Origin of the sequence: Antarctobacter aquimaris, from assembly GCF_900184945.1 — a bacterium.
GTDB lineage: Bacteria > Pseudomonadota > Alphaproteobacteria > Rhodobacterales > Rhodobacteraceae > Maliponia > Maliponia aquimaris.
Map to the genome: position 1 here is coordinate 223599 of NZ_FXYF01000001.1, position 54859 is coordinate 278457.

Consider the following 54859-nt stretch of genomic DNA (forward strand, 5'->3'; position numbering starts at 1 on the left):
TTAGGTTTTCGGCCGGCGGTGCATCGAGACACGCCTGAACACCGTGGCCCACATCAGCCGCTGGTCGGTGCAGGGGTTGCGCCGCCGGGCGTACAGGAGGTCCAGCCGCGCCTTGCGCGGAATGCAGCGGCGGCAATAGACCTCTTCGGTCTCTTCCGCCGATGACGTCTGCGCCAGCAGGCGTTCCTCGGTCTTGTGATAGGCCATCGACGCCAGGCCGGTGATGCCGGGACGTTCCTTCAGGACCTCGGCGTAGATTTCCGGATACTTCTCGACATAGCGGCGGAGCGGCGCGCGTGGCCCGACAAACCCCATGTCGCCGCGCAGGATGTTCCACAGCTGCGGCAGCTCGTCCAGCCGCTTGCGTCGCAGCCAGGCCCCGGTCGGCGTGATGCGCGCCGATTTCGCCGGCCCGGTCACGCCGGAGTCCGATGCCGCATTGGTCATGGTGCGGAACTTCCACAGCATGAAGGCGCGATCCGGGCTTTTCATGCGCTCCGAGCGGTAGATCACCGGCCACCCGTCGTTCCACCAGACAAGCACGGCAACGTAGACCAGCAGCGGTGACAGCAGGACGGTCATGCCCACCGCGTAGAGAAAATCGAGCAGATGCAGCAGGCGGCGTTGCAGGGTCATGCGAATGCGCCCGCTTCTGCTGCCGCCGCAACCAGCCAGTCGGCATCGGCGCTGCGCTCGGGCAGTCGGACATGGCGCGACAGCCGCGTGGTTTCCAGCCACATCATGGGAAAGGCTGTGTCAGGTGCGGGGCGCCAGCTGATCGTGGCGCCGCCCGCCCGGCCCAGGTCGGCCATCCGCGTCGGCCTTGGTGCCGCGACGTTGAAGATGCCCTGCGCACCAGGGTCACGGATCAACGCTTCGATCACCCGCGCCAGGTCCTGCGGCGCGATATAGCTGCGCGAGGGTCCGTCATGATGCCCGAAATCGTCCAGAACGACACGCCCGCCGCGGTGCAGATTCGCAAACAGGCTGTCGGCCCCGGCCACGTTGCCGATCCGCAGGACGATCTGGCGCGCGCCACCGGCCTCGCGTGTGGCCTCGATCACCTCTTCCATCTCACGTTTCGCAACGCCGTAGGCGCTTTGCGGATCCGCAGGCGTGGTTTCCGGCACCGGGCCCGCCGTGGGCCGATAGACCGCGCCGCTGGAACAATGCACGATCGTTTCGGCCTTCAGCGACGCGCCAAGGTCGACGGCCGCCTTGGCCAGCCGTGCGTTGTCGCTCAGGTTGCGGCCCGCGCCGGGGGTCACCCCCCAGAGCGCGACAATCGCCTTTACACCGTGCAAATCGGGTGGTGGAAAACCCGGCTCCCAGGTCAACGCGCCCGGCAGACCACGGTCGCGCCGCACGACCGGAACCAGTCGCCAACCCTCCGGCCGCCAGAGCCGGCACAGCATCCCGCCCAGCTTGCCACTTGCGCCCAGAACGAGAACCTCGCAAGATTGCAGTGTTCCTGCCACGGTCTGCCCCTCAAGTTTCTTTCCATTGGCCGCCAGACTGTCTATCAGCGGAAACAGGCGCTAGAAAGTTGGAAAGGCCGGTTGGGGGATCGGAGTGGCTATCAAACTGAGATTCATCACCCTGTTGGTTGCGGCGGCGCTTCTTGGCGCCTGCGCCCTGCCGCGTGGCGCGGCCTTGCAGTCCGAAGTCCTCAAGGAACAGGATGCCGCGAACCCGACCTTCCAGGTGGTTCAGGTCACCCGGTCGAACGTGCCCGGCATCGCATCCTGGACGCCGTCCGGTTGGCACGGCGACTATCGCTGGCCGGGAACGTCCAGCGGCGCCTCCTCGTCGATCATACGCACCGGCGACATCATCGACGTCACGATCTGGGACAGCCAGGACAATTCCCTGCTGACCAACCCGGGCCAGCGGTTCACCGAAATCAAGAGCGTCGAGGTGGATTCGCAGGGATCCGTCTTCCTGCCCTACGTCAACCAGGTCGGCATTCGCGGCCTGACGGCGACGGACGCACGCTCCAAGATTCAGCAGCGGCTGGAGCCGATCCTGCCCTCGGCGCAGGTTCAGCTGTCGCTGCGCCAGGGTCGCGACCATGCAATCGACGTGGTCGGCGGCGTGGGCAAGCCCGGTGCCTACCCGATGCCCTCGCGCAACTACAAGATCCTGAACGTGCTGGCCGATGCCGGCGGCATCATGCCCGAGCTGCGCAATCCGCGCGTACGCCTGCTGCGCGGCTCCAACACCTACGAGATCTCGGCCGACGCGCTGCTGTCGGACGGGTCGCGTAACGCGCTGCTGCAACCGCGCGATACCGTGGTGGTCGAGCAGGACGACCGCAGCTTTACCGCGCTGGGCGCGAGCGGCAAGGAAAGCCTGATCTATTTCCCCAAGGATTTCGTCACCGCGCTTGAGGCGATGTCGCTGATGGGCGGCCTGACCGACACCCGCGCCGATCCCAAGGGCGTGCTGGTGCTGCGCGAATACCCGGCCTCGGCAATGCGTGCCGATGGCTATGGGCCGAAGATGCGGCAGGTTGTCTTTACGCTGGACCTGACGTCGGCCGACGGCCTGTTCGCGGCCCGCAATTTCTACATCCAGCCCGGCGACACCGTGCTGGCCACCGAAAGCCCGGTGACGGCGGCGCAGACCATCTTTGGCCTTGTCGGCGCGGTGATCGGGGTGTCGGCACAGGCCAACGCGCTCTCAAACTGACGTGCTTGCCAGCGGCATGATGCCCCCGCGGCGGTGACACGAACCTTTTCAGGATCCGGACCGGCATGAGTCTCTTGCGCTTTCTGGCTGGAAACGCGCGCTGGCTGGCCGCCGGCGCGCTGCTGACGTTCCTGTCCAGTTTCGGACAGACCTTCTTCATCTCGATCTTCGCCGGAGAAATCCGCGAAGGCTTTGGCCTCAGCCATGGCCAATGGGGCGGCATCTACACGCTGGGCACAGCCGCGTCGGCGGTGGTGATGCTCTGGGCCGGCGGTCTGACGGATCGGTTCCGCTCGCGGGCAATCGGCGCGGCGGTGCTGGTCTTGCTGGCCGGGGCCTGCCTGTTCATGGCGTTGAACACATGGGCGGCGCTGCTGCCGCTGGTGATCTTTGCGCTGCGATTCTGCGGCCAGGGCATGGCCAGCCATGTCGCGCTGGTGTCGATGTCGCGCTGGTTCGTCGCGACGCGGGGCAAGGCGCTGACCGTCGCCGGCCTGGGATTTGCGTTGGGCGAAGCCGTGCTGCCGGTGAGTTTCGTGTCGCTGATGCTGGTGGTGGACTGGCGCTGGCTGTGGGTCGCGGCGGCCTGCGTCAGCCTGGCCGCCATTCCCGTCCTGCTGCTGTTGCTGTCACAGGAACGCACCCCGCAAAGCCACGCCGAGACCGATCATTCGGTCGGCATGGAACAGCGCCACTGGGCCCGGCGCGAGGTGCTGCGCCACTGGCTGTTCTGGTTCATGGTGCCCGCGCTGCTGGGGCCGTCGGCCTTCAACACGGCGTTCTTTTTCCAGCAGGTGCATTTCGCCGAGGTGAAGGGCTGGACCCACCTCGAGCTGGCCTCGCTGTTTCCGATCTACACGGCGACAGCGGTCGGCGCGATGGTGGTGTTCGGCGGGCTGCTGGACCGGCTGGGCACCGGGCGGCTGATCCCCTGGTCGCAACTGCCGATGGTGGCCGGGTTTCTCTGCTTTGCGCTGGCCGGAAACCTTGGGGTTGCCCTTCTGGGCCTGCTCTTCGTGGCGCTGACGACGGGGGCGCAGCAAACCTTGCCCAGCGCCTTCTGGGCAGAGTTCTATGGAACCCGCAGCCTGGGCGCGATCAAGGCGATGGCGGCCTCGGTCATGGTGCTGGGGTCGGCGCTGGGGCCGGGGATCACCGGCGTATTGATCGACCTGGAGATCGGGATCGAAACACAGTACATGGGGGTGGCGGTCTACTTCGTGTTCTCATCCACGATGATGTGGATCGGTGTCCGGCGCGCGCGACGGATATTCTGATCTTGGGCGCCGACCCCGTCATCGCCGACGGCGAAGATACACGTAGTAGGCCCCATCTCCGCCGTGCCTGCGATGCGCAGGCGAGATCTGCAACACCCCTTGCGCCAGCTGAGGCATCTGCAACCATTGGGGCACCTGCGATTTCAGCACGCCGCGGCGGCGGGGCATCGGGTCATAGGGGTCTTCGCGCAGGCCCTTGCCGGTGATCACCAAGACAAGACGCAGGCCAGAGGCCTGCGCGTTCAGGATGAAATGCGTCAGAGCGCCATGCGCACGGTCCATTGTCATGCCGTGCAGGTCGATGCGGCTCTCGGGGTCCAGCTTGCCGCGTTTCAGGCGGGTAAAGGCCTTGGCGTCCATGCGCAGCGGCGCGGCGTGCAGACGGTCCGAGGTCGTCCGGGGAAACACATGGGTTTCCGTCGCCGGCAAGGCCCGGTCCCCCACCGCGAAAGGCGAAATTGCCGCGCGGGGTACGGGCGTCGGATTTTCCTCGGCGGCAAGAGGCTGCGGCTTTGTCATCACCGCGTCGCCGCGCTTTGGCCGCGGATGCAAGGGGTCCGTGCTGCGGGCGACCTGTTGCCAGAGCTCGTGCTCTTCGGGGCGGAGCCTGCGCCGCCGGGTCATTGCAGATCTTCGGGGAGCAGTGCATAGGCGCGCTGGATCGGCATCAGGACAATCATGCGGCCGGTGTCCTTGGTCCGTCCGGCGACGCGCCCCGCCTCTTCGCCGGTGCCATAGAAGATGTCGGCGCGCTGGGCGCCCTTGATGGCCGAGCCGGTGTCCTGCGCGATCATCAGGCGGTTCATTGGCTCTGCGCCCTGTTTTTCGATCCAGACCGGCGCGCCCAGCGGCGTGTAGGCGGGATCGACGGCGATCGAGCGCAGGGTGGTGATCGAGCGGTTCATCGCGCCCAGCGGGCCCTTGTGCGATGGGACTTCGGTCACTTCACGGAAAAAGACGAAAGCAGCGTTGTGATACAGCAGGTCCTGTCCGGCGGTCGGGTTCCGCCGCACCCAGGACTGGATCACCTGCATCGACACCTGGTGCGCGGCGTAGATGCCGCGACGCACCAGTTCCTGGCCGATGGAACGGTACTCATGTCCATTCGCCCCGGCGTAGCCGACGCGGATCACCCGCCCGTCGGGAAAGCGGATGCGGCCAGAACCCTGGATCTGCAGGAAGAACAGCTCGACCGGGTCATCGACCCAGGCGATTTCCAGCCCCCTGCCCTGCATCACCCCCGAGGTCAGGATCTGCCGCCGGGTCAGCCAGGGCCGGTTCGCCCGCGCCTCGGGCGGCATGCTGTAGACCGGATAGCGGTAGGTCGATGTGGGATAGGGCGCGCCGTCCAGTTCCGGTTCGAAGTAGCCGGTGAACAGCATGTCCTTGCCGTCGCGGATCAGGACGGGCCGGAACAGAAGTTCAAAGAAACTGCGCGCGTCGTCGGTGTCGCGCGCCAGCCCGCACAGCGCGGCCCAGTCCGGATCGTCCTGCAAGGCACAGGTTTCACGGAACACGGCAAGCGCCTGGGCATGATCGTCGTCTGCCCATCCTTGCAGGTCATCAAAGCCGAGGATGTCATAAGTCGGCCCCGTCTCGGAGGAGGCGGGGCCGGTCATCGGGAATATGGCCATGAGGAATGCAAGGACCAGTCGTGTCATTCGTCCGTGGCGACAAGCTGCCAGTTGGGGTTGGAACTGCCCATGGTGCGGGCGTAGGTCCAGATGTCCTTTTGCCGCTTGACCGCGGTCGGAGAGCCTTCGATCACCTCGCCTGCGGCATTCTTGACCACCGAGGTCAGTTCCCCGACGTAGCGCACGGTGATCTCGGCCAGGCCGCTGTCCTCGTCATAGCGGGCATCGGCCAGGGTCAGTTCCCGCACGCCGACGAATTCCGCCTGGATGGTCAGGCCCTGCGCCTCGCGCTGGGCGACGACCTCGGCGAAGGTCTCGTAGACATCGTCTGCCAGGAACGGCTTCAGATCGGCGATGGCGCCGCGCTCGAAGCCCATCAGGATCATCTCGTAGGCGCCGCGAGCGCCGGAGAGGAATTCCGAGACAGAAAAGCTGGGTTCGATCCGTTTCATCGCGGCCAGCGCCTTGGCGGCCTCGCTGTCTTCCGCGACGTGATCGGTGATGTCGAGGTCAGGACCCCCTTCGATCACTTCGAAATCGCGCGCGGCGCGGCGGCGTTCCTCGGCCTGAGACGCCGGAATTGCAGGTTTTTCGAACCCGTCCCGAGTGCCAAGCACGCTCCGCAGGCGCAGAACGAGAAAGATGGCAATTCCGGCAAGGACCAGAAGTTGGAGGATGGGAGAGTTCATCGGCACCTCTTTGCGGCCAGCATTTAAAGATCACGGTCGCACCCTTATGTAGGTGAGGTGCGGGGGTTAGTCTACCTGCGCACAGGAGATGGAGGTGCTTTGCATGTGGGTGTTTCTTGCCTTTCTGGCGGTTCCCTTGATCGAGATCGCCCTGTTCATCCAGGTTGGCGGCCTGATCGGCCTGTGGCCGACACTGGGCGTGGTGGTCCTGACGGCCGTGATCGGCACCTGGCTGGTGCGCACACAGGGCCGGCTGGCCATGGAAAACCTGCGGCGCAGCTTTTCCGCGCTGAACGATCCCAGCGAACCCCTGGCGCATGGTGCGATGATCCTTGTCGCCGGGGTGCTGCTGCTGACACCGGGGTTTTTCACCGATGGGGTGGGCTTTGCGCTGCTGGCGCCGCCGGTGCGGTCGGCGGTATTTCACTGGGTGCGCAAGCGGATCAAGGTCGCCCGGTTCGAGATGGGACCGACCCCGAACCAGCCGTTTTCGCGTGATCCGCGCCCGACGGACGGCCCGGGCGATGTGATCGAGGGTGAATTCAACGAGATTCCCCAGGGCAAGGCGCCCAATCACCCCGGCTCGGGGTGGACGAGGCATTGAGCGCACGCTCTGGCGCTGGTATGCCTCCGGCGGAGATTTAATCGGGAGACCATTCCATGGCAGAGAACAACGGCGCAGGGCAAGCTCCCCAGCCGCCCAAGATGAGCATTCTGGCCCAGTTCGTCCGCGACCTTTCCTTCGAGAACATCCTGTCTCAGAAGGGCGTCAGCGGCGAGGTCCAGCCGGACGTGCAGGTCCAGGTGAACCTGGACGCCAAGAAGCGTTCGGCCGAGAACCAGTACGAAGTGGTGCTGAAGCTGAAGATCGAGTCCAAGGCCAAGGGATCGGGCGATGTGCTGTTCCTGATGGAGCTGGACTATGCCGGTGTGTTCACGATCGAGAACGTGCCCGAGGACCAGCTGCATCCCTTCCTGCTGATCGAATGCCCGCGCATGCTGTTCCCCTTCGTGCGCCGCATCGTGTCGGATGTGTCGCGCGACGGTGGCTTCCCGCCGCTTAACCTGGAAACCATCGACTTCCTGGCACTGTACCGCAACGAGATCGCGCGCCGTCAGGCCGCGCAGCAGGCCGCCCCGACGCAGGTGTCCTGAGCCGGTCGTTTCAGGGCTTGATCCAGAGGGCTTCGGCCCCGAGTTTCTCGACAAAGGCGGCGTGAGCCGCCTTTTCCTTTTCGCTCAGCCGGGATGGCAAGGGCGCCGGGCGCGGCCGTGGGCGCCACTCCGGATCTACGCTGGCTTGTCCCCCGGTGGTCGACGCCGTGCTGGTCAGGCCGAAATCGGGCTGTTTGCCGCCGATCAGTTCCAGATAGACTTCGGCCAGGATCTCGGAGTCGAGCAGCGCGCCGTGCAGCGTGCGGCTGGTATTGTCGATCGAAAAGCGCCGGCAGAGCGCGTCCAGCGAGGCGGGTGAGCCGGGATACTTGCGCCGGGCGATGTCCAGCGTGTCGATGGCACTCTTGGCGGCCAGTGGCGGGCGGCCGCACCAGCGCAGTTCGGCGTTCAGGAACTTCATGTCAAAGGCGGCGTTGTGGATCACCAGTTTCGCGTCCCCGATGAAGGCGCGGAAATCGTCCACGACCTTGGCGAAGACGGGCTTGTCCCGCAGGGTGACCTCGCCCTCCTTGGCCGGGCGCGGCGGGGTCAGAAGATCGGGGCCAATGCCATGCACACCAAAGGCATCATCCGGCATGTCGCGTTCCGGGTTGATGTACTGGTGGTAGTGCCGGCCGGTCGGCACGTGGTTGAACAGCTCGACCGCGCCAATCTCGACGATACGGTCGCCGCTTTCGGGGTCAAAGCCGGTGGTTTCGGTGTCGAGGACGATTTCACGCATGTTTCAGCCTCTGTTCGATGGCTTTCAGCACATCCTGCACCTGCGCGCGGGCATGCTCAAGGGTGTCGGTCTCGATGACCCAGGTCGCGCGGGCGCATTTCTCTTCGTTCGGCATCTGCCGGGCAAGGATCCGGTCGAGATCCCCGCCGCTCATGGTGCCCCGTGACAGGACCCGCGCGCGTTGCGTTTCACGTGAAGCCGAAACACAGGCGGTGGCGTCCATCGTCGCGTCCGCGCCGGTCTCGAACAGCAGCGGGATATCGAACACGCCGATGGCATTGGGGTGGGCGGCGATGAAATCGGCACGATCCTGGGAAACCAGCGGGTGCACGATGGATTCGATCCGGGCCAGCGCGGCGGGATCGCGGGCGATGATGTCGCGCAAGGCGCTGCGCGAGACTGCGCCGTCTTCGATCGCCGCCGGAAATGCAGCGGCAAGGGGTACCACGGCGGCACCCCCGCGGGCGTAGAGCCGGTGCACCGCCGCATCGGCATCCCAGACGGCGCATCCCGCGTCCGCGAACATCTGTGCCGTGGTCGACTTGCCCATGCCGATGGAGCCGGTCAGGCCCAGCCTGAACCTCATCCCAGGACGGCCTGCCGGGTCGCTTCGTCGACCTCGGGGCGGCGACCGAACCAGCGTTCGAACCCGGGAACCGCCTGGTGCAGCAACATGCCCAAACCGTCGACCACCTGGCAGCCCGCCGCGCGTGCCTCGTGCAGCAGGCGGGTTTCCAGCGGGGCATAGACCAGATCGGTGACCAGCATCCCGGGCGCCAGCGCATCGAGCGGCACGCGCAAGGGTGGTTTGCCGGTCATGCCCAGCGAGGTGGTGTTCACAACCGTGGCGCACCCTTCGATGATATTGCCGGCCTGCACCCAGTCGTAGACCTGCACCCTGTTGCCGAAATCGGCGCGCAGTTTATCGGCGCGCAGACGGGTCCGATTGGTGATGCGAATCTCGGGCACGCCGACATCAAGAAGCGAGGCCAACACGGCCCGCGCCGCGCCCCCTGCCCCGAACACCGTTGCCGGCCCGGCGGCCGGGTTCCAGTCCGGCGCGGTGTGGCGCAGGTTTTCCATGAAGCCGAAACCGTCCGTATTGTCGGCGTGGATGCGGCCGTCCTGTCGGAAAATCAACGTGTTGGCCGCACCGATCAGCGTCGCCCTGTCAGACACGAGGTCGGCGATCTGCATCACCGATTCCTTGTAGGGCACCGTCACGTTCAGCCCGACAAAACCCAGCTCCGGCAGCATCCGGATGGCGTCGGCCAGGCGGTCGGCCGGAATTTCCATCGGGATGTAGTGGCCGGGCAGGTCGTAGGTCTTCAGCCAATGGGCAAAAAGCCGCGGGGATCGGGAGTGCGCTATGGGCGACCCGATGACCGCTGCGAGGGGGATGCGCGCAAGGCTCATGCGGGGATGGTTCCTCTGATCGAGAGATAGGTCAACAGTTCCAGCAAGGGCAGGCCCAGAATGGTGAAATGGCTGCCTTCGACACGCGCAAACAGGCGCACGCCTTCGGATTCCAGCTTGTAGCCGCCGACCGACGTGGCGACATCGGGCCAGTTCCGGTCAAGGTAGCTGTCGAGGTAACTGTCCGAGAACTCGCGCATGGTCAGGCGCGCGGTGCCGACGTGGCGCCACGCCGGTTCGGCGCTTTCATAAAGAACGGCGGCGGACAGCAAGCGGTGGGTCTTGCCGCGCAGGCGGCGCAGGTGCTCTGCGGCCTCGTCGCGGCTTTGCGGCTTGGAAAGCAGGTCGCCATCCAGGTCCAGCACCTGGTCACAGCCCAGCACCCGGGCGGAGGGATGGCGAAGCGCAAGCTTGCGCGCCTTGGCCTCGGCCAGCGCGTCGGCGATGTCGCGCGGGCTGGCCCCTTCGGCCAGGAGCGCGGCCTTGAGACCGTCTTCGTCCACGCGTGGCGATTCGGTCTCGATGACGAGACCGGCGGCGCGGAGCATTTCGGCGCGGGTATTCGAGCTGGAGGCGAGAAGTATGTCAGCGGCCATGGGGATGAATGTGAGGAAAGGTCTGTGCGCAGGCTTGGGCATGTTTCTGCGGAAAAAGCCCGGCGGTTGCAAGCTTGGGGGTGAAAGCCTTACCTGTCCTGCGGGTCAGGGCTTTCGTCAACCTGTGGGGTGGAACAAGACCCCGGCCGGGACAGACAACGCGATCCAAGGATTGTCGTCAGAGTTGTTCCACGGCGGTCGACCGGCGGAACCATGGTTCAACTCATGGAAAAAATTGAGGAGTTTTTTACTTGTCCGGTTTCACCCAGTATCTGTCCCCGAAGATATCCCGAGACCTGGGGCATGTTGGGAAGCTTGTGGGCGGATCGTTAATCCACAAGAAGGGGCGTCCCAACCCTCTTCATCATCCTTCTTTATCTTTCTTTCTTTTAAGAAAAGAGAGCCCGACGGAACCGCGTTGACTCGACAGCCGGCTTTGCGTTAGGCGGTGCACACCCTCCGTCCGGAGGGAGACCTCCCGTGAGACAAAGGACAAGTGGGCCCGACGGGTCTACGGTGCATGCCATGAGTGAAGAAAAGCTTAATCTCGCCGATCTGAAAGCCAAAAGCCCGAAGGACCTTCTGGCCATGGCGGAGGAGCTTGAGATCGAGAACGCCTCGACCATGCGCAAGGGCGAGATGATGTTCCAGATCCTGCGCGAGCGCGCGGACGAAGGCTGGGAGATCTATGGCGACGGTGTGCTGGAAGTGCTGCAGGACGGCTTTGGCTTTCTGCGCTCTCCGGAAGCGAACTACCTGCCGGGTCCGGACGATATCTATGTCTCACCCGAGATGATCCGGAAATACTCGCTGCGCACCGGAGATTCCGTCGATGGAGAAATCCGGGCGCCGGACGGCGAAGAGCGGTATTTCGCGTTGGTGACGGTGTCCCTGATCAACTTCGAGGACCCCGAGAAGGCGCGGCACAAGATCGCCTTTGACAACCTGACGCCGCTCTATCCGGACCAGCGACTGAAGATGGAGATCGAGGACCCGACGATCAAGGATCGCTCGGCGCGGATCATCGACCTGGTGGCGCCGATCGGCAAGGGACAGCGTGCCCTGATCGTTGCGCCGCCTCGGACAGGCAAGACCGTGCTGCTGCAGAACATCGCGAACTCCATCGAAACCAACCACCCGGAATGTTACCTGATCGTCCTGCTGATCGACGAGCGTCCCGAAGAGGTGACGGACATGCAGCGGTCGGTGAAGGGCGAGGTCGTGTCTTCGACTTTCGACGAACCGGCGACGCGGCACGTGGCGGTGTCCGAGATGGTCATCGAAAAGGCTAAGCGCCTGGTAGAGCATAAGCGAGATGTTGTTATCCTTCTCGACTCTATCACAAGACTTGGTAGAGCCTTCAACACCGTGGTGCCATCTTCGGGCAAGGTTCTGACCGGTGGCGTGGATGCGAACGCGCTGCAACGGCCGAAGCGGTTCTTTGGTGCCGCGCGGAACATCGAGGAAGGCGGATCGCTGACGATCATCGCCACGGCGCTGATCGACACAGGGTCGCGCATGGACGAGGTGATCTTTGAAGAGTTCAAGGGCACCGGCAACTCCGAGATCGTGCTGGACCGCAAGGTGGCGGACAAGCGGGTCTTCCCGGCGATGGACATCCTGAAGTCCGGCACGCGGAAGGAAGAGCTTCTTGTTGAGAAAGGTGATCTGCAAAAGACCTTTGTGCTGCGGCGTATCCTGAACCCCATGGGCACGACGGACGCGGTCGAGTTCCTGATCTCGAAGTTGAAACAGACGAAGTCCAACGCCGAGTTCTTTGACTCCATGAACAGCTGACCGGGACATGGACACGATCTTTGCCCTGGCGAGCGCCGCGGGGAAGGCTGGCGTGTCCGTGGTGCGGGTGTCCGGACCGGAGGCCTGGAGCGCTGTCGAGCGGCTGGCGGGGTCCCTGCCCCGTCCGCGCGTGGCGGCTGTCCGGCGGCTGGTGTCGGAAGACGGCGATCACCTGGATGAAGCGCTGGTGCTGGTGTTCGAGGCGGGCGCCAGCTTTACCGGCGAGAAAGTCGCCGAGTTCCAGGTTCATGGCAGTATCGCGGTGGTCCAGGTCTTGCTGCGCTCCCTGCACGCCATGCCCGGTCTGCGTCCTGCCGAGGCGGGGGAGTTCACTCGCCGGGCGATGAACAACGGGCGACTGGACCTGACGCAGGTCGAAGCCCTTGCAGATCTGATCGAAGCGGAGACGGAACAGCAACGTCGCCAAGCCTTGAAACTGTTGTCGGGGGCGCTTGGGCAACGCGTGCTGTCCTGGCGAAAGGATATCGTCCGCGCTGTGTCGTTGCTGGAGGCGACCATCGATTTTGTCGATGAAGAGGTGCCTGTCGATGTGTCGGACGAGGTGGATGGCTTGCTGGACCGGGTGGCGCGGGCCTTGGAGCAGGAGTTGCGCGGCTTGGCTTCGGCCGAACGCGTGCGACTGGGGTTCGAAGTGGCGATCGTCGGGCCGCCGAATGCAGGCAAGTCCACGCTTCTGAACTACCTTGCGGGTCGGGACGCGGCGATTACTTCGGAAATCGCGGGTACGACGCGGGATATCATCGAAGTCCGGATGGAGATCGGCGGCTTGGCCGTCACCTTGCTGGACACAGCCGGGTTGCGGGAGTCCGAGGACAGCATCGAGCGGATCGGCGTCGCCCGGGCGCGCGAACGGGCCGAGGCGGCTGACCTCCGGGTGCATCTTGTGCCTGAGGGAGAAGGTCCGCTTTTGGCCGTCCAGCAAGGGGATATCGTCGTGGGTGCCAAGGCGGATGTTTGCGGGTCCTCCGGGGTATCCGGTCTGACCGGGTCAGGTGTGCCAGAGTTGCTGCGGCAGATCGAGGTCACGCTGTCGTCCAGGGTGCAAGGCGCCGGCCTGGCCAGTCGCGAGCGGCACAGGCTTGCCTTGCGTGACGGGTTGACCCATTTGCAGGAGGCGCGTGTCCTGTTGCAGAGTGGTCCTGACCTTTACGATGTGACGAGTGAAGAAATCAGGATCGCCGCGCGGAGACTGGAACAGCTGGTGGGACATGTTGATGTGGAGCATGTTCTGGATGAGATCTTCGCCAGCTTTTGTGTCGGCAAGTAGGGAGTGTTTCACGTGAAACATGACGGGTTCGATGTCATCGTGGTGGGTGGCGGTCATGCCGGTGCCGAGGCAGCGGCCGCCGCTGCCAGAATGGGCGCGCAGACTGCCCTGGTGACCCTGCGGCGACAGGATCTTGGCGTCATGTCCTGCAATCCGGCCATCGGTGGCCTGGGCAAGGGGCATCTGGTACGTGAGATTGATGCCATGGACGGCATCATGGGGCGCATTGCCGATGCCGCCGGAATCCAGTTTCGCCTTCTGAATCGACGCAAGGGCCCGGCCGTGCAGGGGCCGCGGGCGCAAGCGGACCGCAAGCTCTATGCCGAGGCCATGCAATCCGAAGTTGCCGGAACCGCAGGACTGACGCTGATCGAAGGCGAAGTCGTCGATTTCCTGCTGAGAGACGGGTCTGTTGGCGGCATCGTCCTTACCGATGGTTCCGAAGTCGCGGCGCGTGCGGTCGTTTTGACAAGCGGTACGTTCCTGCGGGGGGTGATCCACATTGGCGACGTGCGACGACCGGGCGGCCGAATGGGGGATCGTCCCTCCGTGCGGCTGGCGGATCGGATCCAGGAGATGGCCTTGCCGCTTGGGCGGCTGAAAACCGGCACGCCTCCCCGTCTCGATGGCCGGACCATCAACTGGGAGGGGCTGGAACGGCAGCCGGGCGACGATGAGCCGGTGTTGTTTTCTTTCCTGTCCCGTGCGCCCAAGGCGCGGCAGATCGCCTGCGGCATCACCCATACAACCGAACGCACGCATGACATCATTCGCGAAAACCTGAGTCGCTCCGCCATGTATGGCGGTCATATCGAAGGCGTTGGCCCGCGCTACTGTCCCTCGATCGAGGACAAGGTGGTGCGCTTTGCCGACAAGACCTCGCACCAGATCTTTCTGGAGCCCGAAGGTCTCGACGTGCCAACCATCTATCCCAACGGGATTTCGACCTCGCTGCCCGAAGACGTGCAGGAGACCTACGTGCGCAGCATTCCCGGTCTCGAGTCTGTGGTAATTACGCAACCCGGATACGCCATCGAATATGACTACGTCGATCCGCGGGCGTTGACGGCGACCCTTTCGGTGCGCGACGTGCCGGGTCTCTACCTGGCAGGCCAGATCAACGGCACCACGGGGTATGAGGAGGCAGCCGCCCAGGGGCTGGTTGCCGGTCTGAACGCGGCAGCGGCGGCGCAGGATCGTGAGCCCGTCAAGTTCTCACGGACCGACAGCTATATCGGCGTGATGCTGGATGACCTGACGACGCGCGGTGTGACGGAGCCTTACAGGATGTTCACCAGCCGAGCGGAATTCCGTCTGTCCTTGCGGGCCGACAATGCTGACCAACGCCTGACGCCCAAGGCGTTGTCCCTGGGAACAGTCTCCGAAGGCCGCAAGGCGCAGTTTGACGCCAAGATGGAGGCGCTGGAACAGGGCCGTGCCCTGTTGACCGCATCCGAGCATAGTCCGACGTCCGTCCGTGCAATCGGGATCGAGGTCAACCAGGACGGCACGCGCCGTACAGCCTTTCAGCTTCTGTCCTTCAAGGACGTGACGGTGGACGCCCTTGTGCCTCTGGATCCCGCCCTTGCCTCCCTGTCACCAGAGATCGCCACACAGCTGGAGCGTGAGGCGTTGTACGCCAATTACATCGAACGTCAGGCGAGAGATGTCGAGATCCTGCGGAAGGACGAGTCCCTTGAAATACCAGGGGATTTCAGCTTTGACATCCTTCCCGGTCTTTCGAATGAGCTTAAGGGCAAGCTGGGGCGCGTGCGTCCTGAAACCATCGCCCAGGCCAGCAGGATTGACGGGATGACGCCGGCCGCTCTGACGCTGATCCTTGCCAAACTGCGCCAGCAGATGCGCAAAGACGCGGTATGATTTCGCCGGAAACCCTGGGAATCGATGTTTCACGTGAAACATGTGCGCGGCTGGAGCAGCACCTTGCCCTGCTGCGCAAGTGGAACCCCAGGATCAACCTCGTCTCGCGGTCCACGCTGGAGGACGCATCGCTCCGGCACCTGCGCGACTCCGCCCAATTGGTGACCTTGGCCCCTGCCCCGCTCAAACACTGGGTGGACCTTGGCAGCGGTGGCGGATTTCCGGGGCTTGTCGTGGCCATCCTTTTGGCCGAACGAGACCCCGCCTGCCGGGTCACCATGATCGAATCGGACACCCGCAAGGCAACCTTTCTGCGCACTGTCCTACGCGAAACGGGTATCGCGGCCCAGGTGCTGGCGCAGCGCATCGAGGAGGCCGCGCCGCAGAACGCCGACGTGGTTTCCGCACGGGCGCTCGCCCCTCTGCCAAAGCTTCTGGCTTTCGCGCAGCGCCATTTACACCCAGACGGCACAGGACTGTTTCCCAAGGGTGAAAGTTGGGGAAAAGAGCTGGATGACGCGCGGATGGAATGGCAATTCTCCTGCACGCCGCATACAAGTACGACAAACGCGACAGCCGTCGTTCTGGAAATCGGAGACCTCGCCCATGTCTGATCCGACACGCCCCCCGGGTCCGAAAATCATCGCCATCGCCAACCAGAAAGGCGGCGTCGGCAAGACGACGACCACCATCAATCTTGGCGCGGCCCTGTGCGAACAAGGTCACAAGGTGCTGGTCATCGACCTTGATCCCCAGGGCAATGCCTCCACCGGCCTCGGGATCGAAACCGAAGATCGCGAATACACCACCTATGATCTTCTGCTTGGCGATGTCACCCTGCAAGAGGTTGTCCTGAAAACCGCGACAGAGGGGCTCTCCCTCATTCCGTCCAACGTCGATCTCAGCTCCGCCGACATCGAACTGTATTCCAACGAAAAGCGTAGCTTTCTGCTGCACGATGCCCTGCGGCAGCCGGACATGGACGGTTTTGGTTTCGACGTCATCCTGATCGATTGCCCGCCCTCGCTGAACCTTCTGACGGTCAACGCGATGGTCGCCGCACATTCCGTCCTGGTGCCGCTGCAAAGCGAATTCTTCGCGCTCGAAGGGTTGTCGCAACTCATGCTGACCATCCGCGAGGTCCGCCAGACCGCGAATCCGAACCTCCGGATCGAAGGCATCGTCCTCACCATGTATGACGCGCGCAACAACCTCTCCCAACATGTAGAGGCCGATGCCCGCGCCAACCTGGGCGATCTGGTGTTCACCACCGTGATTCCCCGCAACGTCCGCGTGTCCGAGGCGCCCTCCTACGCCCTGCCCGTGCTCGCCTATGACAGCGCGTCCAAGGGCGCCCAGGCGTATCGCGCGCTCGCCGAGGAACTGCTCAGGAAGAACGACAAACGCGCCGCCTAAGTGGCCCGATCGGAAAGAGGACAGGCATGTCAGAAAAACCGAGGAAAGACGTTCGTCGCGGCCTTGGCCGTGGACTCTCCGCCCTGATGGCGGATGTCGGACAGGCTGCGGAGCCGGCGCAATCCGAAAGCGCCCGCCGCCCGGACCGGGTGCTGCCGGTCGAATCGCTGGTGCCCAACCCCGATCAGCCGCGCCGCACTTTCACCCAGGCGCAGCTTGATGAACTCGCAGCGTCGATCCGCACCAAGGGCATCATTCAGCCGCTCATCGTGCGCCCCGACCCGCGCAACGAGGGAAAGTATGAGATCGTCGCCGGCGAACGGCGCTGGCGCGCCGCCCAGATGGCGCAACTTCACAGCGTCCCCGTCCTCATCCGGGATTTCGACGATACCGAAGTGCTCGAGGTGGCGATCATCGAGAACATCCAGCGCGCCGACCTGAACGCCATCGAAGAGGCCGCAGGCTACAAGCAGCTGATGTTCAAGTTCGGCCACACGCAGGAAAAACTGGCCGAGGCACTGGGCAAGAGCCGCAGCCACATCGCCAACCTGATGCGCCTGCTGAACCTGCCGGAAACCGTGCAGGAGCTGGTCACCGCGGGCACCCTCAGCGCCGGCCATGCACGCGCGCTGATCACGGCGCCGGATCCGGCTGCCCTCGCCCAGACTGTGGTCTCCCGCGGCCTCTCGGTCCGCGACACCGAAAAGCTGGCCAAGGACACCAGCCCGAAACCCCGCCGCAAACCCGTCGACGGCGGCTTCCAGGCTGACAAGGACGCCGACACCCGCGCCCTCGAAGGGGATCTCAGCGCGGCGCTGGGCATGAAGGTCCGCATCGATCATCCCCCGGGCCAGGACTCCGGCCGCGTGACGATCTCCTACGACACGCTGGAGCAGCTCGATTCGCTCTGCGCGATCCTCGGCACCGCGCGCTGAGCGTCACGGCAGCAGCGCGGCAATCACCGAATTCAGCACAAGCCGTCCGGCGCCCGTCGTCCGCAACACGCCGTCCCGGGACTCGATCAGCCCCAGGGCAGACAGCTCTGCGATCTTTGACTCTGGCGCAATCGCCGGATCCAGGGCATGAAGACGATCAAGATATAGTCCTTCAGACAGCCGCAACCCCATCATGAGGTATTCCGACGCCTGATCTTCTGCCGACAGGATCTCGCGGCTCTCCATCCCGGACCCGGCTTCGGCCTGGGCGATCCACGCGCCCGGCATGCGCCAGGCCACCGTCGCCTCGCGGACCGGCCCCTGGCTGATCCGCCCGTGTGCTCCGGGTCCGACACCCACCCAATCGCCGTAGCGCCAGTACACCAGATTGTGCCGGGACTGCGCCCCCGGACGCGCGTGGTTGGACACCTCGTAGGCGTCATAGCCAGCGGCCGAACAGATCTCCTGCGTCAGCTCGTACATGTCAGCCGCCAGGTCTTCGCCCGGCAGACCGCGCAACCCCCCTGCCCTCGCCCGGTTCCAGAAGGCGGTGCCTTCCTCCACGGTCAGCTGGTACAGCGACAGGTGATCGACAGCCAGTTCCAGTGCCTCTTCCAGCTCCTCGCGCCAGTCCTGCAAGCTCTGGTCCTGCCGCGCATAAATCAGATCGAAACTGACCCGGTCAAAGCAGTCCCGCGCCACCGACAGCGCCTTGCGCGCCTCGTCCACGTCATGCAGCCGCCCCAACCGTCGCAGATCGGCGCCGCGAAGGCTCTGAACGCCCAACGACACGCGGTTGACACCCGCCCGCGCGTATCCGACGAACCGCCCCGCCTCGACCGATCGCGGATTGGCCTCCAGCGTCACCTCGATGTCATTGGCAAAGGTCCAGCTGTCCCGAGCGGCCTCGATCACCGCCGCCACCGTCTCCGGCGCCATCAACGAGGGCGTGCCCCCGCCGAAAAAGATCGATGACAACACCCTGCCCTGCGTCTGCTCACCCGCGCACCGCACCTCCGATGCCAGCGCCCGCGCCCAGCGCGCCTGATCCACCTGGGACACCACGTGGCTGTTGAAATCGCAATATGGGCACTTGGCCTCGCAGAACGGCCAGTGCACGTAGAGGCCAAAGCCCCCGCGTTGCCAGTCTTCGGGTCCCTCAGTCGCCAAAGCACCCGGCCACGAACTTGCGGAACGCGTCCGCGCGATGCGAAATCCGGTTCTTTTCCCAGCGATCCATCTCGCCAAAGGTCACGTGATGCCCCTCGGGCTGAAAGATCGGGTCATAGCCATGCCCCTGCGATCCTCGCATCGGCCAGACCACCCTGCCCTCCATCACGCCGGGAAACACCGCGTCCTCGCCATCCGGCCAGGCCAGCACCAGCGTGCAGCAGAACCGCGCGGTCCAGGGTTCGGCCGCGCGCCGTTCCAGCAGCAATCGGTGCGCCTTTTCCATCGCCATGACGAAATCCCGGCCTTGCCCGGTCTCTGCCCAATCGGCGGTGTAGACGCCCGGCGCCTTGTCCAGCGCGTCGATTTCGATGCCGGAATCATCCGCCAGCGCCGGCAGCCCGGTCGCCCGGGCCGCCGCATGCGCCTTGATCTGCGCATTTTCCACGAAGGTGGTCCCGGTTTCCTCGGGTTCCGGCAGACCCATTTCGGCGGCACCGACGCAACTCACTCCGAACGGCTCCAGCAGGGCCGCGATTTCCTCCAGCTTGCCGCTGTTGTGCGTCGCCACCAGCAGCCGGTCGCCGTCAAAGCGCCGTGTCATGCGACCGCCGCCCTCTGGATGGCCACCAGCTCGTCAACGCCCTGCTCGGCCAGCCCCATCAGCGTGTTCATCTGGTCGCGGGTGAAGGTCGATCCCTCGGCGCTCATCTGCACCTCGATCAGCCGCCCGTCGCCGCGCAGGATGAAGTTGCCGTCCACGCCGGCTTCGGAATCCTCGGGGTAATCCAGGTCCAGCACCGGCTGACCGGCATAGATGCCACAGCTCACCGCCGCCACCTCGGACATCAGCGGATCGCTGATGATGTCGCCGGCCTTCATCAGCTTGTTCACCGCCAGCCGCAGCGCAACCCAGCCGCCGGTGATCGCCGCACAGCGCGTGCCACCATCCGCCTGGATCACGTCGCAGTCCACTGTGATCTGCCGCTCACCCAGCGCGTTGCGGTCAACCCCGGCGCGTAGCGCCCGGCCGATCAGGCGCTGGATCTCCACCGTGCGCCCGCCCTGCTTGCCGGCCTGCGCCTCGCGCCGCATCCGGGTGGAGGTCGACCGCGGCAGCATGCCGTATTCCGCCGTCACCCAGCCTTGCCCGGAACCCTTGATGAACGGCGGCACCCGCTCCTCCAGCGAGGCGGTGCACAGCACATGGGTATCGCCCACCTTGATCAGGCATGACCCCTCGGCGTGTTTCGTCACCCCGGTTTCGATTGAAACGGCGCGCATTTCGCTTAGATTTCGTCCCGACGGTCGCATGGTCCACTCCGATTTTGGTCATGCCCGGGATAGACAGCCGCAGCGCGGTTATGCAAGCCCGATTGACGTTCCGGCCATGCGCTCTTTAATGGCTCCCGAAGGGGCAAGAGATGACAGAGGCAACAGAACTGCTCTCGCAGATGAACGATCGCTCGCGCGAAGTCTTTCGCCGCGTGGTCGAAAGCTATCTGACCAGCGGTGAACCTGTCGGGTCGCGCACCCTGACCCGCAGCCTGTCGGAAAAGGTGTCCGCCGCGACGATCCGCAACGTCATGCAGGACCTGGAGTACCTCGGCCTACTCGACAGCCCGCATGTTTCCGCCGGGCGCATTCCCACCCAGCTGGGCCTGCGGATGTTTGTCGACGGGCTGCTCGAGGTGCGCGACCTTGACGCGCAGGACCGGGAAAAGCTGGACGCGACGCTCGGCAGCAACTCCACCGATGTCTCGGGCCTGCTGGATGCGGTCGGCTCGGCGTTGTCGGGCGTGACGCACGGCGCCTCGCTGGTGCTGACCCCGAAACACGAGGCCCCGCTCAAACATATCGAGTTCGTCAGCCTCGCCCAGGACCGCGCGCTGGTGGTGATCGTCTTTGCAGACGGTCATGTCGAGAACCGCCTGTTCACCCCGCCGCCGGGCCTGACCCCCAGCGCCATGCGCGAGGCGGCGAATTTCACCAATGCGCTGGTCGAAGGCCGCACCCTGTCCGAACTGCGCAAGGCCATGCAGACGGAAATTGTCCGCCGCCGCCAGGAGATCGACGGCATCGCCGCGCAGCTGATCGACGCGGGCATCGCCGTCTGGGACGGCTCCGGCGACAGCGGCGAACGGCTGATCGTGCGCGGCCGGGCGAATCTGCTGGGCGACGATTCCGCCCAGGACGAGCTGGACCGCATCCGCTCCCTTTTCGACGATCTCGAACGCAAGCGGGACATCGCCGAGTTCCTCGAACTGACGGACAAGGGCGAAGGGGTGCGCATTTTTATCGGCTCGGAGAACAAACTTTTCTCACTTTCGGGTTCCTCTCTGGTGGTCTCTCCATATATGAACGCGGACCGAAAGATCATTGGCGCGGTGGGCGTCATCGGCCCCACCCGCCTTAACTACGGTCGGATCGTTCCGATCGTCGACTATACAGCCCAGCTGGTCGGCCGGATGATCGCCGACCGCAGGTAGAGGTGAAGGCATGGCAGACCAGAACAAGGACGATTTTCTTGATGACATCGACGCGGCCGAAGCGGAAGAGCAGGCCGGATTGACCGAGGAGATCGACGACATAGCCCTCGAACTGGAGTCCCTGCGCGCCGAGCGGGACGATTTCAAGGACCGTTTCATGCGCGCCCTCGCGGATGCCGAGAACGCGCGCAAGCGGGCCGAAAAGGACCGCCGCGAAGCGCAGGCCTATGGTGGCACCCGCATCGCGCGGGACCTGTTGCCGGTCTACGACAACCTGAACCGCGCGCTGGCCGCCGCGAATGAAGAAGGCAGCCAGGCCTCTGTCGCGCTGGTCGAAGGCGTGGAACTGACGCTGAAAGAGCTGCTGAAGGTCTTTGAACGCCACGGCATGACCCGGATCATCCCGCAAATCGGCGACCGCTTCGACCCGCAGCAGCACGAGGCGATGTTCGAGGCTCCGGTGCCCGGCACCCGCGCCGGCGACATCATCCAGGTCTCGGCCGAAGGCTTCCTGCTGTACGACCGCCTGCTGCGCCCCGCGCAGGTCGGCGTCAGCTCGATGCCCTCCGCGTAAATCCCGGCTCGGCGCGGTGGGGTGAAACCCCACCCTACCCCTTGTGCACAGCGTCAGCGCCCATGACCCTCTCGTCCTCGGGAGGGTCATGTCGCATTGTGCGGATCACGTCTTGGTTAGCGCCTCCTTGAGGTCGTAGAGCGCCTGCAACGCCTCGCGCGGCGTCAGCTCGTCGGGCAGGATATCGCGCAGTTTCTCCTCGACGGCCGAGGGTTCACGCGAAACCTTCCTGGGTGCCGTGCGGGCGGCGGCCGAAAACAGCGGCAGGTCGTCGATCAGCGCCTTGGGCGAGGTGCGTTCCCGCTCCCCCTGCTCCAGCGCCTCCAGCACGTCGCGGGCGCGCTCGATCACCGCCGGTGGCAAGCCCGCCAGTTGCGCCACCTGCACGCCATAGGACCGGTCCGCCGCGCCCTCGTGCACCTCGTGCAGGAAAATCACCTCGCCGTTCCATTCCTTGACCGCCACGGTCGCGTTGCGCACCCCGTCCAGCTTGCCCGCCAGCGCGGTCAACTCGTGGTAATGGGTGGCAAAGAGACCGCGCACCCGGTTGACCGCCTGGAGATGTTCCAGCGTCGCCCAGGCGATGGACAGCCCGTCGTAGGTGGCGGTGCCGCGCCCGATCTCATCGAGGATCACCAGCGCACGCGCATCGGCCTGGTTCAGGATCGCGGCGGTTTCCACCATCTCGACCATGAAGGTCGACCGCCCGCGCGCGAGGTCGTCACTGGCGCCGACGCGGCTGAAGATCTGGCTCACCAGCCCCACATGCGCCGATTGCGCCGGCACGTAGGCGCCCATCTGCGCCAGCAGCGCAATCAGCGCGTTTTGCCGCAGAAAGGTGGATTTGCCGGCCATGTTGGGGCCGGTCAGCAGGGTGATCGCCGCACCCGTGTCATCGGCACTCAGGTCGCAGTCATTGGCGATGAAGGGCGCGCCGCTGGCCTCCAGCGCGGCCTCGACCACCGGGTGCCGCCCGCCGGTGACGGCAAAGCTGCGGCTTTCGTCCACCTGCGGCAGGCACCAGTCGCGCTGCCGCGCCAGTTCCGCCAGGCCCAGCGTCAGGTCGATTTCGGCCAGCGCCAGCGCGAGGTCCGATAGGGCAGGGGCCGCGGACAGGATCGAGGCGCGCAGCTCTTCAAAGATCCGCCGCTCGATCTCCAGCGCCTCGTTCCCGGCGTTCAGGATGCGGCGTTCCATGTCCGACAGGTCCACCGTGGTGAACCGCACCTGGTTGGCGGTGGTCTGGCGGTGGATGAAGCGATCGGTCAGGGCGAACATCTTGTCGGCGTGCAGGGCAGTTGTCTCGACAAAGTAGCCAAGGACGTTGTTGTGCTTAATTTTCAAAGAGGTGATGCCGGTTTCGCGGGCATAGTCGGCTTGCATCCGGGCAATCACGCCGCGGCCTTCGTCGCGCAGCGTCCGGGCGTCATCCAGCGCCGGATCGTGCCCGGCGGCGACGAATCCACCATCGCTGACGCGCAAAGGCGGCTCGGCGACCAGCGCCGCGTCGAGAAACGACAACAGCTCCTCGTGCCCCTCCAGTGCCACGACAGACCGGCCCAGCAACTCCGGCAGCTCCTTGCCCGTCAGCCGCTCATGGATCGCCCCGGCCTGCGTCAGCGCCGACCGCACGGCAGCGAGGTCACGCGGTCCGCCTCGGTCCAGCCCCAGCCGCGACAGCGCGCGGTCCAGGTCCGGCACCCGCCGCAGCATGTCGCGCAGCGTGTCCGACAGCGCGCCCTCGACCCCCCAGCGCACCGCCTCCAGCCGCTCGCGGATCACCGCCAGATCGCGCGAGGGAGAAGACACGCGCCGTTCCAACAGCCGTGCCCCGGCTGAAGTTACCGTGCGGTCGATCACCGACAGCAGCGATCCCTTGCGCCCGCCTTGCAGGCTTTCGGTCAGTTCCAGGTTGCGCCGGGTGGCCGCGTCGATTTGCAGGATGCGCGAGACCTGCTCTTGTCGCGGCGGACGCAGCAAGGGCAGGCGGCCTTTCTGCGTGATGTCCAGGTAATCGACCAGCGCGCCCATGGCCGACAGTTCCGCCCGCCCGAAGTCGCCGAATCCGCTCAGCCCCTGCACCCCGAAAAGCGTCGAAAGCCGCCCCTCGGCCGCGCCGGAATCAAACGAGGCTGCGCCCAGCACGGTCGCCTCCAGCCCTAGGTCGCCCAGCACCTCGCGCAGGCTGTCCTCCACGCCTTCGGTCGTCAGCACCTCGGACGGGGCGAGCCGGGCCAGTTCCGCGCCGATCCGCGCGCGGGTCAATGGCATCACGTGAAACGCGCCCGTCGAGATATCCGCCCAGGCCAGCGCCCAGTCGTCCCGCACCCGGCCAAGGGCGGCCAGGAAGTTGTGCCGCCGCGCCTCCAGCAGCGATTCCTCGGTCAGCGTGCCGGGGGTGACAAGGCGCACCACGTCGCGTTTGACCACCGACTTCGATCCACGTTTCTTGGCTTCTTCCGGGCTTTCCAGCTGTTCGCCCACCGCCACGCGAAACCCCTTGCGGATCAGCGTCAGCAGGTAGCCCTCGGCGGCATGTACCGGGACGCCGCACATCGGGATATCGTCGCCCGCGTGCTTGCCACGCTTGGTCAGGGCGATGTCCAGCGCCGCGCTGGCAGCCACCGCGTCGTCAAAGAACAGTTCGTAGAAATCGCCCATGCGGTAGAACAGCAGCGCGTCGGGGTACTGCGCCTTGATTTCCAGGTACTGCGCCATCATCGGCGTCACGGCGGTATCCAACGATGCCTTCTTTCCGCTTGTGTTAGCGTTCACGAACCTTCCCCCCGGCGGTTTCGCGTGACATTAAGGCGGGCAAACCGCGGGGAAAACCGCAAAACGCCGGATGGAGGGGTCATGTCCAAACGCAGATTCACCCGCGAAGAGGCCCTGGCCTTTCACCTGGAGCCGACGCCGGGCAAGTGGGAGGTGACGGCTACCGTCCCCATGACCACCCAGCGGGACCTGTCGCTGGCCTATTCGCCCGGTGTCGCCGTCCCCTGCGAGGAGATCGCCGCCAACCCCGAATGCGCCTACGATTACACCAACAAGGGCAACCTCGTCGCCGTGATCTCGAACGGCACCGCCGTGCTGGGCCTTGGCAACCTCGGCGCGCTGGGGTCCAAGCCGGTGATGGAGGGCAAGTCGGTGCTGTTCAAGCGTTTCGCTGACGTGAACTCCATCGACATCGAGCTGGATACCGAGGACCCGGACGAGTTCTGCAAGGCGGTGCGGCTGATGGGGCCGACTTTCGGCGGCATCAACCTCGAGGATATCAAGGCGCCCGAATGCTTCATCATCGAGCAGCGGCTCAAGGAAGAGATGGATATCCCCGTCTTCCACGATGACCAGCACGGCACCGCGGTGATCTGCGCGGCGGGGCTGATCAACGCGCTGCACCTGTCCGGCAAGAAGATCGAGGATGTGAGGATCGTCCTGAACGGGGCAGGGGCGGCGGGCATCGCCTGTCTCGAACTGCTGAAACGCATGGGCGCGCGGCATGAAAACTGCATCATGTGCGACACCAAGGGCGTGATCTACCAGGGCCGCACCAAGGGCATGAACCAGTGGAAATCGGCCCACGCGGTCAGCACCGAAATGCGCACGCTGGAGGAGGCGATGAAGGGCGCGGACGTCTTCCTGGGCGTCTCGGCCAAGGGCGCGGTCACGCAGGACATGGTGGCCAGCATGGCCGACAACCCGGTGATCTTTGCCATGGCCAACCCCGACCCCGAGATCACGCCCGAAGAGGCGCATGAAGTGCGGGTGGATGCCATCGTCGCCACCGGGCGCAGCGACTATCCCAACCAGGTCAACAACGTCCTGGGCTTTCCCTACCTCTTCCGCGGCGCGCTGGACATCCACGCCCGCGCCATCAACGACGAGATGAAGATCGCCTGCGCCGAGGCGCTGGCGGCGCTGGCGCGCGAGGACGTGCCGGACGAGGTGGCGCTGGCCTATGGGAAGTCGCTGACCTTTGGCCGCGATTACATCATTCCCACGCCATTCGATCCCCGGCTGATCCACCGCATTCCCCCGGCCGTTGCGCGGGCGGGCATGGACACCGGCGCGGCGCGGCGGCCGATCATCGACATGGAGGCCTACGAACACCGGCTCAAGGGGCGAATGGACCCCACCGCCTCGATCCTGCGGTCGATCAACGCGCGGGCGCGGGCGGCGCAGGCGCGGATGATCTTTGCCGAGGGGGACGATCCCCGCGTGCTGCGCGCGGCGGTGATGTACCAGCGGTCCGGCCTGGGCAAGGCGCTGGTCGTCGGCCGCGACGGCGACGTCAAGGACAAGCTGGAGGCCGCGGGCCTTGCCGATGCGGTGCGCGAACTGGAGGTGGTGAACGCCGCCAACACCCGCCACTTGAACACCTACAAGCAATTCCTCTACGACCGTCTTCAGCGCAAGGGGATGGACCGGCAGGACATTCACCGCCTCGCGGCGCGTGACCGGCACGTCTTTGCCGCGCTGATGCTGGCGCATGGCCATGGCGACGGGCTGGTCACCGGCGCGACGCGCAAGTCGGCGCATGTGCTGGAGCTGATCAACCACGTCTTTGACGCCGATGCGGCGCATGGCGCGGCGGGGGTCACGGCGCTGCTGCACAAGGGGCGGATCGTCATGATCGCCGACACGCTGGTGCACGAATGGCCGGACGAGGAAGACCTGGCCACCATCGCCGAACGCGCGGCCGGCGTGGCGCGGCACCTCGGGCTGGAGCCGCGCGTGGCCTTTGTGTCGTTCTCGACCTTCGGCTACCCGGTGTCGGAACGCGCGGCCAAGATGCACGAGGCGCCCAAGGTTCTGGACAGGCGCGGCGTGGATTTCGAATATGAAGGCGAGATGACCGTCGACGTGGCGCTGAACCCCAAGGCGCAGGAGCATTACCCGTTCCAGCGCCTGACCGGCCCGGCCAACATCCTGGTCGTTCCCGCGCGGCACTCGGCTTCGATCTCGGTCAAGCTGATACAGGAGATGGCCGGCGCCACGGTGATCGGGCCGATCCTGGCGGGTGTCGACAAGTCGATCCAGATCTGTTCGACCGCGATGACCGCCAATGACATCCTCAACATGTCCGTGCTGGCCGCCAGCAACATCGATTGACGAAGGGTCAAGGCGGCACGCGCAAGGACGCAACTGGAAAGAGAAGTAGCGGCATGGCGATCTTCAACCTTGGCTCGATCAACGCCGACCTGTTCTACCGGGTGCCGCATCTGCCCGCGCCGGGTGAGACGCTGGCCGCCACCAGCTTTGCCCGCGGGCTGGGCGGCAAGGGGGCGAACATGTCCGTCGCCGCGGCGCGGGCGGCGGCGCGCTGCGTGCATATCGGTGCGGTCGGGCAGGATGGCGCCTGGGCGGTGCAGCGGCTGATGGAATACGGTGTGTATACACAACACATCGTCACATCGGACACCGATACCGGCAATGCGCTGATCGCCATCGACGACGCGGGCGAGAACAACATTATCCTCTATCCCGGCGCCAACCGGGACATCCCGCTGGAGCATGTTCGTACAGCGTTGGACGACGCGGGTGCAGCTGACATCTTTCTCACCCAGAACGAAACCAATCTGCAACGCGAGGCGGCCGAGATCGCCTCGGCCAAGGGGATGCGGGTGGCCTATGCCGCCGCGCCCTTTGACGCGCAGGCGGTGCAGGACGTGCTGCCGCTGCTGGACCTGCTGTTCCTGAACGAGGTCGAGGCGCGCCAGTTGCAGGAGGCGACCGGCCTGCCGCCCGAGGCACTGCCGGTGCGCGACGTCATCGTGACCCTGGGGGCCGAGGGCGCGCGCTGGCACAACACCGACACCGGCGAAGTGCGCGCGTTCCCGGCGGTCAAGGTCACGCCGGTGGACACCACCGGGGCAGGGGACACCTTTACCGGCTACGTGCTGGCCGGGCTGGACCGGGGGCTGCCCATGTCGCAGGCCATCGGTCAGGCGATGATCGCCGCCGCCATCATGGTCACGCGGCAGGGCACCGCGGATGTGATCCCGGACCTGCGCGACGTGCAGGATTTCCCGGCACAAGGCTAAAGCACGAAGTCCGCCTCGGTCAGCCCGATGACAGCGGCCACGCGGATCTCGGCATCCACGCTGCCGTTGCCGTCCGCGTCCATCTGCACGATGGTTGATCCGGTCGGCGTCTCGAACAGTCGCAGCTCCGGGTTGCCGGAGGGCGCGAACCCCGCCGTGCCGCGGAATTCGAACACGCCCGGATGCAGGCCGGCGACGATGATCAGGTCCGACCCCTGTTCAAAATCGAGGATCTGGTCCCGCGTCGCGCCCAGGCCTGCATCGGCGACACTGCGAAAGACAAAGTTGTCCGCGCCCTGACCGCCGGTCAGCAGGTCCAGCCCCTCGCCTCCGGCCAGGTCATCCTCGCCCGCGCGACCGCGCAGGATGTCGTTGCTGGTCCCGCCCTCGAGGACGTCATCGCCGCTGCCGCCGTCCATGATGTCGTTGCCGGGTCCGCCGTCCAGCAAATCGTCCCCTTCCTGACCGACAAGGAGATCGTTGCCAAAGCCGCCCCGCAGGGTGTCCGATCCGGCGTTGCCGTTCATCGTGTCTGCGTTGTTTCCGCCGTCGAGCGAGTCGTTGCCTTCGCCACCCAGCAGCGTGTCGAAACCCGCATCGCCCAGCAGCGTGTCGTCGTCCCCGTGGCCGACCAGAAGATCGTTGTTTCCGCCGCCATCGAAATGGTCCTTGCCGGCCGCGCCGATCAGGGTGTCGTTGCCGACATCGCCATCGACACCCAGCGTGACAAAGCCGCTGCCCATGCCGCGATAGAGGTCTGCACCGGCGTTGAGGTCGACGCTGCCTATGATCGAGCCCGAGTTGGTGACGGTATCACCCGAGTCGCCCGTGCGCAGAACGAGGCCGCCAGCATCGCCGAGCGCATCGACGATCTCTCCCGAGTTGGAAATCCGCGCGCTGGACCCGGAATCCGCATCGATTAGCGTCGTGATGATGCTGCCCGTGTTGATCAAGGTGGCAAGGCCCGTCGCGCTCATCCCCAGTTCGCCGCCCTTCATGTAGCCGCTGTTGACCACCTCGATGTTGCCCAGGTTCGCGTTGTCCAGCAGGATATGGGCATCGTTGATGGACACCAGGCTGCCAGAATTCGTCACCGACAGGTCATAGGCCGCCGAGGCTGCCGTGGTGATCGGCAGCAACGCGGTGATGGACCCGTAATTCACGATCCTGTGGCTTGCGAAGGCATCCGAGCTGTTGATCCTGATGCCATTGAAAATGCTGTTGATGACACCGAAGTTCACGATCCGGCTGTATGCGGAAAACACCTCGACGCCATCACTTCCCGCCAGAACGGTGCCCAGGTTGTGGAATGTCGTCACAAATGTTCCGGGCGACAGAAGGTGCACGCCGTCGGACCCAGCCCGGATGCTGCTGTCGGGCATCAGAAAGGTATGGTCGCCGTTTGAAATGGTGACAGTCGCCGCGCTGCCGAACAGGTAATTGATGGCCATGATCTTGCCCCCGAGAAATGGATTTGCCGGAGCAGGCCTGCCGCCTTGCTCCGACCCGGAGGGTATCAAGAAAAGCCGGATTCAAGAAATGCCAGTGGCAAGACCAAAAGGGTCCGGCCAGCGCTGGGGGTCTTTGGCCTGATCGCGGAACGCGGCCGACGTCAGTTCACGAAAGGGTCTGCACCGCCGCAAGGCTGGTTCACCTGTGTTCCGGCCGCGGTCCCTGCCATGGCGCGCGTCGGCGATGCCTTGTCCGACGGCGCAAAGGCGTATTACCCGCGCGGCGACGGCGATCGCCGCGCAGACGGCGCCGCGATTACAGCACGAAATCGTCCGCCGTCAGCCCGATGACAGCGGCCGCGCGGATCTCGGCATCCACGCTGCCGTTGCCGTCCACGTCCATCTGCACGATGGTTGATCCGTTCGGCGTCTCGAACAGCCGCAGCTCCGGGTTGCCGGAGGGTGCGAACCCCGCCGTGCCGCGGAACTCGAAGACGCCCGGGTGCAGGCCGGCGACGATGATCAGGTCCGACCCCTGTTCAAAGTCGAGGATCTGGTCCCGCGTAGCGCCAAGGCCTGCCTCAGCGGCACTGCGAAAGACAAAGTTGTCCGCGCCCTGACCGCCGGTCAGCAGGTCCATCCCCTCGCCGCCGGCAAGGTCGTCCTCGCCGGCGCGACCGCGCAGGATGTCGTTGCCGCTGCCGCCTTCGAGCCGATCGTCGCCGTTGCCGCCATCCATCGTGTCGTTGTCGGCGCCGCCGTCGAGAAAGTCGCTGCCGTCCTGGCCGACCAGGACGTCGTTGCCGGCCTCGCCAAGCAGGGTGTCGTCGCCGGCATTGCCGTTCAACGTGTCGTTTTCGGTTCCGCCCGACATCGAGTCATTGCCGGCGCCGCCGAGGATGAAATCCGAACCGGAGTCGCCGCTCAGGTTGTCATCGCCGCCTCGCCCGAAAAGAGTATCGTTGTCGGCACCGCCCACCAGGACATCCGCCGATTCGCCGCCGGCCAGCGTGTCGTTGCCGGCTTCGCCAAAAACGGCGCCATTGACCACACCGCCTGTGCCATCAAATGAGTCGGTGCCCGCGCCCATTTCGACATTGCCCACGATCAGGCCGGCGTTGCGGATGAGATCGTTCCCACCTTCGATTTCGACCGCTATTCTGAAACTCCCGGTCCCGATGCTTTCCAGAATGCCGGTATTCAGAATACGCACCGACGTGGAGCGGCTGGTCTGGATCGCCTGGGACCAGCCAGTGATTGTCCCGCTGTTCGCGATCTGAAGCCCACCGGCATCCCCAATGTTGTAGTTTATGCCGTCGTCGCCGGTGCCAACGATGTGGCCGGAGTTGATCAGAATATGATTGCCCATGGACAAGGTGTCAGCGTGGACATTGATCGTATGGCCTGCGGATGCAATAAAACCCGCGTTGGTGATCCGGGAAGTCCCTGTTCCCGTATTGATGTCCAACGCGGTCGTATCATTGGCAGTGATTTCGCCGGTGTTGTGCAGACGAAATTCGGCTCCACTGTCGGAACTGGCAAAATCGATGGCATTGGAGTTGGTCGAGTGGATCACTCCATGATTGACCAGCCGTGCGGCAAAGCTGAGGTCCAGGTCGATCGTGCCGCCGGTGGGGTTTTCGGCATCGATCACGCCATCCTCGCCATTGAGCAGTTCGAAGACATCGCCGTCAGCGTCGATGGCCGAGAAACCACCGTTGTAGGTGTAGATCAGGCCATGATTGAACACCCAGTTTGTGCCCGGTGTGGCTGTGATTGCATCACTGCCGTCAACGTAAAGGACGCCGTCACGACTAAGTAAGCCGCTTTCGCCTCCGTTCAAAACTCTTCCTAAGGTTGAAAACCCAGCAATTCCAAAATCAGCCATGACTGTTTCCCCTGTCAGGATGCGCAGTTCTCACGCGACCCGTGGGTTGCCGCGGGTTTGCGCGACTAACATATTGTTTTAAAGATATTTCCGCAGGTCTGCCCGGGCCCGCAGATTCGCTTAAGAAAACGGTAACGACGCCGACAAAACGGCGCAACTTGTTACATTCCCCCCGACAGAAGCAAAAACAGCCCTTCCGACCCGGCGGCGGCGCGTTGCCACCGGCAAAACGAAACGGCAGGTCATGGGATGGTAACGCTTTGACCGGAGTTGGACGTCAATTCACGAAGGGCGCCGCATTGCCCCAGAGCTGCTTGACCCGCGCGTCGCGGCCACAGCCCTTGCGGTAGCGCTTGTAGGCGTCGCTCTGCGTGATGATGCCAAAGCGCGTCACCACCCGGCTGTCGCCCTTGTAGTAGTCTTGGTGGTAATCCTCGGCCAGGTAAAACGGTTTCGCCGGCAGGATCGGCGTGACGATCTTCTGGCCCAGCGCCTTTTCCGCGGCGGCCTTGGCGGCCTCGGCGGCGGCCTTCTGCCCGGCGTCGGTGTAGAAGATGGCGGTGCGATAGCTGTCGCCCCGGTCGCAGAACTGCCCGCCCGCGTCCAGCGGATCGACCGAGCGGAAGAACAGGTCATACAGCTGGCGCGGCGACACACGCCCGCCGTCAAAGGTGATCTTGACCGCCTCGTAATGGCCGGTGCCGCCGCGCGTGACCTGCTTGTAGGTCGGGTTGGCGGTCTTGCCGCCGGTATAGCCCGACACCGCCCCGCGCACGCCGGGGACCTTTTCGAAATCCGCCTCGACGCACCAGAAGCAGCCGCCGGCAACGATGATGTCATCTGCGGCGGCGCGCATGGCGGTCAGCGGCAGGGCCAGCAGGGCAGCAAGGGCAATCAGGTGAAGGCGGGCGAGGCGGGACATGGGGGATCTCCTTTGCCCGTCAGGCTGCCCGGTAAGCGGAGTTCTGGCAATCGTCCGCGACGGGGGTTCACCTGAAGGTGAGCGCCGCCTGAACACAAAGAGTCCTCGGCAGTGAAACTTTTCCCGAACCGCATCGTGAATGGGATCACAAGCGCGGGCCATTGGGGCCCCGCACGATCACCTGACTGGGAGACTACTCATGAAAACCGGTATCCTGACCATCGCCCTGATTGCCGCCGCCGCCACCGCACAGGCGGGTGGCCACGCCATGGCGCCGATGGTCGAAGCGACCGACCAAAGCGTTGCCGACGGCACCGTGACCGCGTCCAAGATCATCGCGCCCGCCAATGGCTGGATGGTCGTGCATCGCACCGGCGCCGAGATGAAGCCCGGCCCCGTGGTCGGTTATGCGCCCCTGCGCATGGGAGAGAACATGGATGTCGTCGCCATCCTGACCGAAGCGGTCGCCCCCGGGGACATGCTGATGCTGATGGTCCACGGCGAAGACGGAGGTATGGCGGCGGGCACATTCGAATACACGCTGGGCGCCAAGGAGGACGGCCCTGTGCGGCTGGACGACGCCCTTGTGATGGCCACCATCACCGCGCAGTGACGCGACCGCCCGGGCCAAGGCCGATCCCCAAGGTCCGGGCGAAAGCGGGCGGTCCTGCGGGTGCGCCAACCCCGCTCCGCAGGGCGGCCACCTGTTGTTAACGAGTGGACTTGTTGGTCCCGCTGCCCAGGGCGCCCTGCGTCACCGGGCAGCGGGTGCCGCCGTACATTTGGCCCAGCACTTCGGCAAAGACCGGCGGCGCGTCGGGCACCGCTTCGAACAGGGTCATGCAGGACCGCACCTTGAGCGCATCGACGGGGCCGAGGATATCCTCGGGGTCGGTGCCCGCGTGGTCCAGCAGCAGGCCGGCGGTTTGCTCCAGGCGCGGGCCCAGAACGGGATGCGCCAGGTAGTCCGCCGCTTCGTCGACGCCGCCCAGGCCAAAGTGCCGCGCGCGGGGGGACCGGCCCAGGGCCTCCAACTGCGGAAAGACCCACCAGATCCAGTTCGTGACCTTCCGGCCCGTGCGCAACTCGCGCAGGACGTCGTCCCAGACCGGGGCCTGGGACGTCACGAATTCTTCGAACAGATTCATCTAAAAGTACCAATAATTTGCTTTGTGACGATTCACCTTGAAGATAGCTTGTCCGCAACATGGAACCAACAGAACATGAATTCCAACTCTTCAAGTTACTGAACGGAGGTAGTCTCCGCTCGAAACATCTTCACGTTGCAAACATTCCTTTGTCCGTCGCGGACTTTCTTGGATGGACCGCTCGAAAAGTGTTTATTTCGAGCGCAGACGCTCAAAAGATCCGGCACCACCCGATGCATGGTATGAACGCAGAGAAGGGTTTGGCTTTGCCGTTGGTTATCAAATTTGGGGACTACTACCAATCAAGAAAACGTGGTTCAGATCTTCAAATTGAGATCGTTCTCCACGAACCTGAACCGAAACGTGCATATTTCCTCGTCTTGGCGAGGAACATTGAAGATACCGGTCTGTTTATAAGAACATTCTACTACAACTCGAAATTGTCGAGATCAAAAATGAAAGGAGCGCGCTCATTGCTGGCGCAAAGCCCGCATAGATACTTCAAGGAGTAGCGAGGGGGGGACCCACACCTCCCCCTTACGATCAGCCTTGCGGCTATCTGCGGACGTGGGCTTTACCGCATTCCTCGCACCTCGAATATAGTACCATTGGTACTATTTATCAAGCTTAAGTTGTTGGAATCGTGTGGAGATTCATGGCGCCAGAAAACGAATCGAAAACAAGGACTTAGCCAAGCCGCCGCTTGCGCGAGGCCAGCAGGCGCAGCCGCAGAGCGTTCAGCGTGATGAAGCCCTTGGCGTCCTTCTGGTCATAGGCGCCGGCGTCGTCCTCGAAGGTCACATGCGCCTCGGAATACAGCGAGGCATCCGACCAGCGGCCGATGCAGCGGACCGAGCCCTTGTAAAGCTTCAGCCGCACGGTGCCCGAGACATGTTCCTGCGACTTGTCGATCAGCGCCTGAAGCATCTCGCGTTCCGGCGAGAACCAGAAGCCGTTGTAGATCAGTTCCGCATAGCGCGGCATCAGGCTGTCCTTGAGGTGGCCAGCGCCGCTGTCCAGCGTGATCTGCTCGATGCCGCGATGCGCCTCGAGCAGGATGGTGCCGCCGGGGGTTTCGTAGATGCCGCGCGATTTCATGCCGACAAAACGGTTCTCCACGAAGTCCAGCCGCCCGATGCCGTGTTTGCGGCCATATTCGTTCAGCTGCGTCAGGATCGTGGCGGGCGACAGCGCCTTGCCATTGATCGCCACCGCGTCGCCCTTTTCAAAGGTCACCTCGATCACCTCGGGGGTGTCGGGCGCGTCCTCGGGGTGGACGGTCCGGGCATAGACGTAGTCGGGCGCTTCCTGGGCGGGATCCTCCAGCACCTTGCCCTCGGACGAGGTGTGCAGCAGGTTCGCATCGACGCTGAAAGGCGCCTCGCCGCGCTTGTCCTTGGCGATCGGGATCTGGTTCTTTTCGGCGAAATCGATTAGCGAGGTGCGCGAGCTGAGGTTCCAGATCCGCCAGGGCGCGATCACTTTGATGTCGGGGTTCAGCGCGGCGGCCGACAGTTCGAACCGCACCTGGTCGTTGCCCTTGCCGGTCGCGCCATGGGCGACGGCGTCGGCGCCGGTTTCCTCGGCGATCTCGACCAGCCGCTTGGAGATCAGCGGGCGGGCGATCGAGGTGCCCAGCAGGTACAGCCCCTCGTAGACCGCGTTGGCGCGGAACATCGGGAACACGAAATCGCGCACGAATTCCTCGCGCACGTCCTCGATGTAGACGTTTTCCGGCTTGATCCCCAGCAGCAGCGCTTTTTCGCGGGCGGGCTCCAGCTCCTCTCCCTGGCCGAGGTCGGCGGTAAAGGTCACCACCTCGCAACCATATTCGGTTTGCAGCCATTTCAGGATGATCGAGGTGTCGAGGCCGCCGGAGTAGGCGAGGACAACTTTCTTGGGCGCGGTCATTGGTTTGGTCCTCTATGGTACGGCCGGCGGATTAACGGGTTTTCCGCCGTTCGGCAAGGCGCGCCCGTTGACGCCGGGGCGGGACGTGCTAGCCATCGGTTCAGGGTTTCAGGAGACGGACCATGCGAGGCTGGAAGATTTTCACACATTCGGCCGGGCTGGTGTTCCGCAACTTCGACGCGGCGCTGCGCATCTCGCTGTTGCCCTTCGGGGCGCATATCCTGTCGCAGGCCTGGCTGGCCGGGCATCCGGAACTGGTGGCCATGCCGACCGAGCTGGGCGGTGAGCTGCCGCAGGTCGAACCGCTGACCTACACCGTCTTTTTCGTGCTGCAGATCGCCTCGCTGGTGGCCAGCCTGTGGATCGCGGTCGCGTGGCACCGCTACGTTCTGACCGAGGAAATGGGCAAGGGATGGGTGCCGGTGTTTCGCGGCGACCTGGTGCTGGGCTACCTGGGGCGGTCGGTGCTGCTGGGCCTGCTCATGCTGCTGGCGCTGGTCACGGCGGCGATTCCCGCGGGGATGCTGATGACCGCGATGCCCTTTGCGACGATCCCGCTGCTGCTGGCCTGCCTCTACGCCGCGCTCTACCTGTTCTTCCGGCTGGGGGTGATCCTGCCGGCGGGGGCGATCGGTCAGCGGATCACGCTGCAGGCAGCCTGGCAGGCAACGGGGCGGGAGCAGGGCGCGATCCTGGGCCTCGCGCTGGTCGTGGTGGGGATCATGTCCGTCATGTTCATCCTGTCGATCGTGACGCAGTCCATGTCGCCGTCCGTGGCCGGGATCTTCGGGCTGATCTTTGGCTGGGTGGCGACGATGGTGGGCGCGTCGCTGCTGACCTCGCTGTTTGGCATCTGCGTCGAACAGCGCAGCATCGACTGACTTGCGCGCTGCGCGGGCTTGGGCCAAGGCTGAGCCATGAGTGATTTCATCCAGCGGGCCCGCGCCGCCGAAGAGGCGATGCGCGCGGTCTTTCCCCCCACGCCGCTGTTGCGGAACGCCCACCTGTCCGACCGCTATGGCGCCGAGATCCTGCTGAAGCGCGAGGATCTGAGCCCGGTGCGCAGCTACAAGCTGCGCGGCGCCTTCAATGCGATGCGCAAGGCCAGCGGAGACCGGCTGTTCGTGTGCGCCAGCGCGGGCAACCACGCGCAGGGCGTGGCCTACATGTGCCGCCACTTCGACGTGAAGGGCGTGATCTTCATGCCGGTGACGACGCCGCAGCAAAAGATCCAGAAGACCCGGATGTTCGGCGGCGCCAACATCGAGATCCGGCTGGTCGGCGACTATTTCGACGACTGCCTGAAGGCGGCGCAGGCGTTCTGCGCGCAGGAGGGCGGGCATTTCCTGTCACCCTTCGACGATGAGGACGTGATCGAGGGGCAGGCCTCGGTCGCCGTGGAGATCGAACAGCAGCTGGGCCAGGCGCCCGATCACCTTGTGATCCCGGTGGGCGGCGGCGGGCTGTCGGCCGGGGTGCTCAGCTATTTCCGCACCGCCGTCCAATATACCTTTGTCGAGCCGGCCGGCGGCGCCTGTCTGCGCGCGGCCTTGCAGGCGGGGCGGCCGGTGGCGCTGCCCAAGGTCAACACCTTCGCCGACGGCGCGGCGGTGGCCCGGATCGGCGAGCGTACCTTCGAGCGGCTGAAGGGCGTGGGCCTCGCCAATTCGCTGACCATCGACGAGGACCGGTTGTGCCTGACCATCCTCGAGATGCTGAACGTCGAGGGCATCGTTCTGGAACCGGCCGGGGCGCTTTCGGTCGATGCGTTGCAGGATCTGGGGCAGGGGATCGCCGGGCGGACGGTGGTCTGCATCACCTCGGGCGGCAATTTCGATTTCGAGCGCCTGCCCGAAGTCAAGGAACGCGCCCAGCGCTACGCCGGGGTAAAGAAATACTTCATCCTGCGGCTGCCGCAGCGGCCCGGCGCGCTGAAGGATTTTCTGGCGCTTCTCGGCCCCGAGGATGATATCGCGCGGTTCGAGTATCTCAAGAAATCGGCGCGCAACTTCGGCTCTGTCCTGATCGGCATCGAGACGACCGCGCCCGAGAATTTCCGCCGCCTGTTCGGCGAACTCGATTCGCACGGGTTCACCTATCAGGACATCACCGAGGACGAGATCCTCGCGCAGTTCGTGATCTGATGCTGGCGGGCAAGCGGGTCCTGCTGACTGGGGCGGCGCAGGGGATCGGCCGCGCGCTGGCGCAGGCGCTGGCGGCCGAGGGCGCGCGGCTGTGCCTGTCCGACCTGCCCGGCCCGGGGCTGGCGGCGGTTGCCGAGACGCTGGGTGCAGTAGCTGTACCCGCCGACCTGCGCGATCCGGCGCAGGTGGCGCAGATGGTCGCGCAGGCGCAGGCGGCGCTGGGCGGAATCGACAAGCTGATCTCGAACGCCGGGTTTGCCCGTGGCGCCATGCAAGGGCCGTGCAGCGCGTCCGACGACCTGTGGCAGGACAGCTGGGACGTGCATGTCATGGCACATCTGCGCGCCGCCCGCCTGTTGCTGCCCGAGATGCGGGCGCGCGGCGAAGGCTGGCTGGTCAACGTCGCCTCTGCGGCGGGGCTGCTCAGCCAGATCGGCGACGCGGCCTATTCCGCCAGCAAACACGCGGCGGTCAGCCTGGCGCAGTCCCTGGCCATCGAGCATGGCGACGAAGGCATTCACGTCTCTGTCGTCTGCCCGCTCTACGTGGCGACGCCGCTGCTGGGCTACGACGACACAGCCGGGAACTCGCGGCCCAATGACCGCGTCCTGACGGCCGAAGAGGTGGCCGAAGTCATCCTGTCCGGTCTGCGTGACGGGCGGTTCCTGATCCTGCCGCACCCCGAGGCGGGCGTGTTCTTTCAGCGCCGGGCCACCGACATGGACCGCTGGATCGACGGCATGCGCCGCCTGCGGCGCAAGGCCTTTGCCGATGGCGTGCCTGCGGACCTGACCGCGCTGAACCGGCTGATCTGACGCGTCACGCAGCCAGGCGGCCGGGCAGGTCCTGCTGAAACTGCGCGCGCGAGGCTTCGTAGCAGTCGCGCACTTCCTGCGGGCTGACGGTTTCCGGCTTGCCTTCGGCGGCGGATTTCTCACCCGTCTGGCAGAGCTTTGCCAGCGTCGCGAACCCGATGTTCAGCGCCGCGCCCTTCAGGAAATGCATCTGCTCTTCGGTCACGACGGGGTTGGCCGCGCAGGCCTCCAGCTGGCCGATGGCGGTTTCGACCTCGTCCAGGAACAGCTCGACCACCTCGCCGAAATCCTCGGCGCCAATTTCATCTACAAGTTCGTCAACACGGGACCAGTCAATCATGCGGCACCTCCTTCACGCGATTTCTACGCCGCCAACGTAAAGGCCAGCTTTCCGCCAGGGGGGCCGGACTGGCGGAGTTGTCACGCATTTTATTTTTCAGCCCCTGTTAAGGGCGACCGGATACGGAAGGTGCCGACAAGAACGGTGCCAGCCCGGAAGGACGCGGTTTGCATACCCAGAGACGAGACAGCCCGACCGAGCTGACCGGTGCGATCCAGCGTGTCCTTCTGGTGGACGACAGCCGGGCGCAGCTCAAGATGCTCAGCATGATGATGCAGCGCTGGGGCTTTGAGGTGCTGACCGCCGATTCCGGGGCCGAGGCGCTGGCAGTCTGCGAACGGCACCCGCCGGACCTTGTCCTGTCGGACTGGATGATGCCCGGCATGACCGGGCTGGAATTCTGCCGCCATTTCCGCAACCTGCCGCGCGAGGGGTATGGCTATTTCATCCTGCTCACCTCCAAGAGCGACAAGGACGACATCGCCGAGGGGCTGGACGCCGGGGCCGATGACTTCCTGACGAAGCCGGTGAATTCACACGAACTGCGCGCGCGCATCACCGCCGGGGAACGGGTCGTGTCGATGGAGCGCCAGCTGTCCGAGAAGAACCGGCAGGTGTCCGAGGCGCTGGAGGAACTGCGCGAAATCCACATGGCCATCGACAACGACCTGCGGCAGGCGCGGACGATCCAGCAATCGCTGGTGCCCGAACGGGTCTGCGAGGTGAACACCTCACGCGTCAGCCTGCTGTTGCGGCCCTGCGGACACGTCGGCGGTGATCTCGTGGGGATGTTCAGGCCGGGTTTCGGACGGCTGGGGCTCTACAGCATCGACGTGTCCGGCCATGGCATCACCTCGGCCATGGTCACAGCGCGGGTCGCCGGCTACCTGTCCAGCACCTTTCCGGACCAGAATATCGCGTTGGACCGGCGATTCGACCAGTTCTACGCCATGCGCGAACCGGCCGAGACGGCGCAGATGCTGAACCAGCGCCTCGCCGCGGATCCGGGGGTCGAGGAATACCTGACCATGGCCTACGTGGCGGCCGACCTCATCACCGGTCGCGTCAAACTGGTGCAGGCGGGCCATTCCCCGGCGCTGCTGTTGCGCCCGGATGGAACTCACCTTTTCATCGGTGATGGCGGTCTGCCCATCGGTCTGGTGGACGAGGTCAGCTATGACCAGCATGAGCTGACGCTGAGCAAGGGCGACCTGCTGCTGCTCTATTCAGACGGCTTTACCGAGGCGGTGACCCGCAGCGGTGAGATGCTGGGAGACGAGGGACTGGTCGAGATCTTCCGCGAAAGCGCCCGCTGCGGCACGGGCCCAGACCTGCTGGAGGACATGTTCTGGCGGCTGACCGCGATCATGGAAAACCCCGAAAAGCTGGGCGATGACGTTTCCGCTGCCCTGCTGGAATACGACATTCTGGCCCCCAGGGGTCCCTAGGCCAGGCGATCCTCGCTAGAGGCAGTGACGCCGCACAAAGGCGCTGTCGCCGGGGTTGCCCAGCATCCGGGCCGCCGCCGGTGCGTCCAGCCAGAGCGCGCGGTGCCCCGGTTCCGTCGGCGGGCCGAGCGGCCGCACCGGCGTGGCGACAAAGACGATACACAGCTTTTCGGCCCACAGATCGTATTCCGGCATGTAGGTGAACCGCCGGAAGGCGCCCAGCCGGCGCGGTGCGGCGATCCGCCAGCCGGTTTCTTCCAGGACTTCGCGGTGCAGCGCGGTGATCGGGTGCTCACCGGGGTCGATGCCGCCGCCGGGCAGCTGCGTTTCGGGCAAGGGTTCGGCCTGGTGCGTCAGCAACAGGCGCCCGGCCCGTGGCAGGATCGCGTAGACGCCGGGGCGCAGCGTGTAGCGCCGTCCGTCCTGCGGCGGCGCGCCGAATCTGGGTGTCATGCCCGGCCCCCTTTGCGTCCCGGCGGTTTCGCCTTATATGAACCGCGATATGCCAGTCTGCGGCACACAAGGAAACCCCATGAGCATCGGCAACAAACTCGCCTGGGACGATACAGTCCTGCCATTTCAGCTTGACCGCTCCGACATGCGCGGCCGCGTGGCGCGGTTGGACGGCGTGCTGTCGGGCGTCCTGAAACAGCACGACTATCCCGCCCCGGTCGAGGCGCTGGTGGCCGAAATGACCCTGCTGACCGCGTTGATCGGCCAGACAATCAAGCTGCGCTGGAAGCTGTCGCTGCAGGTGCAGACCAACGGCCCGGTGCGGATGATCGCGACCGATTATTATGGTCCGGACAAGGAGGGTCAGCCGGCCCGCATCCGCGCCTATGCCAGCTTTGACCGCGACCGGATCACCGACGCGCCGCCGTTCCAGCAGATCGGCAGCGGCTATTTCGCCATCCTGATCGACCAGGGCCAAGGCATGACGCCCTACCAGGGCATCACACCAATCGCCGGGAACAACCTGTCCGATTGCGCCGCCGCCTATTTCGCGCAATCCGAACAGCTGCCCACCACCTTTGCGCTGTCCTACGGCCGATCCAAGGAACCGGGCATGCCGGAACACTGGCGCGCCGGCGGCATCATGCTGCAACACATGCCCAAGGCGTCGCCCTTTGCCACCGGCGGCGGATCGGGCGAAGAGGGGCTGTTGCTGGCGCAGGACCTGGTCAGCGATGACAGCAAGGAGAACTGGACGCGGGTCAACAGCCACCTCCAGACGGTCGAACAGTTGGAACTGATCGGCCCCTCGGTGCCGCCGACGGAACTGCTGATCCGGCTGTTCCACGAGGAAGGGCCGCGCGTATTCGACAGCCAGCCGGTGCGTTTTGGCTGCACCTGTTCCGAGGACCGCGTGCGGCAGAGCCTGTCGATCTACTCGGCCAAGGACATCGCCCGGATGACCACGGACGACGGGCTTGTCACCGCCGACTGCCAGTTCTGCGGCGCGCATTACGAACTCGAGCCTTCGACGGTCGGCTTCGAGGCGGACAATGGCAACGGCTGAGCAGGAAGCGGCGCTGCGCCGGGCGCTCCGCGCGCCTGGCACGCCGTCTTCGGACTTTGACCTGAACCCGGCCGTGGTGCTGCCCGAAGGGCGCAAGCTGCGCCCGGCCGGCGTGCTGATGGCCTTTCAGCACGGCGCGACCGGGCTGGAGCTGGTGTTGACCAAGCGCTCCAGCCGGCTGAAGCATCACCCCGGCCAGATCGCCTTTCCCGGTGGCAAGGTGGACCCGGGCGACGCCGACGAGACCGCTGCCGCCCTGCGCGAGGCGCAGGAAGAGGTTGCGCTGGACCCCGCGCAGGTTGAGGTGCTGGGCACCTTGCCGCCGCACGAAACGGTGACAGGGTTCCTGGTCACGCCCGTTCTGGGCCTCGTGCAGGGCGATTTCCGACCCATCCCCGAACCGGGCGAGGTGGACGAGGTCTTTGCCGTGCCTTACGCCCACGTGATGGACGGCTCGCGATATTCGGTACAGGGGCGGCGCTGGCGCGGGCAGCGGCGGCTGTATTTCACCGTGCCCTATGGCTCCTATTACATCTGGGGCGCGACGGCCCGGATGCTGCGCGCGCTGGCCGAGCGCGTCGCGCCATGACCCGCGTCACCGGCCCCTGGCTGGAGGCCCCCGGCACCCAGCGCGTCATGGCCCTGCTCGAGGACGGCGGCCACCTAGCCTACGTGGTGGGTGGCTGCGTGCGCAACGCGCTGCTGGGGGTGCCGGTGTCGGACGTGGACATCTCGACCGACGCGCGCCCGGAACGGGTGATGGAACTGGCCAAGGCGGCTGGGCTGAAAGTGGTCCCCACCGGCATCGACCACGGCACCGTGACGGTGGTGGTCGGCGACGAGGGCTACGAGGTCACCACCTTTCGCGCCGATGTCGAAACCGACGGCCGCCGCGCCGTGGTGCGCTATGCCGATGACGTGCACGAGGACGCGGTGCGGCGCGATTTCACCATGAACGCGCTCTATGCCGACCGGCGCGGCGCGCTGGTCGATCCGCTGGGCGGGCTGGCAGACCTTGCGGCACGGCGCTTTCGGTTCATCGAGGATGCCGACACGCGCATCCGCGAGGATTACCTGCGAATCCTGCGGTTCTTCCGCTTTAACGCCTGGTACGGCGACCCGGCGCAGGGCATGGACGCCGATGCGCTTTCGGCCATCGCGCAGAACCTGGACGGGCTCGACGTGCTGTCGCAAGAGCGGGTGGGTGCGGAGCTGGTCAAGCTGCTGAACGCGCCCGATCCGCTAGTGGCGGTGTCGGTCATGGCGCAGGTGGGGGTGCTGGCGCATGTCATGCCGGGCGCGCATCCGCAGATGCTGGGGCCGTACCTGCACCACGAGACCGCGCTGAATCTGCCGCCCGATGCCATGGCGCGCATGGCGGCGCTGGGCTTTGACGATGCCGCGCGGTTGCGCCTGTCGAAGGCGCAGCAGGCGCGGCTGGCGCTGTACCTGGAGTTGATCGGCGCACCGGATGGGCCCGCCGCCCTGGCCTTTCGCCATGGCGCCGAGGTGGCGCGCACCGTCGCCGCGCTGCGGGCGGCCAGCCTTGGCACGCCCTTGGCCACCGACCTTGCCGCGCAGGTCGATCAGGGCGCTCAGGCGGTGTTTCCGCTGAAGGCACGGGACCTGATGCCGAGATACCAGGGGCCGGACCTGGGCGCGGCCCTGCGCCGGGCCGAAGCGGCCTGGATCGAGTCCGGCTTTGCGCTGGACAAAGCCGCGCTGCTGGCCGCTCTCGACGAGGGGTGACTCCGGCGGATTTCTGTCGTAGGAAAAACCGGACTCAACGCTTCCGGGGAGACGGGATGGTGCGCAACAGGATTGAATTCAGCCTGGCCTGAGCCGATCCCTGCGTGTGGGTTGGCCCTGGCCCGACCCGCTTCTACCTATCCCAAGTCGTTACGCTCGCAGGAGCAGCCGGAATGTTCCGTTTTTTTGAAAACCTCGTAGACCCGTACACCCCCTATCCCCAAAAGGACTCGCCGCCGCGCAAGCTGCTGCCGTTCCTGATGGAGTACGCCCGGCCGTTCCGCCGGCTGTTCGTGATGACCGGGCTGATGTCGGCGGTGGTGGCGGCGGTCGAGGTCTGGCTGTTCTTCATCATGGGCTGGGTGGTCGACGTGCTGTCGGGCGATCCCTCGCAGGTGTGGGAGCGGCACGGCAATGCGCTGCTGGCGCTGGCGGCCTTCATCCTGCTGCTGCGGCCGGCGATCCAGGCGCTGGACGTGCTGCTGCTGAACAACGCGATCATGCCGAATTTTGGCACGTTGATCCGCTGGCGGGCGCATGCGCATGTGTTGCGGCAGTCGGTCGGCTGGTTCGAAAACGATTTTGCCGGGCGTATTGCCAACCGCATCATGCAGACGCCCCCGGCGGCGGGCGAGGCGGTGTTCCAGGTGTTTGACGCGATCACCTTTGCGCTGGCCTACCTGATCGGCGCGGCGGTGCTGCTGGGCGATGCCGACCCGCGGCTGATGATCCCGCTGGCGGTCTGGTTCGGGCTCTACGTGATCCTGATGCGCTGGGTCATCCGGCGGGTCGGCCCGGCGTCGCAGGCGGCCTCGGACGCGCGCAGCATGCTCACCGGGCGGGTGGTGGATGCCTATACCAACATCCATTCGGTCAAGATGTTTGCCCATCACTCGCGCGAACTGGACTATGCCAAGGAAGCGATCGACGAAACGCGGCGCACCTTCCAGGTGGAAATGCGGCTGTACACGCTGATGGACGTTGCGCTGGTGACGCTGAACGGCCTGCTGATCGTCGGCGTGGTGGGCTGGGCCATCGCGCTGTGGATGCAGGGCGCGGCCTCGACCGGGGCGGTGGCGGCGGCAACGGCGCTGACGCTGCGGCTGAACGGGATGACCGGCTGGATCATGTGGGCGCTGACCACCTTCTTTCGCCAGCTGGGGGTCGTGGCCGAGGGGATGGAGACCATCGCCCAGCCGATCGACCTGGTCGATGCGTCGGACGCGAAACCGCTGCGCCTGACGCGGGGAGAGATCCGCATCGAAGGTGTGTCGCACCACTACGGGCGCGGGGAGGGGGGTCTTGACCGCGTGTCGCTGACCATCGCCCCGGGCGAAAAGGTGGGCCTTGTCGGGCGCTCGGGCGCGGGCAAGTCGACCCTGGTCAAGCTGCTGTTGCGGTTCTACGACGTCGAGAGCGGGCGCATCCTGCTGGACGGGCAGGACATCGCGGGCGTCACGCAGGACAGCCTGCGGCTGAACATCGGCATGGTGCAGCAGGATTCGGCGCTGCTGCATCGGTCGGTGCGGGACAACATCCTCTATGGCCATCGCGAGGCGACAGAGGCGCAGGTCATCGCCGCCGCCAAACAGGCGCAGGCGCATGAGTTCATCCTGGGGCTGGAGGACCCGCAGGGGCGGCGCGGCTACGATGCCCATGTCGGCGAACGCGGAGTCAAGCTGTCCGGCGGGCAGCGGCAGCGGGTGACGCTGGCGCGCGTGATCCTGAAAAACGCGCCGATCCTGCTGCTGGACGAGGCGACCAGCGCGCTGGACAGCGAGGTCGAGGCGGCGATCCAGGACACGCTTTACGGCATGATGGAGGGCAAGACGGTGATCGCCATCGCGCACCGCCTGTCGACCATCGCCGCGATGGACCGGATCCTGGTGCTGGACGAAGGACGGATCGTCGAACAGGGCACGCATGAGGCGCTTTTGGCCAAGGGCGGGCTATATGCACGGTTCTGGACCCGGCAATCCGGCGGGTTTCTCGATGCGGATGCTGCCGAATGAAGATGTCGGACTGGATAAACGCCTTTGCCCCTGCCGAAGGCCCGCCGCCCCGGCAGCTGCGGCCCTTCCTGGTCTGGGCGCTGCGCGGCTCTGGCCCTGCGCTGGTTTTCGCCGGGCTGATCTCGATCGCCGCCGGAATCGTCGAGGTGCTGGCGGCGCTGGTGCTGGGCTGGGTCGTGGACGCGGCGCTGAACAGCCCGCCCGAGGCGGTGTTTTCCGGCAATGTCGGCACGCTGGTCTTTGCGCTGGCGTTCTTTCTGCTGGCGCGGCCGCTGTTCTTTGGCGGCAACGCGGTGATGCAGAACATCGTCGTGGCGCCCAACGTCCTGAACCTGGTGCTGCAACGCCTGCACCGCTTCACGCTGGGCCAGTCTGTCACCTTTTTCGACAACGATTTCGCCGGGCGCATCGCGCAGAAGGAAATGCAGACCGCCCGCGCGCTGACGGACGTGGTGGTGGAAACGCTTCAGACGGTGCTGTTTGCGCTCGCCTCTGTCGCGGGGGCGGTGTTCCTGCTGGGCACGGTGGACGGGCGGATCGCCGCCGGGCTGGTGCTGTGGCTGGCGGTCTATTTCTTGATCATCCGCCACTACATGCCGCGCATCCGCAAGTTCTCGACCGAGCGGGCGGCGGCGCGGGCCAACGTGACGGGCCAGATCGTCGACACCGTCAGCAACATCAAGACGGTCAAGCTGTTCGCCCATGCCGATCACGAGGACCGCGCGGCGCTGGGCGCCATGGCGAAACTGCGTGACCGCACGCTGGACTATGGCCGCGTCTCGGCGGCGTTCCGGTTCTGGCTGATGGCGCTGGCCGGGGTGCTGCCGGTGCTGCTGGTTGGCGGGGCGCTGTGGTACTGGTCGCGCGGGCTGGTCAGCGCGGGCGATATCGCCGCCACCGGCGCGGTCAGCCTGCGGCTGGCGCAGATGACCGGCTGGGTCAGCTTTACCCTGATGGGTCTCTACGCCGACATCGGCGAGGTCGAGGACGGCATGCGCACCCTGACCCCGGCGCAAACGCTGGTGGATGCGCCGGACGCGCCGGAACTGAAGGTGACGCGCGGCGAAGTGCGCTTCGACGGCGTCGGCTTTGCCTATGGCCGCGACACCGGCGGGGTGCAGGACATCGACCTGACCATCGCGCCGGGCGAAAAGCTGGGCATCGTCGGGGCTTCGGGCGCGGGCAAGTCGACGCTGGTGGCGTTGCTGCTGCGGCTCTACGACAGCGAGACCGGCAAGGTGACGATCGACGGGCAGGATGTCAGGGATGTCGCGCAGGAAAGCCTGCGCCGGCGGATCGGCATGGTCACGCAGGAAACCGCGATGTTCAACCGCTCGGCGCTGGAGAACATCCGCTATGGCCGCCCGGACGCGACGCCCGAACAGGTGATCGCCGCCGCAAAGCGCGCCGAGGCGCATGAGTTCATCCTGCAACTGGAGGATTTCCGCGGCCGCAAGGGCTATGACGCCCACCTGGGTGAACGCGGGGTCAAGCTGTCCGGTGGACAACGCCAGCGCATCGCCCTGGCCCGTGCCATCCTCAAGGACGCGCCGATCCTGGTGCTGGACGAGGCCACCAGCGCGCTGGATTCGGAGGTCGAGGCGGCGATCCAGCAGGCGCTGGCGCGGGTGATGGAGGGCAAGACGGTCCTGGCCATCGCGCACCGGCTGTCGACCATCTCCAGCATGGACCGCATCGTGGTGCTGCACGCAGGGCGGATTGCCGAGCAGGGCACCCACGACGCGCTGCTGGCGCAGGGCGGGCTCTATGCCCGCTACTGGGAGCGGCAATCGGGCGGTTTTCTGGGTGAGGACGTGGCGGAGGCGGCCGAATGATCCGCCGTTTCCTGCCGCAGATCGACCCGTTCCAGCCGGCCGAAGGACCGCCGCCGAAATCGCTCTGGGCCTTTGCGCGCTGGTCGCTGCGCGGATCGGAGCGGGCGATCGCGCTGGCCGTCGGCGTGACCTTCCTGACCGGCGTGTCCGAGCTGGTGGCGGCGCGCTTTACCGGCTGGGTGATCGACAGCGCCGAGGTGACCGGGCCCGGTGCCTTCTGGGGGCCGTTCTGGCCGATCATCGTCTTTGGCCTGGTGTTCTTCCTGCTGATCCGCCCGATCCTCTTTGTCTTTGACGCGGGCGTGTCCGGCGTGATGCTGGGGCCGAACCTGTTTCCCATGGTGCTGCAACGGCTGAACCGGCACGTTCTGGGCCATTCCATGCGGTTCTTCGAGAACGATTTCGCCGGGCGGCTCAGCCAGAAGGCGTTGCAGGTGGCGCGCGCGCTGACCGACCTGGTGCTCGAAACGACGGACGTGGTGGTCTATGCGCTGGCGATGTTCGCCGGGGCGCTCTTTCTGCTGGCGGCGATCGACCCGCGCCTGCTGGGCGTCTTTGTGGTCTGGGCGGTGCTCTACGCGCTGGCGCTGCGCTACTTCATCCCGCGCGTGCAGGTCCGGGCCAAGGCGCGGGCGGGCGCGCGCACCGCCGTCACCGGGCAGATCGTCGACACCTATTCCAACATCGCCACGGTCAAGCTGTTCGCCCGCGACGACGACGAAGACGCCGCCACCCGCGCCGCGCTGGAAAGCTACCGGCTGCGGGCGCTGGATTTCGGCGATCTCTCGGCGATCTTCCGCATGGTGCTGATGACGCTGGGGGGCATCCTGCCGGTGGTGTCGATCCTGGGCGCGCTCTACCTGTGGAGCGTCGGCACCGCCAGCCCCGGCGACATCGCCGTGACGGCCATGGTGACCACGCGGCTGTCGATGCTGACCAATCGGCTGGGCCGCACCGCCATGTCGATCTTTACCAACATCGGCGAGATGGAGGACGGCCTGGGCACCCTGACCCCGCCGCACGAGATCCGCGACCACCCGCAGGCGGCGTCGCGCGCGTTGCGGGGCGAGGTGCGGTTCGACAAGGTGGGCTTTGCCTATGGCGGCGAGGGGCACGCGCTGCGCGGTTTCGACCTGACGGTGGGCGAGGGGGAAAAGGTGGCTTTGGTCGGGGCTTCCGGAGCGGGGAAATCGACCGCCGTGTCGCTGCTGCTGCGGCTCTATGATGTCGAACAGGGGCGCATCCTGCTGGGCGGCGTGGACATCCGCGACCTGACGCAGCAGGCGCTGCGCCGGCAGGTGGCGGTGGTGCGGCAGGAAACCGCGATGTTCAACCGCTCGGCGCTGGAAAACATCCGCTACGGCCGCCCCGGCGCCAGCGACGAAGAGGTGTTCGAGGCCGCGCGGCGGGCTTCGGCGCATGACTTCATCCTGGAGCTGCGCGACCACAAGGGCAACATCGGCTATGCCGCGCGGCTGGGCGAGCGCGGGGTCAAGCTGTCCGGCGGGCAGCGGCAGCGCATCGCCCTGGCCCGCGCCATCCTGAAGGACGCGCCGGTGCTGGTGCTGGACGAGGCGACCAGCGCGCTGGACAGCGAGGTCGAGGCCGAGATCCAGCAGGCGCTGGGCACGGTGATGCGGGGCAAGACGGTGCTGGCCATCGCGCACCGGCTGTCGACCATCGCGCAGATGGACCGGATCGTGGTGATGGACGACGGCCGCATCGTGGAAGAAGGCCCGCACGAGGCGCTGCTGGCGCAGGGGGGCCTCTATGCGCGCTACTGGGCGCGGCAGTCGGGTGGGTTCCTGGGCGCCGAGGCGGCCGAGTAGTCCCCGGGCGCTGGCGCCGGTCAGGTCCTGCGGCTATTGGGTATTTTCACAGAGAAGAAACAGCGGGAGTGAGCCCATGACCGAGGGTGCGCAGCAGGTGGTCATCGAGCGGCTGGGCCATCACGGCGACGGCATCGCCGAGGGGCCGGTCTACGTGCCCGGCGTCCTGCCGGGCGAGGTGGTCACGGGGGTGATCGAGCGCGGTCTGATGGTAGCGCCGAAGATCGTCACGCCCTCGGATCAGCGTGTATCGCCGCCCTGTCGGCACGCGAAGTCCTGCGGCGGTTGCCAGTTGCAGCACGCCTCGGACGGGTTCGTCACCGGCTGGAAGGAGAACGTGGTGCGCCGCGCGCTGGAGGCGCATGGGCTGGTGTGCCCGATGCGCGCCACGGTGACCTCGCCGGAGCGGTCGCGGCGGCGGGCGGCGTTTTCGGTGCGGCGGACCAAGAAGGGGGCGATGGCCGGGTTTCACATGAAGGGCTCTGACGTGCTGGTCGCGGTGCCGGAGTGCCGGCTGGTGACGCCATCCCTTGCCGGGGCGCTGCCGCTGGTCGAGCGGCTGGCGGTGGCGGGGGCCTCGCGCAAGGGCGAAGTGTCGGTACTGGTGACCGAGAGCGGCTCGGGGCTCGACCTGACGGTGAAGGGCGGCAAGCCGGTTGACGATGCCTTGCGGATCGAATTGGCCGGGATCGCGCAGGAGGCCGGGCTGGCGCGACTGGCCTGGGACGACGAGGTGCTGACCTTCAAGCCGCCGTTCCAGCAGTTCGGCGCGGCGGCGGTGGTGCCGCCACCGGGCGCCTTTCTCCAGGCGACGGCCGCCGGGCAGGCCGCCCTGCTGGCGGCGGTCGAGGAGGCTTTGGCCGGATGCACGCATATCGCCGATCTCTTTGCCGGGTGCGGCACCTTTGCCCTGCCGCTGGCGGCGCGGGCGCGGGTTCATGCGGTCGAAAGCGATGCCGCCATGCTCAAGGCGCTGGACAAGGGCTGGCGCGAGGCACAAGGCATGCGCCATGTCACCCATGAGGCACGCGACCTGTTCCGCAACCCGCTGTTGCCGGACGAGTTGCGGCGCTTTGACGGGGTGGTGATCGACCCGCCCCGCGCCGGGGCGGAGGCGCAGGTGGCCGAGCTGGCGCGCGCGCGCGTGCCGCGCATCGCGCATGTGTCGTGCAACCCGGTGAGTTTTGCCCGCGACTGCGCGCTGCTGGTGTCGGCGGGTTACCGGCTGTACTGGGTGCAGGTGGTTGACCAGTTCCGCTGGTCTACCCATGTGGAGCAGGTCGCCGCATTGCAGCTGGAGGAGTGAGGCATGGACTTTCGCGCGCGGATCGGCGCCTTTCTGGATCAACCCCGGGTGCAAAACTTCATCATCGGGGTGATCCTGCTGAACGCCGTGGTGCTGGGGCTGGAGACCTCGGAGACCGTGATGGCCTCATGGGGGACGCTGATCGTGGCCGTGGACACCGCCTGCCTGGCCGTCTTCGTGATCGAGATTCTGGCCAAGCTGATCGCGCGGGGCGGGCGATTCTTTCGCAGCGGCTGGAACCTGTTCGATTTCGTGATCGTGGGGATCGCCCTGGTGCCGGCGGCGCAGGGCTTCTCTGTCCTGCGGGCGCTGCGCATCCTGCGGGTGCTGCGGGTCATTTCGGTCGCGCCGCGGCTGCGCCGGGTGGTCGAGGGCTTTGTCACCGCGCTGCCGGGCATGGGCAGCGTGTTCCTGCTGATGGCGATCATCTTCTACATCGGCGCGGTCATGGCGACCAAGCTGTTTGCCGCCAGCTTTCCGGAGTGGTTCGGCGACCTCGGCCGGTCAGCCTATTCGCTGTTCCAGATCATGACGCTGGAATCCTGGTCCATGGGGATCGTGCGCCCGGTGATGGAGGTCTATCCCTATGCCTGGGTGTTCTTCGTGCCCTTCATCATGGTCACGACCTTTGCTGTGGTGAACCTGCTGGTGGGTCTCATCGTGAACTCGATGCAGGATGCCCACGCGGCCGAGGACAACGTGCGGACCGATGCCTACCGCGACGAGGTGCTGGCCCGGCTGGAGGCGATCGAGCGGCGCCTAGCCGAACGCCCGGCTGCTGGCGAAAACGTGAGCTACGCAAGGGCGCGAGATTGAGGTAGACTGCCAAAAAACAGACGAGGCAGTGAAACGACATGCGGATTCTCGGCGTTCTGCTCATGATGACGCTCGGGTTCGGATTGGCCGGATGCGCCAACAAGTTCCCGACTTACAATGGCCCGGAAGTCACCCAGGTGGTGGTCAACAAGGGCGCGCGGCGGATGTATCTTTTGCACCACGACAAGGTGCTGGAGGATTACGATATCGGCCTGGGCTTCGCGCCCGAGGGACACAAGGCGTTCGAGGGCGACGGCAAGACGCCCGAGGGCACCTACCTGATCGACCGGCGCAACCCGAACAGCAAGTTCTACCTCAGCATCGGGGTGTCCTATCCAAATCCCGACGACCGGGCCTTTGCCTCTTCGCAGGGCAAGAGCCCGGGCGGCGACATCTTCATCCACGGCAAGCCGCGCGAGTATCGCGACGCGCCGCGCGACTGGACGGCGGGTTGCATCGCCGTGACGAACCGCGAGATGCGGCAGATCTATTCGATGGTGAAGGACGGCACGCCGATCACGATCACCCAGTGAGCGGGGCGCGGCATGTGCGGCGGCGGCCGGGGGATCCCCTGCCGCCTGCCATGTCGGATGTCAGGGTCTCAGGAAGCGGCGAGTGGCGTCGCGCTGGGCACCGGACCGCTGCCCGGTGCGCCCAGGACGAGGGTCCACCAGATCTTGCCGTTGTCTTCCTGGTGCCAGGCAAAGCCCATGTCGCGTGCCGCGGGATCGAGGATCACGTTCCGGGTGACGGATTCCTCCATCCAGGCGGCAAGGGTCTCAAGCTCGGTCTCGTAGGTTTCCGAGATCGTCTCGCCGACGACGCGGCCCTGGTAGCCGACCCGGCGCGCCCGGTCGATCGGCGAGGACCCGTCCGAGCCGAAGTGCCAGGGGCGGTTCTGCAACGCCATGTCGTTGGCATGAGTCGCCGCGGCGGCGTTCAGGTTCGAATCCAGCTGCAACGCGGCCGCCCCGGCCGACTGGCGCAGCGCGTTGATCGAATCAAGCATCCGGTACTGGATCCGCCCGCGTTCCACAGCCGAGATGCGGTAGACCCTCGGCAGTGGCTTGCCATCCGGACCAAGCCGCGTCTCGGGGGTCGAGCTGGGCGTGGTGGTGCAGGCCGCCATGGCGGCGGCGGCGGACAGGGCGATCAAGGCACGACGGTTCATTCGGACTGCTCTTCGACTTTGCATGTCACAATGGCTTACCCAAGGAGGCGTTGCCAATCAAACCCACATCGGCGTGAGCCGGCGTGTTGACGCCTGTTTGAATTGCGACTGAGGCTTTCGGGTCATATTATGGACAACTTGAGCTGTCTTGCCAAAGGAAGATGCGCATGACCCATTCGGCTGGAAAACCATTCACCCGCCGCGGCTTTCTGGCAGCCTCGGCGGCACTCATCGGTACGCCTGCCCTGGCCCAGAACGTCAACACCGGCACAACCGAGATCGACCGCGAAGTGAACAACATCGTGCGGCGGAACGTCTCGAGCTTTCGGACCCTGGTCTGGCAGGATTACTTCAGCAACCTCACCAAGGGCGCGATCCTGGTCGATATCTCGTCGCGGGCGCTGCACTACTGGCGCGAGGACGGGATCTATTACTTGTACCCGTCGTCGGTGCCGCTGACCGAAGACCTGACCCGGCGCGGCCGCACCAGCGTGGTGCTGAAGGACCCCAACCCCGACTGGCGTCCGACCCCTGCCATGAAGGTCCGCAACCCGGAGTGGCCGGACTATGTGCCGCCCGGTCCGGACAACCCGCTGGGCACCCGGGCGCTGCACCTGGGCTGGACCTACTACCGCATCCACGGCACCCACGACACCCGCAAGATCGGGCGGCGATCATCGAACGGCTGCATCGGTCTGTACAACGAACATATCGAGCAACTGTACGAAATGGCCTACGTCGGGACACAGGTGTTGCTTATTTGACCACACGCGCATGAGCCGCAATTTCGGCCGTCTAAACAGCAATTGCAAAGGTCCTGAAATGCTGCTTAGAGAGAGTCACGAGGTAAGTCTTGGGTGCCTGCTGTGCGTACGCTTATGGCCATGGCAGGCGAATATCTGGAGGATAACATGAAGAAACTCGCTCTCGCAGCCGTGTTCACTGGCGCAGCCACCACCGCATTTGCCGGCTCCTATGCCAAGGACGATGTGGTCATGGAGCCCGTCGTGGTCGTTGAAGAAACCGCAAAGGCATCGTCCTCTGCCGGTCTCCTGATCCCGCTGCTCCTGATCGCCGTCATCGCAGCAGCGGTCGCCGACTGATACGTCGACGTCTCAGACCAAAGAAAAAGGCGGTGCGACGGCACCGCCTTTTTTATTTGCTCCAGCTGCGCCCTTGGGGGGCTGCCGGGGTTTTTTTGGTTAACGAAAGCGCGGTGTTAGCGCTGTCAGGCCACCCAGCCCGACAGGTTTTCCTCGATCACCTGTGACAGCGCGTCGATGTGGGCGGCGTCGTCGTTCAGGCAGGGGATGTAGGTGAAGTGTTCGCCGCCTGCCTCTTCAAAGCTTTCCTTGATCTCTTCGTTGATCTCTTCGAGCGTCTCGATACAGTCGGCCGAAAAGGCCGGGGCGCAGACGGCGATGTGCTTCTTGCCGTCCTCGCGGGCGAGGCGCGCAACCTCTTCCACCGTGTAGGGTTTCAGCCATTCCTCGGGGCCGAATCGGCTCTGGAAGGTGGTGGTGATCTGCGTCTCGTCCCAGCCCAGCCGCTCACGCAGCAGGCGAGTCGTCTTCTGGCACTGGCAGTGGTACGGGTCGCCCTCCATCAGGTAGCGTTTCGGCACGCCGTGGTAGGAACAGACCAGGATCTCGGGCCGTGACTCGGCCGAGGCATAGGCGCGTTCGATCGACTGGGCCAGCGCCTCGATGTACATCGGGTGGGCATAGTAGGGGTCGACGACGCGGGCGGTCGGCTGCCATTTCTCCTGCATCAGCGCGCGAAAGAACTGGTCGTTCGCGGTGGCCGATGTGGCCCCGGCGTAATGCGGATACAGCGGAAAGAACAGGATCTTGCGGCAACCGGCCTCGGTCATCGCGCGGACCTTGGACTGGGTCGAGGGGTTGCCGTAGCGCATGCAGAAATCGACCATGACCTGGTCGCCGTAGCGTTCCGACATCTGCCAGGCGATCTTGGCGGTCTGGTTCCTGGTGATCGTCATGAGGGGGCTTTCGCCGGCCTCCTCGTTCCAGATCGACTTGTAATTCTTACCTGAGCTGAACGGCCGCTTGGTCAGGATGACCAGTTGCAGCAGCGGCTGCCAGAGCCAGGGCGAATAGTCGATCACCCGGCGGTCCGACAGGAACTCGTTCAGGTAGCGCCGCATCGACCAGTAATCGTAGTTGTCGGGCGTCCCGAGGTTGGCCAGCAGGATGCCGACGCGGCCGGGCGCGATCTTGGGGTGGTCGGCGGGGGCGTGGGCCGGCCGCACGGCCGTTTTCGTGACGTCGAGCATGGAGTTGGTCCCGGGATCTTCTCTTTTCCCGTAGGTATGGCTTTTCTGCATCGCGTCAATCTTTCAGCGGAGTTTCGGAGGTGCCCAGCGCATCGGCCAGCCTCTGCGCGGCCGATCCGGGGCGTAAGGGCTTTGGCTGCGAGGCGTCGGGCGCCCAGCCGGTCAGGGTGATGATCTCGAAAGTCGCCGACACGCGTCCGTCGGGCAGGGCGAAGTTCTCGCTGTAGATCTGTGCCGCACGCAGAAGCACGGCGCGGCGGGTGGGGCGGCGCAGGCGGGCGTGCAGCGCGTTCGTCTCACCCATGGCGCGCAGGTCGCGCATCAGGTGCAGGGCGCTGGCATAGCTCACCGTCAGCGGCGCCGATTCGGCCACCGGCAGGGCAAAGCCCGCGCGTTGCAACAGCGCACCCAGGTCGCGGATCTCGGCCATCGGCGCGACGCGGGGCGACAGGCCGCAGGTGACCTCGG

Annotated in this window: 54 protein-coding genes (1 of these 54 running past the window's edge); 31 read left to right on the top strand and 23 right to left on the bottom strand. The window is 65.5% G+C overall.

The features are described from left to right. Together MAA8898_RS01010 and MAA8898_RS01015 are read right to left on the bottom strand one after the other, a co-directional pair. Window positions 1-636: a sugar transferase gene (locus MAA8898_RS01010; RefSeq protein ID WP_094019107.1), complete on the bottom strand. Its 636-nt coding sequence runs from the start codon at window positions 634-636 to the stop codon at window positions 1-3. Further along, window positions 633-1478 (bottom strand): NAD-dependent epimerase/dehydratase family protein, encoded by an 846-nt coding sequence (locus MAA8898_RS01015; RefSeq protein WP_141194759.1) that lies wholly within the window; start codon window positions 1476-1478, stop codon window positions 633-635. Before MAA8898_RS01015 ends, MAA8898_RS01010 begins: the two co-directional genes overlap by 4 nt. 94 nt (window positions 1479-1572) lie before the next feature. Here MAA8898_RS01015 and MAA8898_RS01020 point away from each other — a divergent pair, with 94 nt between their 5' ends. Together MAA8898_RS01020 and MAA8898_RS01025 are read left to right on the top strand one after the other, a co-directional pair. Next, window positions 1573-2691: a polysaccharide biosynthesis/export family protein gene (locus tag MAA8898_RS01020; protein ID WP_245853204.1), complete on the top strand. Its 1119-nt coding sequence runs from the start codon at window positions 1573-1575 to the stop codon at window positions 2689-2691. 65 nt (window positions 2692-2756) lie between these two features. After that, on the top strand, window positions 2757-3968 hold the full coding sequence (locus tag MAA8898_RS01025; RefSeq protein WP_094019109.1) for an MFS transporter: 1212 nt from the start codon (window positions 2757-2759) through the stop codon (window positions 3966-3968). An 18-nt stretch (window positions 3969-3986) separates the two neighbouring features. Here the strand turns inward: MAA8898_RS01025 and MAA8898_RS01030 are convergent, their stop codons facing one another. The 3 genes from MAA8898_RS01030 to MAA8898_RS01040 are packed head-to-tail and all read right to left on the bottom strand — an operon-like array spanning window position 3987 to window position 6291. Further along, window positions 3987-4592, bottom strand: a complete 606-nt coding sequence (locus MAA8898_RS01030) for a Smr/MutS family protein (protein ID WP_094019110.1) — start codon at window positions 4590-4592, stop codon at window positions 3987-3989. Further along, the gene (mltA, locus tag MAA8898_RS01035; RefSeq protein ID WP_503100494.1) at window positions 4589-5602 is read right to left on the bottom strand and encodes a murein transglycosylase A; all 1014 of its coding nucleotides are present in this window, start codon (window positions 5600-5602) and stop codon (window positions 4589-4591) included. The genes MAA8898_RS01030 and mltA overlap by 4 nt, the downstream gene beginning before the upstream one ends. 23 nt (window positions 5603-5625) lie before the next feature. Next, complete coding sequence (locus MAA8898_RS01040) at window positions 5626-6291, bottom strand: Tim44/TimA family putative adaptor protein (protein WP_094019112.1); 666 nt, start codon at window positions 6289-6291, stop codon at window positions 5626-5628. 103 nt (window positions 6292-6394) lie between these two features. On the opposite strand from MAA8898_RS01040, the gene MAA8898_RS01045 reads away from it, so the two are divergent. Next, window positions 6395-6895 carry an FxsA family protein gene (locus tag MAA8898_RS01045; protein ID WP_094019446.1) on the top strand — a complete coding sequence of 167 codons (501 nt, stop codon included), beginning with the start codon at window positions 6395-6397 and terminating at the stop codon, window positions 6893-6895. A 56-nt stretch (window positions 6896-6951) separates the two neighbouring features. Then, window positions 6952-7446, top strand: a complete 495-nt coding sequence (gene secB / locus MAA8898_RS01050) for a protein-export chaperone SecB (RefSeq protein WP_094019113.1) — start codon at window positions 6952-6954, stop codon at window positions 7444-7446. 10 nt (window positions 7447-7456) lie between these two features. Here secB and dnaQ read toward each other — a convergent pair whose 3' ends face one another. Genes dnaQ through MAA8898_RS01070 form a run of 4 tightly spaced genes read right to left on the bottom strand, consistent with a single transcriptional unit; the run spans window position 7457 to window position 10200 of the window. Continuing rightward, window positions 7457-8188: a DNA polymerase III subunit epsilon gene (gene dnaQ, locus MAA8898_RS01055; protein WP_094019114.1), complete on the bottom strand. Its 732-nt coding sequence runs from the start codon at window positions 8186-8188 to the stop codon at window positions 7457-7459. Continuing rightward, a complete protein-coding gene (gene coaE, locus MAA8898_RS01060; protein WP_094019115.1) occupies window positions 8181-8774 on the bottom strand; it encodes a dephospho-CoA kinase in 594 nt (197 codons plus the stop codon). Before coaE ends, dnaQ begins: the two co-directional genes overlap by 8 nt. Then, window positions 8771-9604, bottom strand: coding sequence for a shikimate dehydrogenase (locus tag MAA8898_RS01065; protein ID WP_094019116.1), 834 nt, complete (start codon window positions 9602-9604; stop codon window positions 8771-8773). Before MAA8898_RS01065 ends, coaE begins: the two co-directional genes overlap by 4 nt. Continuing rightward, window positions 9601-10200: a Maf family protein gene (locus MAA8898_RS01070; protein ID WP_094019117.1), complete on the bottom strand. Its 600-nt coding sequence runs from the start codon at window positions 10198-10200 to the stop codon at window positions 9601-9603. The genes MAA8898_RS01065 and MAA8898_RS01070 overlap by 4 nt, the downstream gene beginning before the upstream one ends. Window positions 10201-10725: 525 nt before the next feature. Here MAA8898_RS01070 and rho point away from each other — a divergent pair. Genes rho through MAA8898_RS01100 form a run of 6 tightly spaced genes read left to right on the top strand, consistent with a single transcriptional unit; the run spans window position 10726 to window position 17517 of the window. Further along, a complete protein-coding gene (rho, locus tag MAA8898_RS01075; RefSeq protein ID WP_094019118.1) occupies window positions 10726-11997 on the top strand; it encodes a transcription termination factor Rho in 1272 nt (423 codons plus the stop codon). Window positions 11998-12004: 7 nt separating this feature from the next. Then, entirely contained in the window at window positions 12005-13285 is a 1281-nt protein-coding gene (gene mnmE / locus MAA8898_RS01080) for a tRNA uridine-5-carboxymethylaminomethyl(34) synthesis GTPase MnmE (protein WP_094019119.1), read from the top strand. A gap of 12 nt (window positions 13286-13297) precedes the next feature. After that, window positions 13298-15166, top strand: coding sequence for a tRNA uridine-5-carboxymethylaminomethyl(34) synthesis enzyme MnmG (gene mnmG, locus MAA8898_RS01085; protein WP_094019447.1), 1869 nt, complete (start codon window positions 13298-13300; stop codon window positions 15164-15166). Next, the gene (rsmG, locus tag MAA8898_RS01090) at window positions 15163-15780 is read left to right on the top strand and encodes a 16S rRNA (guanine(527)-N(7))-methyltransferase RsmG (protein WP_094019120.1); all 618 of its coding nucleotides are present in this window, start codon (window positions 15163-15165) and stop codon (window positions 15778-15780) included. Before mnmG ends, rsmG begins: the two co-directional genes overlap by 4 nt. Continuing rightward, a complete protein-coding gene (locus MAA8898_RS01095; RefSeq protein WP_094019121.1) occupies window positions 15773-16582 on the top strand; it encodes a ParA family protein in 810 nt (269 codons plus the stop codon). Before rsmG ends, MAA8898_RS01095 begins: the two co-directional genes overlap by 8 nt. Window positions 16583-16608: 26 nt before the next feature. After that, window positions 16609-17517 (top strand): ParB/RepB/Spo0J family partition protein, encoded by a 909-nt coding sequence (locus MAA8898_RS01100; RefSeq protein WP_094019122.1) that lies wholly within the window; start codon window positions 16609-16611, stop codon window positions 17515-17517. Window positions 17518-17520: 3 nt separating this feature from the next. Here MAA8898_RS01100 and hemW read toward each other — a convergent pair whose 3' ends face one another. From hemW to rph, 3 genes are read right to left on the bottom strand one after another with little or no spacing between them, the layout of a single operon-like run. Continuing rightward, window positions 17521-18687 carry a radical SAM family heme chaperone HemW gene (gene hemW / locus MAA8898_RS01105; protein WP_094019123.1) on the bottom strand — a complete coding sequence of 389 codons (1167 nt, stop codon included), beginning with the start codon at window positions 18685-18687 and terminating at the stop codon, window positions 17521-17523. Next, window positions 18677-19291, bottom strand: coding sequence for an RdgB/HAM1 family non-canonical purine NTP pyrophosphatase (rdgB, locus tag MAA8898_RS01110; RefSeq protein ID WP_094019124.1), 615 nt, complete (start codon window positions 19289-19291; stop codon window positions 18677-18679). Before rdgB ends, hemW begins: the two co-directional genes overlap by 11 nt. Continuing rightward, complete coding sequence (gene rph, locus MAA8898_RS01115) at window positions 19288-20001, bottom strand: ribonuclease PH (RefSeq protein ID WP_094019125.1); 714 nt, start codon at window positions 19999-20001, stop codon at window positions 19288-19290. The genes rdgB and rph overlap by 4 nt, the downstream gene beginning before the upstream one ends. 110 nt (window positions 20002-20111) lie before the next feature. On the opposite strand from rph, the gene hrcA reads away from it, so the two are divergent. Together hrcA and MAA8898_RS01125 are read left to right on the top strand one after the other, a co-directional pair. Continuing rightward, on the top strand, window positions 20112-21176 hold the full coding sequence (gene hrcA, locus MAA8898_RS01120; protein ID WP_094019126.1) for a heat-inducible transcriptional repressor HrcA: 1065 nt from the start codon (window positions 20112-20114) through the stop codon (window positions 21174-21176). A gap of 10 nt (window positions 21177-21186) precedes the next feature. Next, window positions 21187-21750, top strand: a complete 564-nt coding sequence (locus MAA8898_RS01125; protein WP_094019127.1) for a nucleotide exchange factor GrpE — start codon at window positions 21187-21189, stop codon at window positions 21748-21750. Between the two features lie 105 nt (window positions 21751-21855). On the opposite strand, the gene mutS is transcribed toward MAA8898_RS01125, so the two are convergent. Beyond that, on the bottom strand, window positions 21856-24471 hold the full coding sequence (gene mutS / locus MAA8898_RS01130) for a DNA mismatch repair protein MutS (protein WP_094019448.1): 2616 nt from the start codon (window positions 24469-24471) through the stop codon (window positions 21856-21858). A gap of 135 nt (window positions 24472-24606) precedes the next feature. On the opposite strand from mutS, the gene MAA8898_RS01135 reads away from it, so the two are divergent. Then, window positions 24607-26862, top strand: a complete 2256-nt coding sequence (locus MAA8898_RS01135; protein ID WP_094019128.1) for an NADP-dependent malic enzyme — start codon at window positions 24607-24609, stop codon at window positions 26860-26862. 53 nt (window positions 26863-26915) lie between these two features. Further along, a complete protein-coding gene (locus tag MAA8898_RS01140; protein ID WP_094019129.1) occupies window positions 26916-27794 on the top strand; it encodes a ribokinase in 879 nt (292 codons plus the stop codon). Here the strand turns inward: MAA8898_RS01140 and MAA8898_RS01145 are convergent. From MAA8898_RS01145 to msrA, 3 genes are all read right to left on the bottom strand, one after another. After that, window positions 27791-29245: a calcium-binding protein gene (locus MAA8898_RS01145; protein WP_094019130.1), complete on the bottom strand. Its 1455-nt coding sequence runs from the start codon at window positions 29243-29245 to the stop codon at window positions 27791-27793. The two genes, MAA8898_RS01140 and MAA8898_RS01145, sit on opposite strands and share 4 nt — an antisense overlap. 316 nt (window positions 29246-29561) lie before the next feature. Beyond that, entirely contained in the window at window positions 29562-31133 is a 1572-nt protein-coding gene (locus MAA8898_RS01150) for a calcium-binding protein (protein WP_141194760.1), read from the bottom strand. Window positions 31134-31410: 277 nt separating this feature from the next. Continuing rightward, window positions 31411-32055, bottom strand: a complete 645-nt coding sequence (gene msrA / locus MAA8898_RS01155) for a peptide-methionine (S)-S-oxide reductase MsrA (protein ID WP_094019132.1) — start codon at window positions 32053-32055, stop codon at window positions 31411-31413. Window positions 32056-32254: 199 nt separating this feature from the next. Here msrA and MAA8898_RS01160 point away from each other — a divergent pair, with 199 nt between their 5' ends. Further along, window positions 32255-32668 carry a DUF7282 domain-containing protein gene (locus MAA8898_RS01160; RefSeq protein WP_094019133.1) on the top strand — a complete coding sequence of 138 codons (414 nt, stop codon included), beginning with the start codon at window positions 32255-32257 and terminating at the stop codon, window positions 32666-32668. A 97-nt stretch (window positions 32669-32765) separates the two neighbouring features. On the opposite strand, the gene MAA8898_RS01165 is transcribed toward MAA8898_RS01160, so the two are convergent. Then, window positions 32766-33203 carry a DUF1810 domain-containing protein gene (locus MAA8898_RS01165; protein WP_094019134.1) on the bottom strand — a complete coding sequence of 146 codons (438 nt, stop codon included), beginning with the start codon at window positions 33201-33203 and terminating at the stop codon, window positions 32766-32768. Window positions 33204-33262: 59 nt separating this feature from the next. On the opposite strand from MAA8898_RS01165, the gene MAA8898_RS25645 reads away from it, so the two are divergent. Next, window positions 33263-33715: a hypothetical protein gene (locus tag MAA8898_RS25645; RefSeq protein WP_141194761.1), complete on the top strand. Its 453-nt coding sequence runs from the start codon at window positions 33263-33265 to the stop codon at window positions 33713-33715. Between the two features lie 175 nt (window positions 33716-33890). Here MAA8898_RS25645 and MAA8898_RS01170 read toward each other — a convergent pair whose 3' ends face one another. After that, a complete protein-coding gene (locus tag MAA8898_RS01170) occupies window positions 33891-35114 on the bottom strand; it encodes an argininosuccinate synthase (RefSeq protein WP_094019135.1) in 1224 nt (407 codons plus the stop codon). A gap of 122 nt (window positions 35115-35236) precedes the next feature. On the opposite strand from MAA8898_RS01170, the gene MAA8898_RS01175 reads away from it, so the two are divergent. The 3 genes from MAA8898_RS01175 to MAA8898_RS01185 are packed head-to-tail and all read left to right on the top strand — an operon-like array spanning window position 35237 to window position 38073. Next, entirely contained in the window at window positions 35237-35995 is a 759-nt protein-coding gene (locus MAA8898_RS01175; RefSeq protein WP_094019136.1) for a hypothetical protein, read from the top strand. 36 nt (window positions 35996-36031) lie between these two features. Continuing rightward, window positions 36032-37258 carry a threonine ammonia-lyase IlvA gene (gene ilvA / locus MAA8898_RS01180; RefSeq protein WP_094019137.1) on the top strand — a complete coding sequence of 409 codons (1227 nt, stop codon included), beginning with the start codon at window positions 36032-36034 and terminating at the stop codon, window positions 37256-37258. Beyond that, a complete protein-coding gene (locus MAA8898_RS01185) occupies window positions 37258-38073 on the top strand; it encodes an SDR family NAD(P)-dependent oxidoreductase (RefSeq protein WP_245853205.1) in 816 nt (271 codons plus the stop codon). The genes ilvA and MAA8898_RS01185 overlap by 1 nt, the downstream gene beginning before the upstream one ends. A gap of 4 nt (window positions 38074-38077) precedes the next feature. Here MAA8898_RS01185 and MAA8898_RS01190 read toward each other — a convergent pair whose 3' ends face one another. Then, window positions 38078-38413, bottom strand: a complete 336-nt coding sequence (locus MAA8898_RS01190) for an Hpt domain-containing protein (protein WP_094019139.1) — start codon at window positions 38411-38413, stop codon at window positions 38078-38080. Window positions 38414-38580: 167 nt separating this feature from the next. Between MAA8898_RS01190 and MAA8898_RS01195 the strand changes: the two genes are divergently transcribed. Beyond that, the gene (locus MAA8898_RS01195) at window positions 38581-39861 is read left to right on the top strand and encodes a PP2C family protein-serine/threonine phosphatase (RefSeq protein ID WP_281252781.1); all 1281 of its coding nucleotides are present in this window, start codon (window positions 38581-38583) and stop codon (window positions 39859-39861) included. A gap of 15 nt (window positions 39862-39876) precedes the next feature. On the opposite strand, the gene MAA8898_RS01200 is transcribed toward MAA8898_RS01195, so the two are convergent. Further along, on the bottom strand, window positions 39877-40314 hold the full coding sequence (locus tag MAA8898_RS01200; protein ID WP_094019140.1) for an NUDIX hydrolase: 438 nt from the start codon (window positions 40312-40314) through the stop codon (window positions 39877-39879). Window positions 40315-40393: 79 nt separating this feature from the next. Here MAA8898_RS01200 and hslO point away from each other — a divergent pair, with 79 nt between their 5' ends. From hslO to MAA8898_RS01245, 9 genes are all read left to right on the top strand, one after another. Continuing rightward, window positions 40394-41380, top strand: a complete 987-nt coding sequence (gene hslO, locus MAA8898_RS01205) for an Hsp33 family molecular chaperone HslO (RefSeq protein WP_094019141.1) — start codon at window positions 40394-40396, stop codon at window positions 41378-41380. Continuing rightward, entirely contained in the window at window positions 41367-41969 is a 603-nt protein-coding gene (locus MAA8898_RS01210) for a CoA pyrophosphatase (protein WP_094019142.1), read from the top strand. Before hslO ends, MAA8898_RS01210 begins: the two co-directional genes overlap by 14 nt. Further along, on the top strand, window positions 41966-43129 hold the full coding sequence (locus tag MAA8898_RS01215; protein ID WP_094019143.1) for a CCA tRNA nucleotidyltransferase: 1164 nt from the start codon (window positions 41966-41968) through the stop codon (window positions 43127-43129). The genes MAA8898_RS01210 and MAA8898_RS01215 overlap by 4 nt, the downstream gene beginning before the upstream one ends. Window positions 43130-43302: 173 nt before the next feature. Continuing rightward, window positions 43303-45141, top strand: coding sequence for an ABC transporter ATP-binding protein (locus tag MAA8898_RS01220; RefSeq protein ID WP_094019144.1), 1839 nt, complete (start codon window positions 43303-43305; stop codon window positions 45139-45141). Beyond that, window positions 45138-46976, top strand: coding sequence for an ABC transporter ATP-binding protein (locus MAA8898_RS01225; protein ID WP_094019145.1), 1839 nt, complete (start codon window positions 45138-45140; stop codon window positions 46974-46976). The genes MAA8898_RS01220 and MAA8898_RS01225 overlap by 4 nt, the downstream gene beginning before the upstream one ends. Beyond that, the gene (locus tag MAA8898_RS01230; protein WP_094019146.1) at window positions 46973-48805 is read left to right on the top strand and encodes an ABC transporter ATP-binding protein; all 1833 of its coding nucleotides are present in this window, start codon (window positions 46973-46975) and stop codon (window positions 48803-48805) included. The genes MAA8898_RS01225 and MAA8898_RS01230 overlap by 4 nt, the downstream gene beginning before the upstream one ends. Window positions 48806-48881: 76 nt before the next feature. After that, a complete protein-coding gene (locus MAA8898_RS01235) occupies window positions 48882-50111 on the top strand; it encodes a class I SAM-dependent RNA methyltransferase (RefSeq protein WP_094019147.1) in 1230 nt (409 codons plus the stop codon). 3 nt (window positions 50112-50114) lie between these two features. Beyond that, window positions 50115-50927, top strand: a complete 813-nt coding sequence (locus tag MAA8898_RS01240) for an ion transporter (RefSeq protein WP_094019148.1) — start codon at window positions 50115-50117, stop codon at window positions 50925-50927. Window positions 50928-50965: 38 nt separating this feature from the next. Then, complete coding sequence (locus MAA8898_RS01245; protein ID WP_094019149.1) at window positions 50966-51460, top strand: L,D-transpeptidase family protein; 495 nt, start codon at window positions 50966-50968, stop codon at window positions 51458-51460. A gap of 68 nt (window positions 51461-51528) precedes the next feature. Here MAA8898_RS01245 and dalA read toward each other — a convergent pair whose 3' ends face one another. Beyond that, entirely contained in the window at window positions 51529-52098 is a 570-nt protein-coding gene (gene dalA / locus MAA8898_RS01250) for a divisome-associated lipoprotein DalA (protein WP_094019150.1), read from the bottom strand. 167 nt (window positions 52099-52265) lie between these two features. Between dalA and MAA8898_RS01255 the strand changes: the two genes are divergently transcribed. Both MAA8898_RS01255 and MAA8898_RS01260 read left to right on the top strand, forming a co-directional pair. After that, window positions 52266-52862: a L,D-transpeptidase gene (locus MAA8898_RS01255; RefSeq protein WP_094019151.1), complete on the top strand. Its 597-nt coding sequence runs from the start codon at window positions 52266-52268 to the stop codon at window positions 52860-52862. A gap of 147 nt (window positions 52863-53009) precedes the next feature. Next, the gene (locus MAA8898_RS01260) at window positions 53010-53201 is read left to right on the top strand and encodes a ferrochelatase (RefSeq protein WP_094019450.1); all 192 of its coding nucleotides are present in this window, start codon (window positions 53010-53012) and stop codon (window positions 53199-53201) included. Window positions 53202-53326: 125 nt separating this feature from the next. On the opposite strand, the gene hemH is transcribed toward MAA8898_RS01260, so the two are convergent. Further along, window positions 53327-54391: a ferrochelatase gene (hemH, locus tag MAA8898_RS01265; RefSeq protein WP_094019451.1), complete on the bottom strand. Its 1065-nt coding sequence runs from the start codon at window positions 54389-54391 to the stop codon at window positions 53327-53329. 55 nt (window positions 54392-54446) lie between these two features. After that, window positions 54447-54859, bottom strand: the 3' portion of a protein-coding gene (locus MAA8898_RS01270; protein ID WP_094019152.1) for a methyltransferase domain-containing protein. The gene runs 406 nt beyond the window's last position; only the last 413 of its 819 coding nucleotides appear in the window; its start codon lies beyond the right edge, outside the window — the gene reads right to left on this strand; its stop codon occupies window positions 54447-54449.

Bases quoted from the DNA above. Each gene is read 5' to 3' on its own strand.
- rdgB (WP_094019124.1), bottom strand. From the start codon at position 19,291: ATGACACGGCGCTTTGACGGCGACCGGCTGCTGGTGGCGACGCACAAC.
- MAA8898_RS01225 (WP_094019145.1), top strand. From the start codon at position 45,138: ATGAAGATGTCGGACTGGATAAACGCCTTTGCCCCTGCCGAAGGCCCG.
- MAA8898_RS01240 (WP_094019148.1), top strand. From the start codon at position 50,115: ATGGACTTTCGCGCGCGGATCGGCGCCTTTCTGGATCAACCCCGGGTG.
- MAA8898_RS01210 (WP_094019142.1), top strand. From the start codon at position 41,367: ATGGCAACGGCTGAGCAGGAAGCGGCGCTGCGCCGGGCGCTCCGCGCG.
- MAA8898_RS01245 (WP_094019149.1), top strand. From the start codon at position 50,966: ATGCGGATTCTCGGCGTTCTGCTCATGATGACGCTCGGGTTCGGATTG.
- MAA8898_RS01190 (WP_094019139.1), bottom strand. From the start codon at position 38,413: ATGATTGACTGGTCCCGTGTTGACGAACTTGTAGATGAAATTGGCGCC.
- hslO (WP_094019141.1), top strand. From the start codon at position 40,394: ATGAGCATCGGCAACAAACTCGCCTGGGACGATACAGTCCTGCCATTT.
- MAA8898_RS01150 (WP_141194760.1), bottom strand. From the start codon at position 31,133: ATGGCTGATTTTGGAATTGCTGGGTTTTCAACCTTAGGAAGAGTTTTG.
- MAA8898_RS01070 (WP_094019117.1), bottom strand. From the start codon at position 10,200: ATGGCCGCTGACATACTTCTCGCCTCCAGCTCGAATACCCGCGCCGAA.
- MAA8898_RS01010 (WP_094019107.1), bottom strand. From the start codon at position 636: ATGACCCTGCAACGCCGCCTGCTGCATCTGCTCGATTTTCTCTACGCG.
- secB (WP_094019113.1), top strand. From the start codon at position 6,952: ATGGCAGAGAACAACGGCGCAGGGCAAGCTCCCCAGCCGCCCAAGATG.
- dnaQ (WP_094019114.1), bottom strand. From the start codon at position 8,188: ATGCGTGAAATCGTCCTCGACACCGAAACCACCGGCTTTGACCCCGAA.
- MAA8898_RS01255 (WP_094019151.1), top strand. From the start codon at position 52,266: ATGACCCATTCGGCTGGAAAACCATTCACCCGCCGCGGCTTTCTGGCA.
- MAA8898_RS01235 (WP_094019147.1), top strand. From the start codon at position 48,882: ATGACCGAGGGTGCGCAGCAGGTGGTCATCGAGCGGCTGGGCCATCAC.
- MAA8898_RS01200 (WP_094019140.1), bottom strand. From the start codon at position 40,314: ATGACACCCAGATTCGGCGCGCCGCCGCAGGACGGACGGCGCTACACG.
- ilvA (WP_094019137.1), top strand. From the start codon at position 36,032: ATGAGTGATTTCATCCAGCGGGCCCGCGCCGCCGAAGAGGCGATGCGC.
- MAA8898_RS01040 (WP_094019112.1), bottom strand. From the start codon at position 6,291: ATGAACTCTCCCATCCTCCAACTTCTGGTCCTTGCCGGAATTGCCATC.
- MAA8898_RS25645 (WP_141194761.1), top strand. From the start codon at position 33,263: ATGGAACCAACAGAACATGAATTCCAACTCTTCAAGTTACTGAACGGA.
- MAA8898_RS01170 (WP_094019135.1), bottom strand. From the start codon at position 35,114: ATGACCGCGCCCAAGAAAGTTGTCCTCGCCTACTCCGGCGGCCTCGAC.
- coaE (WP_094019115.1), bottom strand. From the start codon at position 8,774: ATGAGGTTCAGGCTGGGCCTGACCGGCTCCATCGGCATGGGCAAGTCG.
- MAA8898_RS01185 (WP_245853205.1), top strand. From the start codon at position 37,258: ATGCTGGCGGGCAAGCGGGTCCTGCTGACTGGGGCGGCGCAGGGGATC.
- dalA (WP_094019150.1), bottom strand. From the start codon at position 52,098: ATGAACCGTCGTGCCTTGATCGCCCTGTCCGCCGCCGCCGCCATGGCG.
- MAA8898_RS01165 (WP_094019134.1), bottom strand. From the start codon at position 33,203: ATGAATCTGTTCGAAGAATTCGTGACGTCCCAGGCCCCGGTCTGGGAC.
- MAA8898_RS01230 (WP_094019146.1), top strand. From the start codon at position 46,973: ATGATCCGCCGTTTCCTGCCGCAGATCGACCCGTTCCAGCCGGCCGAA.
- hemH (WP_094019451.1), bottom strand. From the start codon at position 54,391: ATGCTCGACGTCACGAAAACGGCCGTGCGGCCGGCCCACGCCCCCGCC.
- rph (WP_094019125.1), bottom strand. From the start codon at position 20,001: ATGCGACCGTCGGGACGAAATCTAAGCGAAATGCGCGCCGTTTCAATC.
- MAA8898_RS01145 (WP_094019130.1), bottom strand. From the start codon at position 29,245: ATGGCCATCAATTACCTGTTCGGCAGCGCGGCGACTGTCACCATTTCA.
- MAA8898_RS01215 (WP_094019143.1), top strand. From the start codon at position 41,966: ATGACCCGCGTCACCGGCCCCTGGCTGGAGGCCCCCGGCACCCAGCGC.
- MAA8898_RS01220 (WP_094019144.1), top strand. From the start codon at position 43,303: ATGTTCCGTTTTTTTGAAAACCTCGTAGACCCGTACACCCCCTATCCC.
- MAA8898_RS01065 (WP_094019116.1), bottom strand. From the start codon at position 9,604: ATGAGCCTTGCGCGCATCCCCCTCGCAGCGGTCATCGGGTCGCCCATA.
- MAA8898_RS01160 (WP_094019133.1), top strand. From the start codon at position 32,255: ATGAAAACCGGTATCCTGACCATCGCCCTGATTGCCGCCGCCGCCACC.
- rho (WP_094019118.1), top strand. From the start codon at position 10,726: ATGAGTGAAGAAAAGCTTAATCTCGCCGATCTGAAAGCCAAAAGCCCG.
- MAA8898_RS01100 (WP_094019122.1), top strand. From the start codon at position 16,609: ATGTCAGAAAAACCGAGGAAAGACGTTCGTCGCGGCCTTGGCCGTGGA.
- mutS (WP_094019448.1), bottom strand. From the start codon at position 24,471: ATGATGGCGCAGTACCTGGAAATCAAGGCGCAGTACCCCGACGCGCTG.
- MAA8898_RS01125 (WP_094019127.1), top strand. From the start codon at position 21,187: ATGGCAGACCAGAACAAGGACGATTTTCTTGATGACATCGACGCGGCC.
- MAA8898_RS01045 (WP_094019446.1), top strand. From the start codon at position 6,395: ATGTGGGTGTTTCTTGCCTTTCTGGCGGTTCCCTTGATCGAGATCGCC.
- MAA8898_RS01260 (WP_094019450.1), top strand. From the start codon at position 53,010: ATGAAGAAACTCGCTCTCGCAGCCGTGTTCACTGGCGCAGCCACCACC.
- MAA8898_RS01095 (WP_094019121.1), top strand. From the start codon at position 15,773: ATGTCTGATCCGACACGCCCCCCGGGTCCGAAAATCATCGCCATCGCC.
- rsmG (WP_094019120.1), top strand. From the start codon at position 15,163: ATGATTTCGCCGGAAACCCTGGGAATCGATGTTTCACGTGAAACATGT.
- hrcA (WP_094019126.1), top strand. From the start codon at position 20,112: ATGACAGAGGCAACAGAACTGCTCTCGCAGATGAACGATCGCTCGCGC.
- mltA (WP_503100494.1), bottom strand. From the start codon at position 5,602: ATGGCCATATTCCCGATGACCGGCCCCGCCTCCTCCGAGACGGGGCCG.
- MAA8898_RS01030 (WP_094019110.1), bottom strand. From the start codon at position 4,592: ATGACCCGGCGGCGCAGGCTCCGCCCCGAAGAGCACGAGCTCTGGCAA.
- MAA8898_RS01175 (WP_094019136.1), top strand. From the start codon at position 35,237: ATGCGAGGCTGGAAGATTTTCACACATTCGGCCGGGCTGGTGTTCCGC.
- MAA8898_RS01025 (WP_094019109.1), top strand. From the start codon at position 2,757: ATGAGTCTCTTGCGCTTTCTGGCTGGAAACGCGCGCTGGCTGGCCGCC.
- msrA (WP_094019132.1), bottom strand. From the start codon at position 32,055: ATGTCCCGCCTCGCCCGCCTTCACCTGATTGCCCTTGCTGCCCTGCTG.
- MAA8898_RS01135 (WP_094019128.1), top strand. From the start codon at position 24,607: ATGTCCAAACGCAGATTCACCCGCGAAGAGGCCCTGGCCTTTCACCTG.
- MAA8898_RS01140 (WP_094019129.1), top strand. From the start codon at position 26,916: ATGGCGATCTTCAACCTTGGCTCGATCAACGCCGACCTGTTCTACCGG.
- mnmE (WP_094019119.1), top strand. From the start codon at position 12,005: ATGGACACGATCTTTGCCCTGGCGAGCGCCGCGGGGAAGGCTGGCGTG.